The sequence below is a fragment of the Mycobacterium intracellulare ATCC 13950 genome, from assembly GCF_000277125.1.
GTDB lineage: Bacteria > Actinomycetota > Actinomycetes > Mycobacteriales > Mycobacteriaceae > Mycobacterium > Mycobacterium intracellulare.
This window is the reverse complement of record NC_016946.1, coordinates 4680242-4737330: the sequence shown is the minus strand read 5'-3', so window position 1 is coordinate 4737330 and position 57089 is coordinate 4680242. Positions and strand designations below refer to the sequence as shown.

The following is a 57089-nucleotide window of genomic DNA, read 5'->3' as shown; positions in this document are numbered from 1 at the left end:
GACCGAAGACGCCCTGCGCCAAGGCACCGAGACCATCCTGGTCCGCGAGATCGTCAGGGTTTATCCCGAGCCCGAGAACCACGAAGCCTCCGGCAAGGAGCTGGCGCGCTGGCAGTCGGCGCGGGCGCTCGGCGAGTTGGTCGGGGTGCCGCGCGGACGGATCGGCATCGGCCTCAAGCTCACCAACGGCCGCACCGCCCAGGCGTGGGCGCGCCGTCATCGCCAGCTGCGGGCGGCCCTGACCCCGCTGGTCCAAGAGCGGGTGGAGCCCACCGGGACCGACGTCATCGACGGCGATCCGGACGACCCCACCGGCGATCAGGCCGGGCCCGCGCAATGATCGCCAGCTACCGGGCGCTGGTCGAGCTCGCCGTGGCGGTTGCCGCCCTGGCGGGCTCGGGATATAGCTGGACGCGCTCGCATCACACGGTGGCCGTCGCGCCCATCGCGGAGGGTCAGCCCTTCACGACGTCGGTGGTCTATGACCCGCAGCTGTTGCTTCTGACACTCGTGCTGTTGACGAGCGCCGGCGTGCTGGTGGTCGTCGGCGCGGCCAGGCTGCGGCGTGCCCGCTCCGGCGCTACGACGTCTTCCTGACCAGCGGCAACGCCATCGTGCGGCGGACCCTGAGGGCGTCGGCCCGGTCGCGCAGTGCCTCCTGAACCGAGCGCATCAGCGGGAAATTGGTGTCATGACCGGTGTCCTCGAGCACCGCGATGACCGCCGAGCTGGCCACCAGCGTCCAATCCACACCGGCGGCCCGACAATCGGCATCGAACGCATACAAGAGCGAAATACCGGCCTCAGCAAATTGACTGACATCGGCGACATCGAGCACCACAGGGTTTTCCCCGAGCGTGAAACGCCGAATGTGGCGACTGACGCGGTCGACATTGGCGTCGTCGATTTCGCCGCGGATATGCACCACTGTCGCCAAGTGGCGGTAGTGCGCCCGCACCTGAGCGCCATCGCACTCAAAGACGCAGTTGTCGTGGCGACTCCCGGTGCCTGCGATCGTCATGAGGACCCCTCACTCTCCGTGTCGCTCGCGCGTGGCCTTGGGGCGCGCCTCCCCGCTCACCAAAGCTGCCTTAAACGCTAGGCCGCAAGCCTAAGGACACCGGTAGCCGCGCCTAACGCTTTGCTAAGAAGCAAAATGCGATTTCGCGACGAGCAAACCTCCGTAATCGGCGTCGCGCATTCCGGGCGGCCCTGAAGGCCATGTGCCACACCACAACCGTCCCCGCATGTCGGCGATTGCGCTGCTAGGCTGCCATGGCTGCCGGTTGCTAGTCGGGGGGCTTGCGAAATGGCGAGATCGCCCGCTCAGCCGATAGCAGGAGAACGGAACGGCAGGATCCAGACGGGAAGAGCAGCGTGCGGGGCGGAGAGATCCGGGGCGAAATCAAGGCCCTGACGGGACTCCGTATCGTCGCCGCGCTCTGGGTGGTGCTGTTTCACTTCCGGCCGATGCTCGGGGATGCGTCGCCCGATTTCCGCGACGCGCTGGCCCCCGTCCTCAACTGTGGCGCCCAGGGCGTCGACCTCTTCTTCATCCTCAGCGGCTTCGTGCTGACGTACAACTACCTCGACCGGATGGGCCGGTCCTGGTCGACCCGCGCCACCCTGCACTTCCTGTGGCTGCGGCTGGCCCGGGTATGGCCGGTGTACCTGGTGACATTGCACCTCGCCGCCCTGTGGGTGATCTTCACCCTGCACGTGGGCCACGTGCCGTCGCCGGACGCCGCCTCACTCACCGCGGTCAGCTACGTGCGGCAGATCCTGTTGGTGCAGTTGTGGTTTGTGCCGTTCTTCGACGACTCGAGCTGGGACGGGCCGGCCTGGTCGATCAGCGCCGAATGGCTGGCGTACGTGCTTTTCGCCCTACTGGTGTTGGTGTTGTTGCGGATGAAGCAGGCGACGCGGGCGCGCAGCCTCATGGTGCTGGCGTTCGCGGCGTCGTTGCCGCCGGTGGTGATGCTGCTGGCCAGCGGCCACTTCTACACGCCGTGGAGCTGGCTGCCGCGGATCGTCACACAGTTCACCGCCGGGGCGCTGGCCTGTGCCGCCGTGCGCAGACTGCGGCTGACCGACCGCGGCCGCCGCGTCGCGGGGTACATCTCGCTGCTTCTGTTGGCCGCGATGGTGGGCGTCCTGTATTGGTTTGGCGCACACCCGATATCCGGGGTGGTGGAAAACGACAGCGGCGGCGTCGTCGACGTGTTGTTCGTTCCGCTGGTGATCTCGCTGGCCGTCGGCCTGGGGAGCCTGCCCAGGATGTTGTCGACGCGGGTGATGGTGTACGGCGGTCAGATCTCGTTCTGCCTGTACATGGTTCACGAGCTGGTGCACACGTCCTGGGGTTGGGCCGTGGAACAATTCGAGCTCGCAACGCAGGACAATCCGTGGAAATGGAACGTCATCGGCCTGCTCGCGATTGCCGTGGTCCTTTCGATCGCGTTGTATCACGCCGTCGAAGAGCCCGCCCGCCGCTGGATGCGCAAGATGGTCGACGTCCGGGCCGTGAACGCGAGGAGTGATCCCGGCGAGTCCACGAACGGCAAGCCGCATCCGATCGACCGTCCGCTGGAAGCGATTTCGGTCCGCGCGGTGTGATGGCTGCTTTTGCGCCCGGCCGCGAGTCACGGGCAATATTCGATGAGAACACGGCGGCACCCGACCATGCCGTTGACAGTGGAGGTATGAGTGAGTCGTCTGGCCACCTTTCTCATTGGGTTGAGTTTTCTGGGGGGCGTGGGCATCGCATACCCACCGCAGGTGCGCACTTACGCGACGTTGACGCTGGACTTCCGGCTCAATCACCTGGCGGTCATCGGGGATTCGTACACCACCGGTACCGATGAGGGCGGCCTCGGCGCGCGGTCATGGCCGTCGCGCGCGTGGCAGGCGCTCGGTGCGCGGGGCTCGCGGGTTTCGGCCGATGTGGCGGCCGAGGGCCGCGCCGGTTACGCCGCGCCCGGTGACCACGGCAGCACCTTCGAGGACCTGACCGCCAGGGCCGTCCACCCCGATGACGCGCTGGTGGTGTTCTTCGGCTCCCGCAACGACCAGGGTATCGATCCCCTGCTGTTGACCGAAAAGACCCACGCTGCTTTGGATCTGGCGCGCCGGTTTGCGCCGGCCGCGCGCTTGCTGGTGATCGGCCCGCCGTGGCCGACCGCCGATGTTCCGCCATCGATGTTCCTGATTCGCGACGTCCTGGGCGGCGCGGCGGGGGCCGCCGGGGCGACGTTCATCGACCCGATCGCCGAACACTGGTTCGTCGGCAGGCCCGACCTGATCGGCCCCGACGGCGTGCACCCGAACGACGCGGGGCACCAGTACATGGCCGACAAGATCGCGCCGCTGATCCGTACTCAGCTCTCGACGTGACGGGCCGCCTAGTCCTCCGCGTGGCGCTCGTAGTCCCACCGCTCCAGGCGATCTTGCAGATGTAGCAGGCCGACTCCGGCGAAGGGTGCGGCGACCGCGATGCAGACCAGCAGCAGTGGAGACATGAGCTAAACCCTCCAAAAACCCTTCACTGATCTGACGTTCGTCCGCCGCGAGAAGTTCATCGCCGTTCACCCGTCCGCCACGGCGCGGTCCACCAGCACACCCATCACCGGCGCCAGCAGCCGCGCGTACTGCGTCGTCACATGGTTGTCGTCGCGGAACACCAGGGTGTTGCCGACGATCAGCGGGCAGCGGTCGGGGGCGCAGAACAGGTCGGTCAGCTCCGCGTAATGCCCGCCGTTGCCGACGGTCGCGGCGCGCTCGGCGGCGATCCCATCGTCGTTGACGGCCGCGGATCGCGTTGGCGCACAAGCGGTTGCGTCCTCAAGGTGGGCGGACAGGCAGGTCGGCGCGGACGAATGCGGGTCGGCGGCGGGTCCCAGCACCAGGACGGTGGCGCCGGTGGCGCGCAATTGCGCCACGGTGCGTCCCAGGGTGTCGATCCACGCCGGATCGTAGGAGGTGAAGCCGAAGTCCCCGCCGTAACGCCGGCTCATGTCCAGCACGACCAGGCGCGGGTGTTCGGCGTTCATCCGGCCCATGATGTCGGCGCGCCACTGCTCGCATTCGGTGTACTCGCGGCCCAGATACGGGCTCACGATGTGCAGGTCCTGCAGTGGGCAGGTCACCTTGGCCAGGGTCTCCAGCCGCCAGTGCCGCTGCTCGGCGAGCTGCTCGAACGCCGGGTTCCACATGGCGGCATGCGAGTCGCCGATCAGGGCCACGGTCGTCGGCGAGGCGGTATCGCCCGTCGCGCATTCGCTTTGGCCGACGTCGCGCCAGGACCGCACGCAGCCGTTGACGAACACGGCGGCCTTGTCGGCCGGCGCCTTGTCCAGCGGGGGGTCGAGGTTCGACGGGACGGTGCGCAGACCGGCCGCGCTTGCGAGCACGACGCGCGCCTGGTCGAAGGCCTGACGGACCGCCGATTCCTGCGGGCTGACGGCGGCGACGCCGGCCGGGGGCGCCGCGACGATGTTGGCCCGGGGCGCCGCGACGCCGTGGCCCACCGGCGCGGGGATCACGTTCAGCAGCAGCATGCATGCACACGCCGTGGCGGCGCTGGCCCCGCCCGCCACGGCCAGGCTGACCTTCGCCGAGCGGCGCAGGGCCGCGGCGAAGCGGCCCGGGTTTTCCACCAGATGCAGGGTGATGACGGCCAGCCCGGCGGACACGGCCGTCGCGCTCAGGCGGGCCGGCAGCCCGGCGGGCTCGCCGAGCAGCGCCGGCATCAACAGCAGCACCGGCCAGTGCCACAGGTACCAGGAGTAGGAGATGCGGCCGATGGCGCGCATCGCCGGGCGGCACAGCAGCCGGCCGGGCCCGAGCCCGCCGGTGACGGCTCCGCCGCCGACGATCAGCGCGGTGCCCAGCACGGGCAGCAGCGCCTCGACGCCGGGGTAGGGGGTGTGGGCGCCCAGCTGGGTGCAGGTCAGCAGGATCAACACCAGGCCGCCCCACCCGGCGATCGACGCGGTCAGCAGCGACAGGCGCCGCCACTGCTGGAGCGACAGGGCCACCAGGCCGCCGGCCGCCAGTTCCCAGGCCCGGGTCGGCAGCGAGAAGAACGCCCACGACGGCGACGTCCGGGTCCACAGCGCGCCGGCCGTCAACGACGCGACGGCGACCACCGCGAGGACCGCCGCGTACGGCGCCGCCCGCTTTGCGGCGCCGCGCAGGAGCGGGACGCGCTGGACCAACCACGCGGTGGCGATGATCAGCACCGGCCACACGAGGTAGAACTGCTCCTCGACGCCCAGCGACCAGTAGTGCTGGAACGGCGACGGCGCGTCGGTGGTCAGGTAGTCGGTGCCGCGCAGGGCGAACCGATAGTTACCGACGTACAGGGCGCTGGCGATGCCGTCGAGGAACACGCTGCGGGCCTGTAGCGGCGGCAGCACCGCGGCGGCGGCGATGGCCGTGACGGTGCCGACGATGGCCGCGGCCGGCAGCAGCCGCCGGGCTCGCGCGCCGTAAAAGCGGCCCAGCGCAACGGTATTCGTGGCGGCCGCCTCCCGGAAGAGCAGCCCGGTGATGAGGAAGCCGGAGATGACGAAGAAGACGTCCACCCCGATGTAGCCGCCGCTGACCCCGGGGATGCCGGCGTGGTAGAGCACGACGGCGATCACCGCGACGGCGCGCAGCCCCTCGATGTCGGGCCGGAATCCCCTTCGGGAAGTCCGCCGCTCCACGCGGTGTGGGCTGCCGGCGACTGATTCCTCCCGAAGTGTCATCGTTGGCTCAGGTCGCCATCCAGGCCAGTTCGCCGGGTAGTTGGCTGCGCCAGTAGGCGACGTCGTGACCGCCGAGCGAGAAGCTGCCCGCGGGCGGCGTCTTCAACTGGTAGACGAATTGCTTTGTGGCGAAATAGAAGCGGTCGAAGTTGCCGCAATCCACGCGCAGCGGAATGGAATTCAGCGCCGGCACACCCATCACGCTGTTCTGCACGAAGTCCTCGTTGCTGTCGAACGCGCCCGGGGCGCTCGTCGCGTACGACGTGTACAGGGCCGGGCTGATGGCGCAGATTCCGGCGGTCCGGGACGGGCCCAACTTGGCGCCCAAACGAAGCGCCCCGTATCCGCCCATCGACCACCCCATGAAGCCGACCCGGGACGTGTCGAAACCCATCGTGGACAGCATGGGCAGCAGCTCGTCGAGCACCATCGCGCCCGAGTCCTCGCCGGAAGTCCTTTTGTGCCAGTAGGTGTTGCCCCCGTCGACGCCGACGACCGCGAACGGCGGCTTGCCCTCCTTGGCCAGCCGGGCCAGCCCGTCGGGCACGCCCATGTCGATCATCTGGTTGGCGTCGCCGTCCACACCGTGCAGCGCGATCACCGGACGCAGCATCTTGCTCTGGCCGGGCGGCATGGCGATCACGTAGTTGGTCTTGATGCCCCCACGGGCCGCCGACACGAACGACCCGGTCAGCCTGTTCGGCAGGGCGCTGCCCGCCGTCGGCGGCTCGAACGGGGCGGGAGCTTGCGGCAGCGTCGCGGCCTGCGACGTCTCCGCGGCCAGCAGCGAGCTGAACGCGTACACGCCGGCGGCTCCGAGGCTGGCACCGGCGCCCATCCGGAGCACCGCCCGGCGTGTGAGGTCAGGCATGATCGCAATGATGCCGCCCGTAGCGGGGATTACCCGCCGAGCCACGCCGTATTGGAAGCATTGTGTGATCTGGCGTGACCTTTCGGTCACGATGCGGTGATCTTTACGGGCGACACGGACGGCCCGGCGGGAGGGGGCCTCCGCGACGGGTTGCGGCGTCGGCTCACATCGTAGCGGTGGCGACGAGGCTTGCCACCACCGGAAACATTGCGATCGTATTGCCTTCTGGCGCAGCGGCAGACCCCCGCGCCGGGAATGCAATCTCGAAGGTTTCAACCCTCGCCCGACGGCCGCGAATTGCGAAGGATGGAGCTTTCTGTGCACAGGGGCGAAAGAGGATTGTGACGTGAGTCTCGCGTTTCATTGGTTTCTGCCGACCTACGGCGATTCGCGGAATCTGGTCGCGGGCGGGCACGGCACGCCGATGTCCGGCGACCGGCCCGCCACGCTGCGGTATCTGCACCAGATCTGTACGGCCGCCGAAGACAACGGGTTCGAAGCGGTTCTCACCCCCACCGGATTGTGGTGTGAGGACGCGTGGTTGACGACGGCGATGCTGGTCGAATCGACCGCGACCCTGAAATTTCTGGTGGCGTTTCGGCCCGGGCTGCTCAGTCCCACCCTGGCGGCCCAGATGGCCGGGACCTTCCAGCGGCACTCGGCCGGACGCCTGCTGCTCAACGTCGTCACCGGTGGCGAACCGCACGAGCAGCGCGCCTACGGGGACTTCCTGGACAAGGAGGCGCGCTACGCCCGCACCGCTGAGTTCTTGCACGTGGTGCGGCAGCTGTGGACCTCGAGGGAGCCGGTGACCTTCTCCGGGGAGCACATCCGGGTCGAAGGCGCGCAACTGAACAACCCGCCCGATCCGATCCCGGCGGTGTTCTTCGGCGGGTCGTCGGCGGCCGCGGGGCCGGTGGCGGCCAAGCACTCCGACGTGTATCTCACCTGGGGCGAGCCGCTGACCGCGGTCGCCAAGACGTTGGACTGGGTCCGTGGGCTGGCCGTTGACGCCGGACGAATCCTGCGGTACGGCTTGCGGATTCACGTGATCAGCCGTGACACGTCCGCGCAGGCATGGGCGGAGGCGGACCGGTTGCTGGCCGCCATCGACCCCGCGGACATCGCACGGGTTCAGGACAGCCTGGCGCGCAGCGAATCCGAGGGCCAGCGCCGGATGCGGGAGCTGCACGGCGGCGACAGCAGCAAGTTGCTGATCGCGCCGAACCTGTGGGCCGGCGTGGGCCTGGTGCGTGGGGGAGCGGGCACCGCCCTGGTCGGGTCGCACGCCGAGGTCGCCGAACGGCTGGCCGAATACGCCAATTTGGGGATCACCCACTTCATCTTGTCGGGATATCCGCATCTGGAGGAGGCCTACTGGTTCGGCGAGGGCGTGCTGCCGATTCTGGAGCGGATGGGCCTGTGGCGTCACCCCAACCGCCAGTCGCATCCGGCCGGGGCGACGCCCTTCGCGGTCGCGTCGGCGCACTAAGGGCCATGGCCGCCACGTTGCCCGCATCGGCACCCGCCGCCGGGCTGGCCGACGCGTATCCGGTCGCCGAGCGATCCGACCAGCGGCGTCGGCGGTTGCGCATCGTCGTCGCGGCGAGCCTGTTGGGGACCACGGTCGAGTGGTACGACTTCTTCCTGTACGCCACCGCGGCCGGACTGGTGTTCAACAAGGTGTTCTTTCCGAATGAAAGTTCCTTGGTGGGAACACTATTGGCCTTCGCCACGTTCGCCGTCGGGTTCGTCATGCGGCCCATCGGGGGCGTGGTGTTCGGTCACATCGGTGACCGGATCGGTCGCAAGCGCAGCCTGGCCTTGACGATGCTCATCATGGGCGGCGCGACGGCGTTGATCGGGCTCTTGCCGACCGCTACGCAGATCGGGGCGTGGGCACCGGTACTGCTGCTGGTGTTGCGCGTGCTGCAGGGTTTCGCGCTCGGCGGCGAGTGGGGCGGCGCGGTGCTGTTGGCCGTCGAACACAGCCCCGACGACCGGCGCGGCCGCTATGGTGCCGTCCCACAAGTCGGGCTGGCGCTCGGACTGGCCATGGGTACGGGCATATTCGCGTTCTTGCAGATTGTGTTGGGGCCGAACCGATTCCTCGCGTACGGCTGGCGCATCGGGTTCCTGCTGAGCCTGCTGTTGGTGGTGATCGGCATCGTGGTGCGGTTGCGGGTCGACGAGACTCCCGCGTTCCGGAAGCTGCAAGACCTGCAGGCCGCGTCCACCGTGCCGCTGCGGGACATCGTTCGCGAGCCCCGCTCGCGGCGCAACACGCTGCTCGGGTTGCTGTCGCGCTGGGCGGAAGGCTCGGCCTTCAACACCTGGGGCGTGTTCGCGATCGGTTACGCGACGGGAGCGTTGGGGCTGAACCGGGTGTCGGTCCTGGTGGCCGTGACCATCGCCGCGTTGTTGATGGCTGTGCTGCTGCCGATTTCGGGACGATTGACCGAGCGCTTCGGTGCGCGACGGGTGTACCTGGTGGGCATCGCCTGCTACGGCCTGACGGCCTTCCCCGCCTTCGCCCTGTTCGGCACCAAGAAGCTGCTGTGGTTCGGCCTGGCGATGATCATCGTCTTCGGCGTCGTGCACGCGCTGTTCTACGGGGCACAGGGCACGCTGTACTCCGCGCTGTATCCCACGAGCGCCCGCTACACCGGGCTGTCGTTCGTTTACCAGGTGTCGGGGATCTACGCCTCCGGGGTCACCCCGATGATCCTGACCGCGCTGATCGCCGCCCTCGGCGGTGCGCCCTGGCTGGCCTGCGGGTATTTGGTTGCGACAGCGGTCATTAGCGTGGTCGCCACGGCGCTGATCCGCGAGCACGACTTGTATCTTTAGGGGCGCGGACCTGGTGTCGCGGCGCTTGATGTGCTGTGGTTGATGACCAACACCGGATGCGCGCAGGGGGTGGCTGGTCATGGCTGGCACTTCGCAACTGCGCCAAGGGCTGTCGCAGCGCCAACTCAGCATGATCGCCCTTGGCGGCGTGATCGGTGCCGGCCTGTTCGTCGGATCCGGCGTGGTGATCAAGGACACCGGGCCGGCCGCATTCCTCACCTACGCCCTGCGCGGCCTGCTCGTCGTCCTGGTCATGCGGATGCTGGGCGAGATGGCGGCCGCGAACCCGTCGACGGGTTCGTTCGCCGACTACGCGGCCCGCGCCCTGGGCCGCTGGGCGGGGTTTTCGGTCGCCTGGCTGTATTGGTACTTCTGGGTGATCGTGGTGGGCTTCGAGGCGGTCGCCGGCGGTAAAGTCCTCACCTACTGGTTGCACGCGCCCCTTTGGGCGCTGTCGCTGGGTTTGATGGTGTTGATGACCGCGACCAACCTCTTCTCCGTGACGTCGTTCGGGGAGTTCGAATTCTGGTTCGCCGGAATCAAAGTCGCGGCCATCGCGATCTTCCTCGCCGTCGGCGCGGTGTACGTCCTGGGCCTGGTGCCGGGGCATCCCGGGGGCCTGGCCAACCTGCACGCACACGGCGGGTTCTTTCCCCACGGTGTGGGCGGGGTGTTCGCCGCGATCGTGGTGGTGATCTTCTCGATGGTGGGCGCCGAGATCGTCACCGTCGCCGCGGCCGAAAGCCGCGACCCCGAGCTCGCGGTCCAAAGGGCGACCAGATCGGTCGTGGTGCGCATCGGCATCTTCTTCGTCGGTTCGGTCTTCCTGCTCGTCGCGATCCTGCCGTGGGACTCGGGACAACTCGGCGGCTCGCCGTACGTGGCCGCGCTCAAGCACATGGGGTTGCCCGGAGCGGATCAGGTGATGAACGCGGTCGTGCTCACCGCGGTGCTGTCGTGTTTGAACTCCGGGCTGTACACGGCGTCGCGCATGCTGTTCGTCCTCGCCGATCGGGGCGAGGCGCCGATGCGGTTGGTCCAGCTGAGCGGCCGCGGCGTCCCCTATCTCGCGATCCTGTGTTCGTCGGCCGTCGGATTCGGGTGCGTCATCATGGCGCGGGTCGCGCCCCACACGGTATTCCTGTTCCTGCTCAACTCATCTGGCGCGGTCATCCTGTTCGTCTACTGGCTGATCGCGCTGTCGCAGATCGTCCTGCGCCGCCGCACGCCCGCGGACAAGCTGACGGTGAAGATGTGGTTCTTCCCGGTGCTGTCCATCCTCACCCTGGCCGGGATCACCGCGGTGCTGGTGCAGATGGCGTTCGATCAGCGGGCGCGCAGTCAGCTGTGGCTCGGCCTGCTGTCCTGGGCGGTGGTGATCGGGCTCTACGTCGTTGCCCGGCGGCGCGGACGCGGCGGCGTGGCTTCCCGCGACTGAGCACACACCGGCGCGCGGTCCCTCATCCCGCGTGCGCTCCGGCACGGGTGCGCAACAATCCCAGCCGCTGCAGATCGGCGACGTATTTGTCGATCAACGCCTGCGTGACGTGCGGGACATCCCGGGTGGCGCCGATCCCCGCGGATTGCACTGCCGCGCGGAACTTTTCGGCGGGCATGCCGGTGCCGTGCGTCGGCTGGCCCGGCTTGGCGTAGGCGCTCATCAGCGGCAGCAGGGAACTCTTCCGTTGGTTGTCCGGCAGCGACTTCATCGCCGCGGTGAATCTGGCCAGCCACTCGTCGTAGTCGTCGACCCGTTCGATCTCGTGCCCGTCGGCGATGAGCCAGTCCACGAACGTGTCCAACGAAACCCCGTCGTCATGGGTGTTGAGCACGTTGTAGGTGTGGTAACCCTGCCGGGTGCGCGCGCCCAACGTGGTGATGGCCTCGGCGGTGAAATCGGCTGGTAGCCCGTCGTAATGGGCGCGCTGCCGGTTGCCGGACGCGTCGAGTTGATAGAAGGATCGCGGCGCGATCCCGGTCGCCACCAGGCTCAAGATCAGCCGAGTGAACATGTCCGGCACGTTGAGCTGACCGGCGAAATCGCTGTGCGCCAGGATCATGTCGGACCGGAAGACCGCGACCGGCACGCCGCACAGGTCGTGGGCCTCGCGCAGCAGCACCTCGCCGGCCCACTTGCTGGTCGCGTACCCGCTGGCATACGACTCGTCGAGGGAGCGCGAGGGGCTGGCCGAACGCACGTCGGCGTCCTCGCCGATGAAGCTGCCATACGGCAGCGTCGTCACGGCCACGGTGGAGATGTAGTTGATCGGCTTGAGGCGCTCACTGATCGCCAGCTTGACGATCTCGGCAGTGCCCACCACGTTAGGGCCGAACAGCTGGCTGTACGGCAGCACGTGGTTGACCAGGGCGGCCGAATGCACGACGAGGTCCACCGATCGCGCCAGGCGCTGGTAGGTGGGCGTGTCCAGCCCGAGGTTGGCGGCGCCCACGTCACCGACGAGCACCTGAAGATGTTTGTCGGCCAATTGGCGGAAACGCCGCGACAATTCGGCGTCGCCGCTGTCGATGGCCGCCTCGATGCGCTGACGCCCGGCGGTCGGGTCCGCCCCGCGGGCGAGGCAGATCACCGTGCCGCCCGTGGGGGCCAGGCGCTCCAGCCAATCCAGGCACAGAAAGCGCCCGAGGTAGCCGTTGGCCCCGGTCAGCAGCACGGTGTTGACGGCGCCGGTCGGCGCCGGCAGGTGGGGCGCGGCGGCCAACGTGTCGTCGTCGATGAACTTGGCCAGCGTCAGATCCGCGGCGCGGGCGACGGTGGCGCCCCGGCCGTGCACCGAGGCGAACGTCGGCCGCGTCGATTCCGAAGTCCGTTCGCCGTCAACGTAGTTCGCGATGGTGGCCAGCGTCGCGGTGGGGCTGACGATGGTCTGCACGGGCACGTCGATGTGGAAGATCTCCGACAGGAGCGTGGCGAAGGAGAACGCCGACAGCGAATCACCGCCCAGCTCAATGAACTTCGCGTCGCCGCGCAGCGCGGCGTCCGCCGGCAGGCCCAGGGTTGCCGCCGCCGCCCGCCGCACCGTGTCGATGGTGGGCAGCTCGCGGCTCGCGGAGCGCAGCTCGTCGAGCTGGTTGCCGTGGCTGGCCTCGATCTCGTCGTACATGGCGTCGAGGCGCTCGCCGTAGCGCGCCTTGAGGGCCGGACGCAGCAGCTTGCCCACCCCGGACAGCAGGCCGTTGTCCCGGGTGAAACGCTGCGGCTCCAGCAGGAAATCGCGCGGGACCTCGTACGGGTGCAGGTGGGAGTCGGCGGCGATCTGCTGCAGCGACTCCGCGATCAGGGCGCGCGCGTCGCCGCCGCCGACGGCGTCGACGTTCGGCACGATCACCGCGAGCAGGAACGGTTGCTCGCTGCTGCCGTACAGGAAGATCTGGCGAATGTAGGGGCTGGTGGAGAAGGTGGCCTCCAGCTGGGAGACGGCGACGAATTCACCCTGCGAGAGTTTGATGACGTTGTTGCTGCGGTCCAGATACATCAGGTGGTCGGGCCCCAGCTCGGCCATGATGTCGCCGGTCTTGTAGAACCCCTCGTCGTCGAAGATCTGCGCCGACAGCTCCGGGTGCTTGAAGTATCCGGGAATCACGTTGCTGGCCTTCAGGTGTAGCTCGCCGCGCGGGTAGGGCTTGTCGGTGGTGAGGTAGCCCAGCTCGGGGACGTCGACGAGTTTGTAGTCGGTGACGGGCGGGCGCCTGATCCGGCCGCTGCGTATGATGCCGCCGCCGGTCTCGGTCGCGCCGTAGCCGTCGGCCACGGTGACGTCGAGCAGCGACTCCATGAAGGCGTGCATCTGCTTGGACAGCGGCGCGCTGCCGCACATCGCCGAGACGACCCGCCCGCCGATGAAGTCTTGCCGCAGTTCGGCTTTCACCGCCTCGTCGCGCTGTTCGGCAGTGAGGCCGTCGCCGGCCCGTTGGTCGAGCTCCTTGCGGTAGCGGCGAAAGAACATGTCGCACACCCGGGGGACGAGGTTCAACGCGGTGGGCCGGACCAAGCCGATGTCGTCGAACAGGGTGGACATGTCGCTCTTGGCGGCGAAGTAGCCGATGCCGCCGGAGGACAGCGTGGCGATCAGCCATTCCAGCCCGTACACGTGCGACAGCGGCATGTACTGCAGGTGGATGGCCGGGACCACCCGGCCGATGTCCACCGAGGGGCTGTGCGGGCGCTGCCAGATCCGGGTCATCATGTCGGCGGTGTACATCGCGCCCTTGGGGGTGCCGGTGCTGCCGGAGGTGTAAATCAGTGTGGCCAGCGGGTTTTCGCTTCGGCCCGGAACGTAGGCCTCCGGCGCCGGGCACCCGCGACCGGTCGCGAGCTCGGCGGCGAGCGCCACCATCTCGGCGCCGTGCCCGGCGTCGCGCAGGCGCGCGCGGGCGTCGTCGTAGCGGCCGCGCTGTTCGTCGTCGTCGCTGGTGTAATCGAACACCACCAGGCGCTGGACCGACGGTGCCTCGAGGACTACATCGACCGCGGTGCCGAGGGACTCGACGCTCACGGCCAGGATGCGCGGCGACGTCTCGGCGACGATCGGGGCGAGTTGGGCCGCCGTCGAACTGGTCTGCAGCGGCACGAACACCGTGCCCAGCCGGATGCACGCCAGGTAGTGCACGACGTAGTCGATGCTGGTGAAGCCCAGGACGCCGACGAAGTCGCCGGGGCGCAACCCGCCGGGCAGGCCGGAGCGCCACGCGGCGGCCAGCGCCGCGACCCGGTCACCCAGCTCGCGGTAGGTGATGGTCTCGAAACCCGGCAGCAGGGACGTCGCCGCGCGCCCGGTCGCCGGATCGCGCGCCACCTCGCAGGCGCGCTGGCCGAGCGCGGGCCGATCGGCATAACCGCTCAGGTAGATGTCGACGACCTCGGCCAGCCGCAATCCCGCGCGGTGCGCGGCCTCGGTCACCTCCGGCGACGGCGCGGCGGCCCGAAACTGCGGGTCGTTGGCGTACAGCTGTTCGACGCGCTCGGTCAGGCGCTGCTCGCGGCCCGAGTCGGTGACGGTGTCGGTCATCGGCGGCTTCCTCTCATCGCGGCGCGTGCCGGTGCCGTATACCCGTCCTGGCCCGTTCTAGCAGAGCCCGGTCAGCCCCACTGCCGTTCGATCGCCTTGATCAAGGCGGTCAGCGTCGCGTTCACCGGCGCCGCGACGCCGACCCGTGCGCCCTGGCGCGGCACCGCGCCGTTGATGACCTCGATCTCGCTGACGCGGCGGGCCTCGTGGTCCAGCAGCGCCGACGGTTTGGCGTCGGGCATCTGCGCGCCGAAGGCGCGTACGTGGGCGACGGGGTCGGTGACGGCCACCGCGATGCCGGACGCGCGGGCGACGGTCCACGCCTCGGTGGCGGCGGCCCGGCTGACCGGAGCCATCTCCGGGTCGTCCATCACCTGGCCGACGGTCATGCCGGTCAGCGCGCACGGCGCGCTGTAGGCGGCGTTGCAGATGAGCTTCTCCCACTGCATGGCGGCGATGTCGGTGACCGCGGCGGCGTCGAATCCGGCGTCGGTCCAGGCCCGCGCGATCGTTTCGACCGTCGCGTGCGGCAGCGACGAGTGGGCGCCGAAGCGCATCGCCCGCATGGCGTTGTGATGCACATGGCCGGGGGCCACCCGCGACGCCCCGAACCCGCTGGCGATGCCGACGGCGACGCGCTCGGCGCCGACGATGCCGGCGACCGTCTCCGCCGATCCCAAACCGTTCTGGATGGTCAGCACCGGTGTGGCCGGCCCCAGCATCGGAAGGGCTTGGCGCGCACCGACTGTCACGTCGGCCGCCTTGACCGCCAGCACGATCAGATCCATCGGCTCGTCCGGCGCGGTGGTGCTGGCCCGCAGCGGCACCACCCGGTCGTAGCCCGGGCCGGTGACCCGCAGGCCGTCGCGGCTGATCCGTTCGATGCTGGGCTGGTGGCGGTCGATGGCCAGCACGTCGTTACCAGCGGTCGCCAGTCGGGCGGCGTAAATGGAACCCATTGCCCCGCAACCGATTACCGCGATCTTCATCCGCACCCTCCGGTCAGCTCCGCGATCAGTTCGGCCAGGCCGGCCTTCTCCTCGAGGCCGAACCCGGCTGCGTCCGTCGGCGCGATCCGGCCGCCCGAGACCACGCAGGCGTCGGAATAGCCGCCGAACGGCGCGAACACTCCCGGGTAAGCCTCACACCCGCCCAGGCCGAGCCCGGCGGCGACGTGCAGGTTGATCAGGTGCCCGCCGTGCGGAAACGCGAACCGGCGATCGAAACCATGAGCCTCCAGGACGTCGAGCATCCGCATGTACTCGCCCAGCCCGTAGCTCAGCCCCGGATCCATTTGGAAGACATCACGATTCGGCCGCATGCCCCCGTAGCGAACCAGGTTTGTGACGTCCGGCACCGAGAACAGATTTTCGCCGGTGGCCACCGCGCCGTCGTAGCGGTCCGTCACCGCGCGGTGCAGCGCGTAATCGAGGGGATCACCCGGCTCCTCGTACCAGCGCAGGCCGTAGGGGGCCAGCGCGTCCGCCCAGCGGGTGGCCTGTGCGCGGTCGAAGCGGCCGTTCGCGTCGACCGCGACCCGTCCCGCGTCGCCGACGGCGTCGACGACGGCCTCGATCCGCGTCAGGTCCTCGCCCAGCGCGGCGCCGCCGATCTTCATCTTGACCGCGTCATAGCCGAGGTCGAGGTACCCGCGCATTTCGCGGCGCAGCCTCTCGACGCCGCCCTCGGCGTAGTAGTAGCCGCCGGCGGCATACACCGGCACCGCCGGCGCGGGATCCCGCCCGGCGTGGCGGGCGATCGTCACGCACGCGGGCTCGTCGCGCAGCTTGGCGTTGAGGTCCCAGCACGCCAGTTCCAGCGCTCCCGCCGCGGCCGCCCGGTCCCCATGACCGCCGGGTTTCTCGTCGGCCAGCGCGCACGCCACGACCGCGGCCGGATCGAGGAACCCGGACGCATCCAGCAGCCCATCGGGGGAGGCGGCCAACACCCGCGGGATCATCCGGTCGCGCAGGATCCCGCTCTGCGCAAACCGCCCGATCGAGTTGAACGCCACACCCGCCACGGGCCGCCCGCCCCGGATCACGTCGGTGATCACCGCGACCAACGAGACGGTGTGACCGGAGAAGTTGACCACCGCGTTGGCGGGCCCGCCGCGTCGACCGCCCTCGAGGCCGACCGCCCGCTCGACGATCGCCGCGATCCGCATCACCCGCGCGTTCAGGACGTCAGGGTGAGCAATACCGCCTGCTCGAACGGCAGCCTGGCGAAAACCCGTCGCACGCCGCGGGACACGTGCGCCGCCGCCTCGGCCTTGGAGACCACGCGCGGATCGGCGACACCCACGGTTTTGCCCCGGGTGCGTAGGCGCCCGCCGCCCGCCGCGGTCAGGTTCTTCAGCCAATCCCGGTCGGGGCCATACGTCAGCAGGATCGCCACCCCGGGTTTGCCGTCGACCTCGGTGCGAAACACGTTCACTGGTGTGCGGTACGGCTTGCCCGAGCGCCGCCCCACGTGCTCCAGGATCCCGAAGGACGGGAGCCAACCGGCCCACATCCGCTGGATCGGGTTGGTGACGTGACGGTTGAACCGGGCAAGTCCTTGGGGGAGTTGCATCCTCCCATCCAACTCGCAGGTCCCCGGCCAGGACAACCCGATCTTTGTGGGGCCACGGGTCTAATGTCGTCTCATGGGGCAGGCGGCAGGTAACGAGGCCGCCCGGCGCGCGGAGGAGCTGGTGCGCCGGGGGGAGGAACTCGCCGCGGGCAAGGCCGTCACCGTGGACGACGCGCGCCGCGCCGCCGAGCGCGCCGAGGCGTCCCACGAGCGCGACGAGGAGGCTCACCGCCGCGGAGTGCAGCGCCACTACGACGCCGCCGTCGCGCACGAGCGGGCCGCCGAAGTCCATGAGCGCGCGGTCGCCCAGCGCCTCGGCGATGTCGCCGCGCACCAGCGCGCGGCGGAAAAGGAACGCGACGCCGCGCGCCACGACTATCAAAAGGCGCAGGAAGCCGAACGGCAAGGGGCCTGACCGGCCGACCGGCCTGCCCTGCTACACCCTGTAGTTGGACGGGCCGCGAAGGCTGGGACACTAGTCGTCATGGGAAGCAGTGATCGGGCGACCGCGCACGCCACCGGAGCCCCTCGGGCCACGGCGGCCTCGGCGCGGCTGTTCGAGGACGCCTGCGCCGTCATTCCGGGCGGCGTGAACTCTCCCGTTCGAGCATTCACCGCGGTCGGCGGGACGCCGCCGTTCATCACGCAGGCGCGCGGCTGCTGGCTGACCGACGCCGACGGCAACCGCTACGTGGACCTGGTCTGCTCGTGGGGCCCGATGATCCTGGGCCACGCCCACCCCGCCGTGGTCGACGCCGTCGCGAAGGCCGCCGCCTCGGGCCTGTCGTTCGGGGCGCCCACGCCTGCGGAGAGCGAGCTGGCCGCCGAGATGATCGGGCGGGTGGCACCGGTCGACCGGGTCCGCCTGGTCAACTCCGGCACCGAGGCCACCATGAGCGCGGTGCGGCTGGCCCGCGGCTTCACCGGCCGGGCCAAGGTCATCAAGTTCTCCGGCTGCTACCACGGCCATGTCGACGCGCTGCTCGCCGACGCGGGCTCCGGGGTGGCGACGCTGGGTCTGCCGTCCTCACCGGGCGTCACCGGGGCGACGGCGGCCGACACCATCGTGTTGCCCTACAACGACATCGAGGCCGTGCGCGAGACCTTCGCCCGGTTCGGCGACCAGATCGCCGCGGTGATCACCGAAGCCAGTCCCGGCAACATGGGGGTGGTTCCCCCCGCGCCCGGCTACAACGCGGCACTGCGGACCATCACCGCCGAACACGGCGCGCTGCTGATCATCGACGAGGTGATGACGGGCTTCCGTGTCAGCCGAAGCGGTTGGTACGGAATCGATCCCGTCGACGCCGACCTGTTCACCTTCGGCAAGGTGATGAGCGGCGGGTTGCCGGCCGCCGCCTTCGGGGGGCGGGCCGAGGTGATGGAGCGGCTGGCGCCGCTGGGCCCGGTGTATCAGGCCGGCACGCTGTCGGGAAACCCGGTCGCGATGGCCGCCGGGCTGGCGACACTGCGCAACGCCGATGCCGCCGCCTACACGACCCTGGACGCCAACGCCGACCGCCTGGCCGGGCTCTTTTCCGACGCGTTGACGAATGCCGGTGTGGCGCACCAGATTCCGCGGGCCGGCAACATGCTCAGCGTGTTCTTCTCCGACACTCCGATCACGGACTTCGGCTCCGCGCGCGCCAGCCAGACCTGGCGTTATCCACCGTTCTTTCACGCGCTGCTGGACGCGGGCATCTACCCGCCCTGTAGCGCCTTCGAGGCGTGGTTCGTCTCGACCGCGCTCGACGACGACGCCTTCGACCGCATCGCCGAGGCGCTGCCGGGCGCCGCGCGGGCCGCCGCCGAAGCCGAGGAGGGGAAGTCCTGATGGCCGAGCAGACCCGGGTGCACGTCGTGCGGCACGGCGAGGTGTACAACCCGAGCGGCGTCCTCTACGGGCGGCTGCCCGGGTTTCACCTGTCCGAGGCGGGCCGGGCGCAGGCGGCCGCGGTGGCCGACGCCCTCGATCACCGCGACATCGTCGCGGTGATCGCCTCGCCCCTGCAACGCGCCCAGGAAACCGCCGCGCCCATCGCCGCCAAGCACGGCCTCCCCATCGACACCGACCCGGACCTCATCGAATCCGCCAACTTCTTCCAGGGCCGGCGCGTCAGCCCCGGCGACGGCGCCTGGCGCGACCCCCGGGTGTGGTGGCAGCTGCGCAACCCGTTCCGGCCGTCGTGGGGGGAGCCCTACACCGAGATCGCGGCCCGGATGGAGACGGCGGTGGACAAGGCCCGCGCCCGCGGCGCCGGCCACGAGGTGGTGTGCGTCAGCCACCAACTGCCGGTGTGGACGCTGCGCCTGCACCTGACCGGTCAGCGGCTGTGGCACGACCCGCGGCGGCGGCAATGCGGCCTCGCGTCGGTGACCACCCTGGTCTACGACGGCGACCGACTGGCCGGCGTCGAGTACTCCGAGCCGGCGGCCCCTTGAACATACGAGGGCTGGCGATGACCGGGGCCGCGCTGGCGACCCTGGTTTCCGGCTTGCTCGCCGGCTGTTCCTCGGGCCACGACGCGGTCGCCCAGGGCGGCACCTTCGAGTTCGTCTCGCCCGGCGGCAAGACCGACATCTCCTACGACCCGCCGTCCAGCCGTGGCCGCCCCGGCCCCCTGGCGGGCCCCGACCTGGCCGACCCCGCGCACACGCTGTCGCTGGACGATCCGATCTTCGCCGGCCGGGTGGTGGTCATCAACATCTGGGGGCAGTGGTGCGGGCCGTGCCGCGCCGAGGTCACCCAGCTGCAGCAGGTGTATGACGCCACCCGCGGCGCCGGGGTGTCGTTTCTCGGCATCGACGTCCGCGACAACAACCGGCAGGCGGCACTGGACTTCGTCAACGACCGCCACGTCACGTTCCCGTCGATCTACGACCCGGCCATGCGCACGCTGATCGCGTTCGGCGGCAAGTACCCCACCACCGTGATCCCCTCCACGCTGGTCCTGGACCGTCAGCACCGCGTCGCGGCGGTCTTCCTGCGCGAGATGCTGGCGGGCGACCTGCAGCCGGTGGTGCAACGATTGGCCCACGAGTGACCGGTTTCACCCAGATCGCCGCCGCCGGACCGCTTTTGGTGGCGCTCGGCGCGTGCCTGTTGGCCGGGCTGGTGTCGTTCGCCTCGCCCTGCGTGGTGCCACTGGTGCCCGGCTACCTGTCGTACCTGGCCGCCGTCGTCGGCGTGGACGAACAACCGCCCCCCGGCGCCGTGAAAGCCCCGCCGGGCGCGCGCTGGCGGGTCGCGGGATCGGCGGCGCTGTTCGTCGCCGGATTCACCGCGGTGTTCATCCTGGGCACCGTCGCCGTCCTGGGCATGACGACCACGCTGATCACCAACCAGCTGTTGCTGCAGCGGGCCGGCGGCGTGCTGACCATCGTGATGGGCCTGGTGTTCGTCGGGCTCATCCCGGCCCTGCAGCGCCAGGCGCGGTTCAGCCCGCGGCAACTGACGACGGTCGCCGGGGCGCCGGTGCTGGGCGCGGTGTTCGCGCTGGGCTGGACGCCGTGCCTGGGGCCGACGCTGGCCGGCGTGATCACCGTCGCCTCGGCCACCGACGGCGCCAGCGTGGCGCGCGGCATCGTGCTGGTGATCGCGTACTGCCTGGGGCTGGGGATCCCGTTCGTGCTGTTGGCATTCGGCTCGGCGGGCGCGGTGGCGGGCCTGGGCTGGCTGCGCCGGCACACCCGGGCCATCCAGGTGTTCGGCGGCGTGCTGCTCATCACCGTCGGCGCCCTGCTGGTCACCGGGGTGTGGAACGACTTCGTCTCCTGGCTGCGCGACGCGTTCGTGTCCGACGTGAGGCTCCCGATTTGAGGCAACTCCTCGCGTGGGGGCGCAACACGTGGCGCGCGCTGACCTCGATGGGCACCGCGCTGGTGCTGCTGTTCCTGCTCGCGCTCGGCGCCATCCCCGGCGCCCTGCTGCCGCAGCGCAACCTCAACGCCGGCAAGGTCGACGACTACCTCAAGGCCCACCCGGTGATCGGGCCCTGGCTGGACCGGCTGCAGGCGTTCAACGTGTTCTCCAGCTTCTGGTTCACCGCCATCTACGTGCTGCTGTTCGTGTCCCTGGTCGGCTGCCTCACCCCACGGATGATCGAGCACGTCCGCAGCCTGCGGTCCACCCCGGTCGCCGCCCCGCGCAACCTGGCCCGGCTGCCCAAGCACGCCAGCCACCAGATCCGGGCCGGCGCCGAGGAGCTCAACACCCTGGCCAACGCGATCACCGACCGGCTGCGCGGCTGGCGCACCGCCATCCGCCACGAAGACGGCGCGGCTTCCGACGTCGTGGAGGTATCCGCCGAAAAGGGCTACCTCCGCGAATTCGGCAACATCGTCTTCCACTTCTCGCTGCTGGGCCTGCTGGTCGCGGTGGCCGTCGGCAAGCTGTTCGGCTACGAGGGCAACGTGATCGTCATCGCCGACGGCGGCCCCGGCTTCTGTTCCGCGTCGCCGGCCGCGTTCGACTCGTTCCGGGCCGGCAACACCGTCGACGGCACCTCGTTGCACCCGCTGTGCATCCGGGTCGACGACTTCGCGGCGCACTACCTGCCGTCCGGGCAGGCCACCTCGTTCGCGGCGAACATCGCCTACCAGTCCGGCGAGGACCTGACCGCCAACACCTGGCGCCATTACCGGCTCGAGGTCAACCACCCGCTGCGGCTCGGCGGTGACCGGGTGTACCTGCAGGGGCACGGCTACGCGCCCACCTTCAGCGTCACGTTCCCGGACGGGCAGGTCCGCACGTCGACGGTGCAGTGGCGACCCGACAATCCGCAGACCCTGCTCTCCTCGGGCGTGGCCCGCATCGACCCGCCAGCCGGCACCTATCCCACCCCGGCGGAGCGCCGCGCGCACCAGATCGCGATCCAGGGCCTGCTCGCGCCGACCGAGCAGCTGGACGGCACGCTGCTGTCGTCGCGGTTCCCGGCCCTGAACGCCCCCGCGGTGGCCGTCGACATCTACCGCGGCGACACCGGCCTGGACACCGGGCGGCCCCAGTCGCTGTTCACCCTCGATCCCCGGCTGATCGAGCAGGGCCGGCTGACCAAGGAGAAGCGGGTCAACCTGCGCGCGGGCCAGGCGGTCCGGATCGACCAGGGGCCGGCGGCCGGCACCGTGATCCGCTTCGTCGGCGCCGTGCCGTTCGTCAACCTCCAGGTCTCCCACGACCCCGGCCAGACCTGGGTGCTCGTCTTCGCGATCACGATGATGGGTGGTCTGGTGGTGTCGCTGCTGGTGCGCCGCCGCCGCGTGTGGGTCCGTCTGACGCCCGACGCCGGCGGGGCACCCGGTACGGTGAACGTCGAGCTGGGCGGGCTGGCGCGCACCGACAACTCCGGGTGGGGCGACGAGTTCGAGCGATTGACCGAGCGGTTGCTGGACGGATTGGGCGGGGCCGGCCGCGCCGAGACGCCCCCCGCGTCCCAAAGGAGTTCTCAGGTGGACGTCACATGAACACGCTGCACGTCAACGTCGAGCTGGCGCGCTACTCCGACTGGGCGTTCACGTCGGCCGTCGTCGCGCTGGTCATCGCGCTGCTGCTGCTGGCCTTCCAGCTGGCGTACGCCGGCGGGCGCCGCGCGGACCAGCGCGCCCGGGTGCTGGCCGGCGCGGTGAGCGCCGACTCCGCCACCCCCGGCGTGGTCGAACAGCCGGCCCAGCGCCCGCTCGACGAGCGCGTCGGGCGGGCCGGGTTGTCCGTGGTGTACCTGGGCATCGGCCTGCTGTTCGCCTGCCTGGTGCTGCGCGGCCTGGCCACGGTGCGGGTGCCGTGGGGCAACATGTACGAATTCATCAACCTGACCTGCCTGTGCGGGTTGATCGCCGGGGCCGTCGTGCTGCGCCGCCCCCAATACCGTCCCCTGTGGGTCTTTCTGCTGCTGCCGGTGCTGATCCTGCTCACGGTGTCGGGACGCTGGCTCTACACCAACGCCGCGCCCGTGATGCCCGCGTTGCAGTCCTACTGGCTGCCCATCCACGTGTCCGTCGTCAGCCTGGGATCCGGGGTGTTCCTGGTCGCCGGGATCGCCAGCATCCTGTTCCTGCTGCGCACCTCGCGGCTGGGGGACCCCGATACCGACAGCGCCGCGGCCCGGCTGGTGCGGCGCTTCCCGGACGCGGAAACCCTGGACCGCATCGCCTACCGCACGACGATCTTCGCGTTTCCGGTCTTCGGGTTCGGGGTCATCTTCGGGGCCATCTGGGCCGAAGAGGCCTGGGGCAGGTATTGGGGCTGGGACCCCAAAGAGACCGTGTCCTTCGTCGCGTGGGTGATATACGCCGCCTACCTGCACGCCAGGTCGACCGCCGGATGGCGGGACCGCAAAGCCGCGTGGATCAACGTCGCGGGCTTTGTGGCGATGGTCTTCAATTTGTTCTTCGTTAATCTGGTGACTGTCGGCCTGCATTCGTATGCGGGCGTCGGGTGAGAGCGAACAACCGCCCCGAATAACGCACACAACGGAATAGCGCACGACAAGCGCACAACAAGGGGGAATGCAGTGTCCGAGCATCCAACGGCGGGCGTGGGGGCGCCCGAACAACCGACCACGCAAATTCCCCCACAGACGTCATCGGCGCCCGCCCAGCAGGACGCGGGCGAACCGCAACCGGAGTCGGGCGGGGACGCCCCGACTCGCGCCTTCGCCGGATTCCGCACCGAGCGCCGCGTCCCCACCCCCGAACACCAGCAGGCGGCCCCGCCCACCGCGCCGCGGCCCGGCGCCATGCCGCCGTGGGACTCCACCCCGGTCACCGGCATCCCGCGCGTCGACCCGACCGCCTACGGCGCCTATTACGCCGGGCCGGACGCCCCGCCCACCCAGATGCAGGGGGCGCCGCAGCGCCCCGAGCACCTCCCGCACACGCCGTATCCGGAGCTGTCCACCGGCATGTTGCTGCGGCCGGTCCAGCCGCCGCCGTCCGACGGGTGGCGGCTGCTGCTGTACAAGATGTCCGGCGGGCTGATCAACCTGGGCGAAAGTCCCCGCGCCAGCCGCTACAACAACCTGGTCGCCCAGGTGAACCGGCCGTTGCGCGGCTCGTACCGGGTGGCGTTCCTGTCGCTGAAGGGTGGTGTCGGCAAGACGACGATCGCGGCGACGCTGGGCGCCACCTTCGCATCCATTCGGGGCGACCGCGTGGTGGCCGTGGACGCCAACCCCGACCGCGGCACGCTGAGCCAGAAGATCCCGCTGGAGACCGCCGCGACCGTGCGTCAGCTGCTGCACGACGCCGGAACCATCGAGCGCTACAGCGACGTGCGCCGCTACACCTCGAAGGGTCCCAGCGGCCTGGAGGTGCTCGCCTCGGAGACCGACCCCGCGATCTCGGAGGCCTTCAGCGCCGAGGACTACGGGCGGATCCTGGACATCCTGGAGCGGTTCTACGGCCTGGTGCTCACCGACTGCGGACCCGGCCTGCTGCACTCGGTGATGAAGTCGGTGCTCGACAGGGCCGACGCCCTGGTCGTGGTCAGTTCGGCCTCCATCGACGGCGCGCGCAGCGCGTCGGCCACGCTGGACTGGTTGGACGCCCACGGCCACGAAGACCTGGTCCGCAATTCGATCGCGGTCATCAACGGGGTGCGCCCGCGCCCCGGCAAGGTCGACATGAACAAGGTGATCGAGCACTTCTCCCGGCGCTGCCGCGCGGTCCAGCTGGTGCCGTTCGACCCGCACCTGGAAGAGGGCGCCGAGATCGACCTGGAGCGGCTGCGGCGGCCCACCCGCGAAGCGCTCACCGAGCTGGCCGCCATCGTCGCCGACGGATTCCCCGGCGACCAGCGCAACCCGGGAGTCCTGGGCTAGCGGCGGTCGCTATCCAGCTAGCTAGCGCGGGTTGTTATCGCCGTGGCCCAGCCGCCGCAGGAAATCCGGATCGTCGTCGGGTCCGATGACGCGCGTCTTCGGTCGGTGGACCTGGGATCGCGCGGCACGCCAGCCGACGTAGATCAGCGTTCCCAAAATCACGACGAGCAGCAGGTAGACCACACAACACCTCCTTCGGGCGAATATACCCGCGCCGTAGGCTTTGGCTGTGTCACACGAAGGTAGCGACAACACCATCGGGGGCCCGGGAAACGGCGCGGGCGGCGAGAGCGCCGAAAACCACGTCGTCGTCCCCGTTTTGGCATACATGGCGGCGCGGTTGCTGCTGGCGGTCGTGCTCACCGCCGTGATCTACGGCGTCGCGCGGTTGGCGGGCATCACGCAGTTCCCCCTCGTGGTGGCCGCGCTGTTCGCGCTGATCATCGCGATGCCGCTGGGCATCTGGGTGTTCGGGCCGCTGCGCCGGCGCGCCACCGCGGCGCTGGCGATCGCCGGCGAACGGCGCCGACGGGAGCGCGAGCTGCTGCAGGCCCGGCTGCACGGGGACGCCCCGCCCGACGAGGCGCGCGAGGACGGGTGAGGGCTCAGCCGTTGGGCAGCCGGACGACCTGGGCGGCATAGCTCAGGCCGGCGCCGTAACCGATCAGCAGGGCCAGGTCGCCGGCCTTGGCCGCCCCGGTCGCCAGCACCTCGGCCATGGCCAACGGGATGGACGCCGCCGAGGTGTTGCCGGTGTGCTCGATGTCGTTGGCGATCACCGCGTCCGGCCGCAACTCGAGGCTCTTGGCCAGAATCTCGTTGATTCGGCTGTTGGCCTGGTGCGGCACGAAGACGTCGATCTCGTCGGGCCGGATCCCCGCCGCGTCCATGGCCTGCTGGCCGACCTTGCCCATCTCGAAAGCCGCCCAGCGGAAGACCGCGCTGCCCTCGAGCCGCAGGAAGGGGCGCGGGCCGGTGGGATTCTCCAGGTAGTCGAGCCAGTCGATGTCCTGGCGGATGGCGCTGGCCTGGTTGCCGTCACTACCCCAGACGGTCGGCCCGATGCCCTGCGTGGGCGTCTCGCCCACCACCACGCCGGCCGCGCCGTCGGCGAAGATGAAGCAGTTGCTGCGGTCTTGCATGTCGATCGTGGGGGACAGCTTCTCCGAGCCCAGGACCAGCACCCTGGCGGCGGTCCCGCCGCGGATCATGTCGGCCGCGACGCCCAGCGCGTACCCGAAACCGGCGCAGCCCGCCGAGATGTCGAAGGCGGGCACGCCGGTGGCGCCCAGCGCCGCCGCGACCGCGGGCGCGCACGCGGGGGTCTGCAGGAGGTGGGTGCTGGTGGCCACGATGACGCAGTCGATGTCGGAGGCCTCGAGGGAGGCCTTGGCGATCGCCTCGCGCCCGGCCTCGGTCGCCATCGAGGCGGCGGATTCGTCGCGTGCGGCGAACCGGCGCGTCTTGATCCCGGTGCGCGAATAGATCCACTCGTCGGAGGAGTCGATGTTTTCGCAGAGCTCGTCGTTGGTCACCACGCGTGCGGGGCGGTATGACCCGACGCTGAGCAAGCCGATGTTGGTGGGCCCGCTGGTCGCGGAAATCTGCTTCATTGCGGTCCTTCGCTATCCCCGGGGCAGACGCAAAAGTACCCCACCAGCGCCGTTTTCGGGGGCCTTTGCCTCTGCTCGCACTCTAGGTACCTATCGCCAGCGCCGCCGCCACCGCGATCGCCCACACCACCATCGCCAGCCCGGTGTCGCGCAGCACCGGGATCAGCTCCGGGCCGCCGCGTCCCGATCGCACCGGGGCTATGGCGCGCAGGGCCAGCGGCGTGGCCACCAGTCCGGCGGCACACCACGGGGTGGCCACCATCAGGGCCAGGGTCAGCACACCGGCGGTGCCCAGCAGCGCCTGATACAGGACGCGGGTGCGGGCGTCGCCCAACCGCACCGCGAGGGTGATCTTCCCCGACCGCGCGTCGGTGGGGATGTCGCGCAGGTTGTTGGCCACCAGCACCGACGACGACAGCGCCCCGACCGACACCGCCAGCAGCAGCCCCACCCAGTCCACCCGCAACGCCTGCGTGTACTGGGTGCCGAGCACGGCGACCAGCCCGAAGAACAGGAACACCGCGACCTCGCCAAAACCGGCGTAGCCGTAGGGTTTCGAGCCGCCGGTGTACAGCCACGCCCCGGCGATGCAGGCCGCGCCCACCGCGATCAGCCACGGCGCGCTGAACAGCGCCAGCACCACCCCGGCGAGCGCCCCGATCGTCAGGCTCGCGAGCGCGGCGCCCAGCACCGCCCGCGGGGCCGCCAGCCGCGAGCCGACCAGGCGCACCGGGCCGGCCCGGTCGTCGTCGGTGCCGCGGATGCCGTCGGAGTAGTCGTTGGCGTAGTTGACGCCCACGGTCAGCGCGAGCGCGACGGCCAGCGCCAGCAGCGCCTTCCACCACACCGCGGATCCCAGCCAGGCCGCGGCGCCGGTGCCGGCGACGACCGGCGCCACCGCGTTGGGCAACGTCCGCGGCCGCGCACCCGAAACCCACTGCCCGAGATTGGCCACAACGCCATCCTGCCAGGATGCGGGCCGCCGCTCCCCAGGCCCCGCGATCACCGCGTGGTCATGCACCACAATGGTCGGATGCTCGGAGTCATCGGCGGCAGCGGCTTCTACACCTTCTTCGGATCCGACGCCGACGACGTCACGGTCGACACCCCCTACGGAGCGCCCAGTGCCCCGGTCACCGTGGGCGCCATCGAGGGACACGACGTCGCCTTCCTGCCCCGCCACGGCGCCAAGCACGAATTCTCCGCGCACACCGTGCCGTATCGGGCCAACATGTGGGCCCTGCGCAAACTCGGCGTGCGGCGGGTGCTCGCGCCGTGCGCGGTCGGCAGCCTCAAACCCGAACTCGGCCCGGGCTCCATCGTGGTGCCCGATCAACTGGTCGACCGCACCCGGGGCCGCGCCGACACCTATTTCGACTCCGGCGGGATCCACGTCGACTTCGCCGATCCGTACTGCCCGACGCTGCGCGCGGCGGTCAGCGACCTCCCCGAAGTGGTCGACGGCGGCACCATGGTGGTGATCCAGGGGCCGCGATTTTCCACCCGCGCCGAAAGCCGGTGGTTCGCCTCCGCCGGGTTCTCGCTGGTGAACATGACCGGATACCCGGAGGCCGTGCTCGCCCGCGAGCTCGAAATCTGTTACGCGGCAATCGCTTTGGTGACCGACCTGGACGCCGGCGTGAGCGCCGGGGAGGGCGTGCGGACCGTCGACGTGTTCGCCGAATTCGAACGCAACATCGGGCCGTTCAAGGCGCTGGTGCGCGCGGCCATCGGCCGGGTCGCCGCCGACCGCACCTGCACCCACTGCCTGCCGCACACCGGGGTGGCGCTGCCCATCGAGCTGCCATGAGGGTGTTGTTGACCGGCGCGGCCGGGTTCATCGGCTCGCGGGTGGGCGCCGCGCTGCGCGCCGCCGGCCACGACGTCGTCGCCGTCGATGTCCTGCTGCCCGCCGCGCACGGCCCGAACCCGGTGTTGCCGAAGGGATGTCACCGCGTCGACGTGCGCGACGCCGACGCGCTGGCCCCGCTCCTGGACGGCGTGGACGCGGTGTGTCATCAGGCGGCGATGGTGGGCGCCGGCGTGGACGCCGCCGACGCGCCCGCCTACGGCGGCCACAACGACCTGGCCACCACGGTGCTGCTGGCGCAGATGTTCGCCGCCGGGGTGCGGCGCCTGGTGCTGGCGTCCTCGATGGTCGTCTACGGGCAGGGGAACTATCACTGCCGACGGCACGGGCGCGTGGACCCGCTGCCGCGCCGGCGCGCGGACCTCGACGCCGGGGCCTTCGAGCACCGGTGCCCGGTCGGCGGGGAGGAGTTGGCGTGGCGCCTCGTCGACGAGGACGCCTGCCTGCGCCCCCGCAGCCTGTACGCGGCCGGCAAGACCGCGCAGGAGCATTACGCGCTGGCCTGGTCGGAGGCCACCGGCGGCTCGGTGGTGGCGCTGCGCTACCACAACGTCTACGGCCCCGGCATGCCGCGCGACACCCCGTATTCGGGCGTGGCGGCGATCTTCCGGTCTTCGCTGGAAAAGGGCGAGCCGCCAAGGGTTTTCGAGGACGGCGGCCAGATGCGCGACTTTGTGCACGTCGATGACGTGGCCGCCGCCAACGTCGCGGCGCTAGCGCACGACGACGGTTTCCTCGCGGCCAATGTCTGCTCGGGGCAGCCGATTTCGATCTTCGAGGTGGCCGCGGCGCTGTGCGACGCGCGGGGCGGTTCGCTGTCGCCGGTGGTCACCGGCCAGTATCGCAGCGGCGACGTGCGCCACATCGTCGCCGACCCGGCCCGGGCGGCCGAGGTGCTGGGGTTTCGCGCGGCGGTATTACCGGGTGACGGGTTGCGCGAGTTCGCGTTCGCGCCCCTTCGGTGAACCCCTACGTTTGCGGCGGGCGGAAGATCTGGGGCCCCCGCACCGGTATCTGCCGCGTGCCGGAGTCGTCGCCGCGAAAGATGCGAGGCGAGCCGGCCAGCGGCGGGATCTCGGCGGTGGGTGGGTCGCTCTCCGCGCCGGGCCCCCCGGTGGGCATGCGGGTGGTGGCCGCGGCCGACGGCCCGGGGGCCTGGCCCACGCGGACCCGGGTGGTCGGCGCCGCCGCATTCGCGTCGGCCGCGCGCTTGCGGGCGGCGCGGCGAGCCAGGCGCCGCCCGTGCAGTTGCCCGGCCACGACGGCGGCCGCCAGGATGCCCAGCGCCAGTCCGCACAGCGTCACGTCGAAGGTGCTGGTGATCTGCTGGGCGAGGTCGTTGCCGTAGACAGGTTGCCGCGCGGGCGAATTGGGCGAGTCGGCGAACCGCGGCGCCAGCGCGACGCCGACGATCACGCGGGCGACGCTGAGGGCGGCGACGAGCCCGCACAGCGACGTGACCAGTCGCGCCGAGATTCCGGCCAGGCGGCGGCGCAGCCAGATCGCCAGGGCCGCGGTCACCAGGTCGAACGCGGCCAGCACCACGCTGTCGTATCGGGAGAACGGATAGTTCAAGGCGATGCCGACGACAAGGTCGGTGAGCCGCATCGCGATCGACCCCACGGCCCAGACGGCGATGAGCAGCAAGCCATTTCGGGTCGCGGACCGCCACGCGGATTCCTCCGCCGGCGACGGGTTGCGGTGACCGAACAGGGCCCGCGGCGCGAAGATGGCCGCTCCTGCCGCCCAGGCGAGGTAACCCTCGAAGCCGACCCCGGCGGTCGAGGTGTTCTGGGCGATGCCGTGGAACGCATCGAGGTCGCGGCCGACGGGCAGGATCCACACCAGGATCCCCGCGGCCAACGCCGACGCACCCAGTGCGACGGTGGTCAGCCGGCTCGCCCGGGTGCGCTGCAGCAGCCACCTGGACGCGACCAGGACCGCGACCAGCGCCACCACCCCGTACACCACCGCCGTGGCGATCACCGCGATGTTCTGCTTGCCGAATTCCGCCGCGCCGTTGGTGCTTTGCAGCGCGTAGCGCACCCGCCAGTACAGGTTGAAGCCGAAGCTGAGCACCGCCGCGAGCATCGACAGCGCCCCGATCATCCGGGCGGAGCGATGCCAGCCCGTGTACTCGTCGTCGGCCGGGATCGGCCCGGCCGGCGCCGCCTGGGCGCTGAGCAGCGAGCCGGCGACGCCGACCCACGCCCCGGGCCCCACCCCGCCGGGCACGGTGACCGTGCCCCCGAACCGGACGGTCTCGTACGCGTCGAACGCGACGACGGCGAGCACCAGCAGCAGATAGGGGGCGTTGAGCGCCAACCGAAGCCGCGCCGCGGACGCCGGGTTGAACCGCTCGCCGCCCGACCGCCAGGAACCGGCCACCGCGACGGCGGCGACGGCCAGCACCGTCACGGCGAGCAGCACCGCGAACAGGGCCGGACTGCTGTCGGGAATCCCGACACCGAAGTACAGATTCCACGGCAAGAACACGGCGAGCACCAACAGCACCACCGCGGTCGCGTCGCTGACGATGGCCCGGCGCCGTCCCGTGCCCCCGGCAACGGGTGTCGTGCCGCCGGTGGCGTGGGGGCGGATGATGCGGGGCGCGGGCGCCTGCTGGGCCCGGGCCCCGATGGGGCCGGTTGGCGTGTCGTCGCTGCTCTGGCTCACCATGCCCCCCGGGATTCAAGGACGACTACTTTCGGCGCAGCTGCCGGTGTCCGGCGGGGGAATGCCCTGCCGAGCCACACGCACTGCTCGCTTGCGAACATATTCTCCGTTCGGCTGCCGTGGCAGTGGCTGGGACGGGCCGCTGGGCGGAGGCGATTCCGCGGCGACCGTCCTGTCCTTCGAAAAGCTGGTTACGCTGCGCTAGTGGCGAACCTTGTCGCCGAATGACTGATACTGCCGACGGTATCGCAAGTGTAATGATGCCGGGACATTGCTGGTGCGGGGTGGCCAGGGTGAAGGAGAAGCGGGATGGACGTCGTTTTGGGGGTCGCGGTCACCGGTCCCGTCGCCCGCCTGGCGCTCCTGGGGTCGGGCGCCCAGGGCACCGACGTGATCGACCAATCCGTCATCGATCTCGCCGACAACCCGCTCGGCACGCTCACCGAGACCGTGGTCGGAACCAATCGCTTGTTGGCCGACGAGAACCACCGGTTGGTCGGCACGCGCCTGTGCTGGTCCGACGAGCCACGGGCTGACGAGCTGCGGCGGGCGCTGGAGGACTCCGGCGTTCACAACGTGGCGGTGCTCTCGGAGTCGCAGGCCGTTGCCGCCCTCATGCGGGCGGCCGGGCGGCCCGGCGCCGCGCTCGTGATGGACGACGCGACGGCCACCCTGTCGGTGGTGGGCCCGGACGCCGGGGACCCCGACGCGCCGCCGACCGTGTTGGCCAGCCAGCCGCTGACCGGCGCCACGGGCCCGGACGCTACCGCCGCGTTCCAGACGATGATGGCGAACCTCGGCACGCATCCCGACGCGCCGGGGGAGGTGTATCTGCTCGGCGCCTCGCCCGACCTCAACCGGGTCGCCGACGAATTGCGCGACGCGTCCACCATGCGGGTGCAGGTCGCCGAGGACCCCACGTTTGCGCTCGCGCGCGGCGCCGCGATCGCCGCGGCGGCGGCGTCCGCGCCGGACGCGACGGCCATGGCGCCGGCCGTCGGCCTGACCGGTGACGCGACCGCGATGGCCCCCGCCGCCGGGGACGCGACCGCGATGGCCCCCGCCGCCGGCCTCACCGGGGACGAGACGACGGTCGTGCCCGCGCCGGACGCCGAGGAGCCGCAGCTGGCGTACTCGATGGCCGATGAGGGCGGGGTCTATCCGGGCGAGATGGACGAGTACGACCCCGAATTCGACGACTACGACTACGGCCCGGAGTTCGGCGACGACGCCGAGGCCGGCGAGGACGCGCCGACGAAGCTGTCGCGGCGATCGCTGGTGATCGGCAACGCCGTCATCGCCTTCGCGGTCATCGGATTGGCGTCGCTGGCCACCGCGATCGCGGTTGCCGTTCGCCCGACCGCCGCCCAGCAGCCGGTGGTGGGCGTGCAGAACGGCACCCCGGGCAAGTTCATGCCGATCTTGCCGAGCCAGCAGCAGGCGCCGCTGCCCCCACCGCCGCCCGAGGCGCCCAACGCCGGGTTCCAGGGCGGCACCGTCCCGGCTCCCGAACACGTTGCGCCCCCGTCCGGAGGGGGTCCGCAGGTCGCTCCCGTTCCCGAGGCGCCGAGCAACCCCGGTGTCGTGCCCAACCCCGATCCGGGTTGGGCGCCGCGGCCGAATCCTATTGTGCCGGTTCCTATTCCGATTCCCATTCCGATCCCGGGGTGGCAACCGCCCTACAACCCGCCGTACAACCCGACGACGCCCTACACGCCGCCGACCATCACGACGTCCCAGCCGCCGACGACGACGTATTCGCCCCCGACGACGACGTATTCGCCGCCGACGACGACGTACTCGCCGCCGACGACGACGTATTCGCCCCCGACGACCACGTATTCGCCCCCGACGACGACGTATTCACCCCCGACGACCACGCACGCACCCCCGACGACGACGTATGCGCCGCCGAGCACCAAGGCGACCACCCAACCGCCGGTGCAGACGCACACCCAGCAGACCGCGCCGCCGACGCACTCGCAGCAGCCGCTGTTCCCGCAGGAGCCCCGCACGCACCGCGGGTTCTGACGCGTGCCCGGCGCCGACGGCCTGGTCACGGTGGTCCTGCCGTGCCTCAACGAGGAGGAGTCGCTGCCGGCCGTGCTGGCCGCCATTCCGGCCGGCTACCGGGCGCTGGTGGTCGACAACAACAGCACCGACGACACCGCCGGCGTCGGGGCGCGCCACGGCGCCCGGGTCGTCGCCGAACCGCGGGCCGGGTACGGCGCCGCCGTGCACGCGGGCGTGATGGCCGCGACGACCCCGATCGTGGCGGTCATCGACGCCGACGGCTCGATGGACGGCGCGGACCTGCCGCGGCTGGTCGCCGCGCTCGAGCAGGGCGCCGACCTGGTGACCGGCCGGCGCCGTCCGGTGCCCGGCCTGCACTGGCCGTGGGTGGCCCGCATCGGGACCGTCGTCATGAGCTGGCGGCTGCGCACCCGCCACGGCCTGCCGGTGCACGACATCGCGCCCATGCGAGTGGCCCGGCGCGAGGCGCTGTTGGCGCTGGGCGTCGCCGACCGCCGATCCGGTTATCCGCTCGAGCTTTTGGTGCGCGCGGCGGCCGCCGGCTGGCGCGTCGTCGAACTCGACGTCAGCTACGGCCCGCGCACGGGCGGCAAGTCGAAGGTCAGCGGATCGCTGCGCGGCAGCATCACCGCGATCCTCGACTTCTGGAAGGTGATCTCGTGACCACCCTGCCGGTGACGCTGCTGGTGGTCGCCAAAGCGCCCGAGCCGGGCCGGGCCAAGACGCGGCTCGCGGCGAGCGTCGGCGACCGCGTCGCCGCCGAGATCGCCGCCGCCGCACTGCTCGACACGCTGGACGCCGTGGCCGACGCGCCGGTGGCGGCGCGGGTCGTCGCCCTCACCGGGGACCTCGGCCGCGCCGCGAGCGCCGCCGATATCCGGCGGCGACTGGCGTCCTTCACCGTGATCGCCCAGCGCGGCGACGATTTCGCCGCACGCCTCGCCAACGCGCACGCCGACGCCTCGTCGGACGGGCTGCCGGTGCTGCAGATCGGGATGGACACCCCCCAGGTCACCGCCGAGTTGTTGACCGGCTGCGCGCGCCGGCTGCTCGAGGCGCCGGCCGTGCTCGGGCCGGCCCGCGACGGCGGCTGGTGGGTGCTGGGCGTGGGCGCACCGGCGATGGCCCAGTGCCTGCGCACCGTACCGATGTCGGCGCCCGACACCGGGGAACTGACGTTGAAGGCGTTGCGCGACACGGGCATCGACGTCGCGACGGTGCAGACGCTGGCCGACGTCGACGTCGTCGACGACGTCGCCGCGGTGCGCGAGGCCTGCGGGCCCGACAGCCGCTTCGCGCGGATCACCCGCGCGGCCGGGCTGTGAGCGCGCAAGCGGCGGTGCGTCTGGCGCTTTGAGTGTGAATCGTTGGATTTGGGAGTGCAGCCAGGGCGGAGAAATCGCCTTGGGCTCAAGGGGTGATTGCAACACTTCGTAGTTAGGGGTGTTGATGACGGGTGAGCCTCAGCTGTTGGCGGTGCAGCGTCGGTATTGGGAATTGATCGCGGCGGGGTTGTCGTCGGAGGATGCCGGGGGTGCGGTCGGCGTGTCGGCGACGTGCGGGAGCAAGTGGTTTCGCAGATTTGGTGGCGTGAATCCACGATGGGTTGTCCCTGAGGGGCAGAAACGGCCGCGGCTGTCTGCGGATGAGCGCGAACAGATCATGATCGGCGCGGCTCAAGGCGAGTCGATCCGCTCGATGGCACGTCGGTTGGGCCGGGCCCCTTCGACGATCATGCGCGAGATCGCCCACAACGGCGTGATGCGAGGGTATGTGGGCCGGTATCGCGCCCGGTATCGCTTCGGAGCCCGCCGGGCCGGCTGGGACGCGAAATCAGGCTATTCGGCGCGGATTGCTCAGCTGCGCAGTGAGCAGCGAGCGCGCCGGCCTAAGACCGGCAAGCTGGGTCGCTGCCCGGTCTTGCGCACCGAGGTGCAAGCGTGGTTAGCCAAGAAGTACAGCCCCGAGCAGATCGCTTCGGTGTTGGCCAAGACTTATCCCGATCGCCCGGAGATGCAGGTGTCCCACGAAACCATCTACAAGGCGCTCTACGTGCAAGGACGCGGGGAACTGCGCCGCGAGTTGACCAAGTGTTTGCGGACCGGGCGGGCCTTACGCAAGCCACGTGCCAGGGTCGGCGCCCGCACTGGCTGTGGCCGCATCCCGGGCATGGTCAACATCAGCGAGCGGCCCGCCGAGGCTGCTGACCGCGCGGTGCCCGGGCACTGGGAGGGCGATCTGATCCTGGGCAAAAACCAGCATTCCCAGATCGGCACCCTGGTGGAACGCTCCACCGGATTCGTGCAACTGCTGCACCTGCCCGCCCGGCGCGATCCCGACACGGTGGCTGAGGCGATGATCACCACCATCAAAACCCTGCCTGAAGCGCTGCGCCGCTCGCTGACCTGGGATCAAGGCCACGAGATGCTGCGCCATGCCCGCATCAGTATCGACGCCGGCATCGACATCTACTTCTGCGATCCGCACTCACCCTGGCAGCGTGGCAGCAACGAGAACACCAATGGCCTTCTGCGCCAATACTTCCCGAAAGGCACCGACTTATCCGTGCACTCGGTGGACTACCTCGCCGAGGTTGCCGCCGAACTCAACGAACGCCCACGTAAACGCTTCGGTTGGGACAGCCCCGCCCAGGTCCTCAACCGGCTACTGTCAACTCCGACAGGAACCACTGTTGCAACCAAACCTTGAAACCGCCGCTGAATCCCGCCGCTCGTTCACACTCAAAGCCCAGGATTCACACTCGTTGCCCTCAGCTCACACTCGTACCGGACCTACCAGTTCGTCAGGATGATCGTGTTGAGCGCAATCGCGCCGGCGGCGTTGAGCGCCAACCAGATCCGGTGCGAGCGCACCGGCAGCAGCGCGGTCGCCGCGGTGAGCCAGATGGTGAACGGCAACCAGATGCGTTCCACCTCGGCCTTGCTGAGCATGCTCAGGTCCGCGCACACGACGGCGGCCAGCACGCCCAACAACAGCAGGTGAAAACCGGAGCGGCGACGGACGGCGGCCCCGTCGAACACCCGCCCGAGCCCGGCGACGCCGCCCAGCCCGATCGCGCACACCACGCACGCCAGGTTGGCCCAGCTCCAGTACTGAAACGGCCGGTCCTTGGCGATGCCCTGCCAATAGCGTTGCTGCACAAGGTGATAGCCGTCGAACCAATAGAACCCGGCGACGGCGAAGGCCACCGCCACCCCGATCGCGGCCAGCGCCGCCGGACCGAGCGCCCGCAGGATCGCCCTCCAGTCCGCCGCGGACGCCAGCACCGCCGCCGCCGGCAGCCCCATCAGCATCAGGCCGTAGTTGCAGAACACTCCCCAGCCCAGCAGCAGCCCGGCCGCGGCGGCGGTCAGGGCGGGGAACCGGACCGGGCGGTGCACCGCCACGGCCAGCAGCGCGATGCCCCACGCGGCCACGCCGGCGAAGTATCCGTCGGCGGAGACGGCCACCCAGATCGCCGTCGGCGCCAGCGCCACGAACGGGGCTACCCGCCGCGCGGTGGACTCGTCGGCCAGCGCGCGCACGCCGACCACCACCGCGGCGGCGGCGCTCGAGCCGGCCAGCAGGCACAGCAGCCCGGCCCAGGCGCCGCCGTGCAGACCGATCCGGTCCAGCCAGACGAACGTCAGCAGCGCCCCGGGCGGATGCCCCGACACGTGGGTGGTCCACGAATGCGGTTGGTAGTCCACGATCCGGCCGGCGAACGTGCGCAGCGTGGCTGGAATGTCGGTGACGCCCGGCACCTGCGACAGGTATTCGTCCCGGGTGGTCAGCCGGCCGGCGAAGCCGCGCTGCCAGCCGTCGATCATCGCCAGCGCGAACGCCCACCCGCCGGCGACGGCCCAGCTGCCCAGCGTCAGCGCCCGCCACGAAAGTCGTTGCGCCAGAGTCGGTCCCCACGCGACGACGACGACGGCGAGGGCAATGGCCGGGCCGGTGCCCCAGCCGGCGTGGATCAGCCACTCGCCGAAGATCGGCGCCGAGCCGGCGTGGGTGGCGAACTTTTCCGCCCCGACATCCAGGCGCGGCCGGACCCCCAGGTTCATCCGCGGCAGCACGAACGCCGCCGCCACCAGCGCCGCGCCGATCGACACCGCGACGGCGTCGCGCACCGCCTGCCGTCGACCCCGCCTCACGGACGCACAGCCTATTGATCGCTCGCGCCGGCGAAGCGGCGCACCAGCGCCGCGCGGTCGACCTTGCCGATGCCGCGGCGCGGCAGCGCGTCGACGACGTGCACCTCGCGCGGCGCGGCGGTGGCGTCCAGGGCGCGCGTCACGTGCGCGCGCAGCGCCTCCACGGTCGGCGCCGCGCGGCCGTCGTGCACCACGATCGCGGCGACCACCCGCTGCCCGAGGCGTTCGTCTGCCACCCCGAACACCGCGCAATCGCGGACGGCCGGGTGGCTGCACAGCGCCGCCTCGACCGGCTGCGGCAACACCGTCAGCCCGCCGGTGCTGATCGCGTCGTCGGCGCGGCCCAGGACCGTCAGCACGCCCGCGCCGTCGATGGCGCCGAGGTCGTCGGTCACGAACCAGCCGGGCTCGGCGAACGGGTCGGGGTCGATGGGGTCGCGGTAGCCCTTGGCCACCGTCGCGCCCCCGATGACGATGCGCCCGTCGGCCACCCTCAGCCGCACCCCGGCCAGCGGGACGCCGTCGTAGACGCACCCGCCGGCGGTCTCACTCATGCCGTAGGTGCGCACGACGGTGATTCCGGCCGTGGCCGCGGCGTCCAGGACCGGACGCGGCGCGGGCCCGCCGCCGAGCAGCACGGCGTCGAGTTCGGCGAGGGCGGCCGCGGCCGCCGGGTCGGTGAGCGCCTTGGCCAACTGCGCGGCGACCAGCGAGGTGTACCGCCTGCCGGGGCCCAAAGCGCCGATGGCCCTGGGCAATTCGGTTTCATCGAAGCCGCCGGTGACATCCATCTCGACCGGCGACGTGCCGGCGAGCAGGCTGCGGACCAGCACCTGCACCCCGGCGATGTGGTGTGGCGGCAGGGCGAGCAGCCAGCTGCCCGGGCCGCCCAGGCGGTCATGGGTGGCCGCGGCGCTGGCCCGCAGGGCGGCCGCGGTCAGCAGGGCGCCCTTCGGGGTGCCGGTGGTGCCCGACGTCGCCGCCACCAGGGCCACGTCGTCGTCGATGGTCTCCCCGACCCGCAGCCCCGCCCGCAGCGCCGCCGACTCGCGATCGTCGCCGACGGCCACCAGCGCCGGGTCGCGTCCCTCCAGCACGCCCGCCAGGGCGGGCAGCAGCGTCTCGGCCGCCGCGCCCGGCGGGACGTGCAGCGCGCGCAGTACGGCTATGCCGGGTCCCCGGCCTGGTCGGCGTCGTCGAAGGGCCAGCCCTGGGCCGCCAGCCGCACCCGTACCCGCTCGACGTCCTGCGGCGACGGCAGCTCGTCGGTGATCTGGGTGATCAGCACGCCGATGTCGACGTCGTCGAACTCGCCGCGCCGAACCAGCTCGCACGCCACGGCCTTGGCTTCGTCGTTGGACAGCCGGCGGGCCAGCAGCGCGAGCACCGGGAACGTGTCGGTGGGTGGCACGCCCTCGGGGTAGCCCGCGCGGAGCCACGAGACGATGGAATTGAGAAATCCGTTCACGCGGATACAGCTCTCCCCGGCGTCCGGTTCGCCGACTCGATGGGCATCAAACGATGCTACTTGGGTTTCGCTCCAAGCAGCGGATAGCCGGTGTGATGGGCGATGAAATCGCGGGCAATGTAGAGCAACGCCAGCGCGATCACCGCGATGACCAGCGCGTAGATGCTCCACGCCAACGCGGTCAGCACCGGGTTGCGCCGCGGGGCGGAGCCGTTGCTGGCGCCGTCCAGACTGATGTCGCCCGCCCCCGCGGACTGCAGCCGGATCCCGAGGGCGAACAGCCCCGGCAGGGCGGCGCCGGCCAGCATGGCGAAGACCAGAATCTTCAGGCTCGCCTGGTAGTTGAACCAGTCGCCGATGTGGCTCATGAGGCGTTGGCTTTCAGCGACGGGTCGTCGGAGTCGTACCGGGCGGACACGCCGCCGAGCGTGGGTCCGTCATCGCCGGGCGGCGGCTGGTCGGCGGCCTGCAGCCCGCTGGTCAGATCGCCCTTCCATTCGGCGTTGACGTTGTGGTGGTCGACCTTGACCCTGCGCGACCGGAGGTAGATGGTGGCCGAGACCGCGACCAGCAGCGCGAAACCGACGATCGCGCCCGGGTAGCCGCCGATCAGGTGCACGATCTCGTAGGTGAAGGCGCCGACCAGCCCGGCCAGCGGGAGGGTGACCAGCCAGGCGACCCCCATGCGGCCGGCGACGCCCCAGCGGACCTCGCCGCCGGGCTTGCCCAGCCCGCTGCCCAGCACCGAACCCGTGCACACCTGGGTGGTCGACAGCGCGTAGCCGAAGTGGGCCGACAGCAGGATCACCGCGGCCGAGGAGGATTCGGCGGCCATGCCCTGCGGCGACTGGATCTCGACCAGGCCCTTGCCCAGCGTGCGGATGATGCGCCACCCGCCGAGGTAGGTGCCGGTCGCCATGGCCAGCGCGCAGCTCACGATGACCCACAGCGGCGGCATGCTGGCGGTCTTGCTGACCGAGCCGTAGGAGATGAGCGCCAGGAAGATGATGCCCATCGTCTTCTGTGCGTCGTTGGTGCCGTGGGCGAGCGAGACCAGCGACGCCGAACCGATCTGGCCGCGCCGGAAACCGGCCTCCGTGCGGGCCTTCGGCACGCCGCGGGTGATCCGGTAGACCAGCCAGGTGGCGACCGCGCCGATCGCGATGGCCAGGATCGCCGACACGACGGCCGGGATGATGGCCTTGGAGATCACGCCCTTCCAGATCACGCCGTGCGCGCCGACGGCGGCGATCGTGGCGCCGACGATGCCGCCGATCAGGGCGTGCGACGAACTCGAGGGGATGCCGAGCAGCCAGGTCAGCAGGTTCCAGACGACGCCGCCGACCAGGCCGGCGAACACCAGTTCCAGCGTCACGATGTTGGAGTCGATGAGGCCTTTGGCGATCGTGGCGGCGACGGCGGTGGACATGAACGCGCCCACCAGATTCAGTACCGCCGAGAGCAGAACCGCCGTTTTGGGCTTGAGCGCGCCACTGGCGATCGAGGTCGCCATCGCGTTGCCCGTGTCATGAAAGCCGTTGGTGAAATCGAAAGCCAGTGCCGTGATTACGACAATGATCAAGAGGAACAATTGGATGTTCACAGGGCCTGATTCTGGTGGTAGGGGCAATCCATTGTCGAATGCGGCATGACATGAAACGCGGGTGTACCTTGAGTCGTCGCCAGATGTTACCTCTCAGTTAACCGGAATTTCCCTGCCGTTCACCTCGGGTGTCGCGGCGCAACGGGTGGTCTGGGGGGATCTGGATGAAAATGAGCGTGATGCCGTCGGGGTCGAGCACGTGCATCTCGTGCAGGCCCCAGGGTTCCTGACGCGCCTCGCGGGCGATCGACACGCCGCGGCCGCGTAGCTCGGCCTGGGTCGCCTCGAGGTCGCGGACCTGCAGCCACAGCGCGCCCGGGAACGGGCCGCGGGAATGGTCCGGGGAGCCGTACCCGGCCAGCTCCAGCAGCGACTGCCCGGCGAAAAACACTGTGCCGCCGCCGTATTCACGCGCTATCGCCAGGCCGATCTCGTCGCGGTAGAAGGCCAGGGACCGCTGGTAGTCCGCGGGCCGGAGCAGCATCCGGCTGGCCAGGATCTCCATAACTCGTGTCTATCACACGGGCCCGATCGCGCCGGTCCGGTCAGCGGTCGCTCTTGCGGTTGGGCTGGATGCTCTGGCGCTGCATGACGGCGTTGACCCAGCGGGGGCCGAAGGTGTCCAGCGCCTTGGCCGCGATCGCCATGCGCGGCGCGATGCGCACCGGGCGGGTGCGGGCGGCGGTGATCATCCACTCGCCGGCCTCTTCCGGCGTCAGCGCCGGCACGCCCTCGTAGGCCTTCGTGGGCGCGATCATCGGGGTGGCCACCAGGGGGTAGTACAGCGCCGTGGAGTGCACACCCCGCTCGCCCCACTCCGTTTCGATGACCCGGCTCACGGTCGACAGCGCGGCCTTCGACGCGTTGTACACCGAGAACAGCGGCGACGCCTCCGAGAGCACCCCCCACGTCGAGACGTTGATGATGTGGCCGTCGCCGCGTTCGATCATTCCCGGCGCCAGGCCGCGGATCAGCCGCAACGGCGCGTAGTAGTTGAGCACCATGGTCCGTTCGACGTCGTGCCAGCGCTCCAGCGACTCGGCCAGCGGCCGGCGGATGGACCGGCCGGCGTTGTTGATCAGGATGTCGACGCCGCCGAGCCGCTTCTCGACGTCGGCGACCAGCGCGTCGACGGCGTCCATGTCCGAGACGTCGCAGGCGATCGCCGTGGCGTCACCGCCCGCCGTGGTGATCCGCTCGGCCAGTGCGTCCAGCAGCTCCTGGCGACGGGCCACGACGACCACCGTGGCCCCCTCGCGGGCGAACTGCTCGGCGGCGGCCTCGCCGATGCCCGACGACGCCCCGGTGAGCAGGATGCGCTTGCCCGCCAGCTCGATCGGCTTGATCAGCGGCCGGTTGACCAGCACCTGCGGGGCCATCGGCGGTCGCATGGTGGCCAGCACCAGCTGGTCGGTGAACCGGCGAAGCGGACTCTTGCTCACGGGACGCGAGTCTAGGCGGGCGGGCGGGCTCAGAAGTACCGGGGAAACCGGCTCCAGTCGGGGTCGCGCTTTTCCAGGAAGGCGTCGCGGCCCTCGACGGCCTCGTCGGTCATGTAGGCCAGCCGGGTGGCCTCGCCCGCGAACAGCTGCTGGCCCACCAGGCCGTCGTCGAGCAGGTTGAACGCGAACTTCAGCATGCGTTGCGCCTGAGGGGATTTGGCGTTGATCTCGCGCGCCCATGCGATGGCTTCGGATTCCAGCTCGGCATGGTCGACGACGGCGTTGACCGCGCCCATGTGGTGCATCTGCTCGGCGGTGTAGGCCCGGCCCAGAAAGAAGATCTCGCGGGCGAACTTCTGGCCCACCTGGCGGGCCAGGTAGGCGCTGCCGTAGCCGCCGTCGAAGCTGCCGACGTCGGCGTCGGTCTGCTTGAAGCGGGCGTGCTCGCGGCTGGCCAGGGTGAGGTCGCAGACCACGTGCAGGCTGTGGCCGCCGCCGGCCGCCCACCCGTTGACCAGGCAGATGACCACCTTGGGCATGAACCGGATCAGCCGCTGCACCTCGAGGATGTGCAGCCGTCCGGCGCGGGCGGGGTCGACGGTGTCGGCGGTCTCGCCGCTGGCGTACTGGTAGCCGCTGCGCCCGCGGATGCGTTGATCGCCGCCGGAGCAGAACGCCCAGCCGCCGTCCTTGGGGGAGGGGCCGTTGCCGGTCAGCAATACCACGCCGACTCCCGCGGACATCCGGGCGTGGTCGAGCACCCGGTAGAGCTCGTCGACGGTGTGCGGCCGGAACGCGTTGCGCACCTCGGGCCGGTCGAACGCCACCCGCACCGTGGCGTCGTCGACGTGCCGGTGATAGGTGATGTCGGTCAGGTCGCCGAAGCCCTCGACGGGACGCCACTGGTCGGCGTCAAACGGGTTGTGACTCAACGTCTGTGAACTCCTATGCCGGGTCCAGCCGGAATACCGGACACACGCCGGCCAGCGCCTCGAACTCTTCGGGGCGGCCGTCGGTGACCAACCCCGAGCGCTTCATGAAGCCGACCCCGGTGGGCACCTCGGTGGGAAACGCCCGCAGGAACGGGCGCGCCTCGTCGGCCGCGAGCTCCACCATCCGCACCCGCTCGCGATGCCGGCCGCGGGCCAGCGTCGCGTGCTCGGCGGCGCGGACGTTGCGGATCCAATCCGCGCCCGGAAACCCGCCCACCACATAGCGTTTGCCGTCCACCGTCATCGGTGTCACCGGCGTCGACCGTGGCGTGCCGGACTTGCGGCCCGGCACGGTCAACACCACCGGGCTTTCACCGCCGAAGCTGAGGCCCAGCCGGGAGAGCTGAATGAACACCTTGTTCGCCGGTTTCAGCCACCAGGGCGGCTTGAGCCCGTCAGCGCGTGCCATGCCTGACACACTAGTCAGCTCCGGGACGCCTCCCGGAAGGGCTCGGCGCCCTGCGCCCAGGGGTCGACGCCGGGCGTGGCGACCGCGTCGAGACGGGCGATCGCCTCGGCGCTCAGCGTGACGTCGGCCGCGGCCATGTTCTCCTCGAGGTGGGCGATCGACCGGGTGCCCGGAATCAGCAACGTGTTCGGCGCATGCGCCAGGATCCAGGCCAACCCGACCCGGGCGCCGGAGACGCCCAGCTCGCCGGCGATGCCGGCCACCACCGGATCGTCGGCGACCTTCGGGAATCCGGGCAAGGCGGAGCCGAGCGGGAAGTACGGCACCCACGCGATGCCCTCGTCGACGCACAGCTCGAGCGCGGCTTCCTGGGAGCGGTCCAGCAGGCTGTAGGCGTTCTGCACACAGGCGATGCCGGCGGGCAGCGCCCGCCGCAGCACGTCGAGCGACACGCTGCTGAGCCCGATCGCGCCGATCTTGCCCTCGTCGCGCAGGGCGATCATCTCGGCCAGCTGGTCGTCGAGCTCGACGATCTGGTCGCCCTCGGCGGCCATGCCGATGCCCGAGTCGAGCCGCCGCAGGTTCACCACCGGGACGCGGTCGAGGCCGAGCTGGCGCAGGTCGTCCTCGACGGCGGCGCGCAGCTCGGAGGGCCGTTGCGCTGGAGCCAGCGGGATGGGTTGCTCGCCGGTGTAGCGGGCGCCGACCTTGCTGACGATGACGAGGTCGTCCGGGTAGGGGGCCAGCGCCGCGCGGATCCGGCGGTTGACCTCGCCGGGGCCGTAGAACGACGCGGTGTCGATGTGGTTGACGCCGAGGTCGATCGCGCGCCGCAGCACCGCGGCCGCGTCCTGCGGGGAGGTCTCGAACAGTTGCATGGCGCCGTAGCCCATGCGGGCGACGGGATGCGATCCGATGGTGCCGATGCCGCCGGGGTTGAGATCGGTCATGGTGCTCCCTTGATCGTGAGACACTGGAAAAATGCGGAGGGTCCTCCGCTTTCGTCAGCGTAGCAGAAACGGAGGTGCCTCCGCTTTGGTGGGAAGGTCGGATGCGCGCCGCAATCGCGAGCGGCTGCTGGAGGCGGCCACCGCGGCGTTCACCGAGCACGGCGCGGCGGCCTCGCTCGAGTCGATCGCCCGCGACGCGGGCGTCGGGATCGGCACGCTGTACCGCCATTTCCCCAACAGGGAGGCCCTCGTCGAGGCCATCTACCGCGCCGAGCTCGCCGAGGTGGCCGCGGCCGCCGAGCAGCTGCTCGGGCGGCATCCGCCCACGACGGCGCTGCGACGCTGGATGGACCGCTACGCGGGCTTCGTGGCCGCCAAGCGCGGCATGGCCGAGTCCCTGCAGGCGATCTTCGATTCTGGCGCAATGGAACCCAGCCAGACCCGCGACAGCATCGTCGGCGCCGTCGAGCTGCTGTTGCGGGCGGGCGCCGACGACGGCAGCCTGCGCGCCGACGTGCGCGCCGACGACGTGGTGTCCAGCCTCATCGGCATCTTTTTGGTCAGCGGTTCATCGGAGCAGACCGGCCGCATGCTCGACCTGCTCGTCGCGGGGGTCTCGGCGACCTGACCGAGCGCCCGGCCAGCCGGGCGCCGCGCCGCCAGCGCCCGGCGGGCCGGGCGCTCGGCGCAACCCGCGCAATGTTCAACCCACCGAGCGCTCGGCGCCCTCCCAGAACTGCGCGCGCACGGCCTTCTTGTCCGGCTTGCCCAGCCCGGTCAACGGCAGCGATTCGGCGATCACCACCCGCTTGGGTGACTGCACCGAGCCCTTGCGGTCCTTGACCGCGGCCTGGATCTCGGCGGTCATCTTCTCGATCGCGGCGTCGTCGCGGGGCGCGTCGGAGCGCAGCACCACCACCGCGGTGACGGCCTCGCCCCACTTCTCGTCCGGCGCGCCGACCACGCATACCTGGGCGATCGCCGGGTGCTCGGCGACGACGTCCTCGACCTCGCGGGGGAAGACGTTGAAGCCACCGGTGACGATCATGTCCTTGACCCGGTCGACGATGAAGTAGAAGCCGTCCTCGTCCTCGCGGGCCATGTCGCCGGTGTGCAACCAGCCGTCTTTGAAAGTCTTCGCCGTCTCGTCGGGCAGGTTCCAGTACCCGCCGGCCAAAAGCGGTCCGCTGACACAGATTTCGCCGGGCTCGCCCTGGGGGACCGGCTTGCCGTCCTCGCCCAGCAGCGCCACCCGCGCGAACAGGGTCGGGCGCCCGCACGAGGTGAGCCGCTTCTCGTCGTGCTCGTTCTTGGCCAGGTAGGTGATGGCCATCGGCGCCTCGGACTGCCCGTAGTTCTGCGCGAAGATCTTGCCGAACCGGCGGATCGCCTCGGCCAGCCGAACCGGGTTGATCGCCGACGCGCCGTAATAGACGGTCTGCAGCGACGACAGGTCGCGGGTGTGCGAATCCGGGTGGTCCATCAGCGCGTACAGCATCGACGGCACCAGGAAGGTGGCCGTGATGCGTTTCTCCTCAATGGTTTTCAGCACATCTGCCGGGTCGAACTTGGGCAGCACGTGCATCTCGCCGCCCTTGATCAGGGTGGGCAGGAAATACGCCGCCCCCGCGTGCGAGAGCGGGGTGATCATCAAGAACCGCGGATCCTCCGGCCACTCCCACTCCGAGAGCTGGATCTGGGTCATCGACGAGATCGACTGCGCGGTGCCCATCACGCCCTTGGGCTTGCCGGTGGTGCCGCCGGTGTAGGTCAGGCCGATGACCTGATCCGGCGGCAGGTCCGCGGCGACCAGCGGCTGCGGATCGTACTTGGCCGCCTCGGCCGCCAGGTCGACCGCGACACCGTTCAACGCCTCGGGCACCGGCCCGATGGTCAGGATCTGCTTGAGCCCCGGCACCTTCTCCAGCAGGGCCAGCGCGCGCTCGACGAACATCGGGTTGGGGTCGATGATCAGCGAGCTGATGCCGGCGTCGTTGAGCACGTACGCGTGGTCGTCCAGCGAGCCCAGCGGGTGCAGGGCGGTGCGCCGGTAGCCGCGGGTCTGGCCGGCGCCGATGATCAGCAGCACCTCGGGGCGGTTGAGCGACAGCAGGCCGACCGCCACACCGGTGCCCGCGCCGAGCGCCTCGAACGCCTGGATGTACTGACTGATCCGCTCGGCCATCTGACCGCCGGTCAGCGTGGTGTCGCCGAGGAACAGCACCGGCTTGTTCTTGTGGCGCTTGAGGGCGCCCACGAGCAGGTGGCCGTTGTGGGTCGGGTTGCGCAGCAGCTCGTCACTCATGTGGCAAGACTAGAACGTGTTGCAATTTGGGTCAGCCGCACCCTCGAAGACCCCGGGACGCGATGACGGGAGTCGAACCGGCCGCGGCTCAGTCCAAGTTCATGTTCTCGTACCTATCAACGACTTCCCCAAGGGACTTGCTTGGATCGGCGCCCCGCTCCAGAGCGTTTTTTGCTGCCTCGAGATCTTCATCTTCCATTGCTAACCACAGGTCAATGTCTGCGTCCTCTACACCGGAAGCCTTGAGTTGACGCAGTCGTTTCCCCGCGGCACCTAGACCTGCTATAGCTTTTTGATCTGAGATAACGCTTTCCAGCGCTACTAGAAGAACGTCGTCCTGCCGTGAATTCGTTAGGGATGACAAGACATTCGGCATATTTTTGATCTCGCGCCGGATCTGTTTGATCGCCTTCTTGTCGAGAGCGCTTAAGGTGCGCTCAAGCTCGAGTGCCAGCATGCCGGCGGTTTGATTGTCTGATGGCTTCGTGACGGTCGTCGTTGCTAGGTTTGTAAGCTGCATGCGCAATACGCGCCATGAGGCTGCCACAGGATCATCCGGTGCACCGGCCGCTCCGACTCTTCCGGCGTAGAGAGAAAGTGCGAGACCACTCGTATTAGTCATAAACGCGCGCACGGTAGCCAGCTCCACGTCGATGGGGATCGGCGTCTTACGCTGCTCGCCCATCGCCATTGCACCTTTGACAGCTATCGACCGTAGAGCCGCGAGCAAGGTGGCGAGGTCCGTCAGCAGGGCTTGGGAAGCTTTGAAGCCGCTCCCGTTAACCTGGTAGCTAGTTCGGGCTGAGCTAACTGCCGACGCAATTGCGATCACGGCAGATGCAATGGAAATAGCTGTGGCGAGCATCATCCCGGCCCCTTCGTAGGCTGAGCTGAATCCAACCACGATATTTCACCCAACAACGACCATTTGTCTCCGGTTTCTAGTCGGCCGACCCAAAAGTAAGGGGATGAGGATTGCCAGTTCCTGTCTCGCATCAGCACAAGAACGGATCCATCGCAATAACGAGGTCCCGGAGCTATGCCGGTGATTGCCAGGGGTAGACCACATCGACATATTCGTCCCGAGACACGACGAGGGTTTTGGTGGGCGTGGACATGTCGACGTAGAAGTGGCCACTGGTTGGACGACCTACGGTGCCCTCGTCGCTGAGAACAGCGAGGTCTGCAATGATCTCGGCCGCCTTTGCTTCGTCAAGCCGCCACACAACGTGGATAGGGCCGAGTTCGATATCGGCAGCGTCGGACTCAATATGGAACTCATGCGTAACTCCGTCATGCTCGAGTCGCGATGCCCCGTGCTGCTTGGCGTCACTGAGTGCGGCTTTGAGTTTGTCGACTCCGCCGCCGTCCAACGTCAATAAAACAGCGTCGTCGCCAAAATAAAATTCGGGAAGAAAGTTGACGCGAATGATGCTCATGGGTCTCCACTTACGGTCGGTATCCGCTGGTTCTGTTGCGATTGGGGTCGTTGACGACGAGCTAGGGGCTGGGCGCCGGCCAGTGGCGTATTTGCCTGTGTTTCGTGGGCTCGGCGCCGGGGCGCGGTCGATGCTGGCTAGCAGAGCGCGGTACAGATCGTCGGTGAGCTTCGCCGCCTCGCCACTTAGCGTGGGTTGCGCGTCGCTGCCGACCATCACCGCCTGCTCGATGAGCGCGCCGCCAGCAGCGGTATTGATCGCGTAGTACGTGTATTGGCTGTGCACCGTGCGCGCGCCGATATGTAGCAGGCCTGATGAACGCATAGCGATCACGCCATACCGCGGCGGCGTATCGATGTGGTGTGTGTGGATGGAATCGGCGCCGCTGTCGCGCAACGTGCGGTCGGCGTTGTCGAATACCAGTTTTTCGGGCACTGTGCCTGACACACGATAGAGATTTAGGACCTCGCAGCCATCCCAGTTGTCGCCACTACCGAGTCGCCTCAGGAGCATCCTCGTCACAGTGGGACCCTCGACCGCCCCAAGGTCCCATCCCTGTGGCACGGTGAGGTCGGGTAGCCACAGCGGCAGGTGTGCTGGGGGAACGAATGTCAGCCCGCCAGTGTGCTCGGCGAGCACTTCCGCAAGTGACGACACCCCGGCGGGGTCGAAGGGCCGGCGCGTCGTATCAGTTCGGTTCTCAGGCAAGAGCCAGCGCCCCCAATATCAGCAGCAGCAGACCCCCGCCGGCGACCACTGCGGTCTCGCCGCCCGCCGTTTGCAGGTCACCCGGGCCCGGTGCGGGCAGGTCAATGTGCGGCATCAAGCCCGGGCCTGGGGGCGGGGAAGGTGCGGGTGGGGGAGTGGGCATGGTCGCACCAGGGAACGGCGCCAGTAGTGGGTTCTGTGGCGGTCCGGGCACCCCCGCCGCCGCAGGGTTTTGAAGCCATGGCGGCAGCCCAGAGATGATCGGCGGAGCGCCACCGATGCGAGGGGGAAGACCATTGATCGGAATATTGTCCCAAGGAGAATTTGGGTTCGAATGGGGGTTGTAGTCCCAGTGCGGATTGTGCCATTTGTCGCCCGGGAAGTAGCGCCATTCTCCACCGTGCTCATCCCACAGACTTTGGCCGCCGACACTTCGTTCGCTGGGGCGGCTGGCCGGCCCTGGCGTCAGGGGACCATCGACCGGTGGATGAACGCCCTCGGGCGGTAACCCTCGGGCGGGAGGACCAGGCGGGGGCGGATCCGATTGGCCGTTGCCACCATCTCGTTTCCACGTGTGGTCGACAGCCTGGATATGGCCGTTGGGTGCCGGTCGAGAGGCGACAGGGGCGGTGCTTTGTGGGAAGGTATCGCGTATTCCGGCTATGGCGGCAGTGATTTTTCCGGCGACTTGTTGATCCAGGCTTACCAGTTGTGCGGCGCGCAGACGAATGTCGCTGGCGAAGGCTTGGGCTGCCGCTTGCCGCGCAGCCCTTTGGGCGACTGATCCGCCGGTCATGCAGTCGGTGACCGAAAGATCTTCGCGGACTCCGAATCCGGCTGTGCGAGCATCCTCGACGGCGTAGTGCACTCGGGAGCGGGCCGCATACAGATCCGATGCTCCATCGCGCGCGACGCGCGCGGCCGCCTGAAGCTGGTCGACTGATGCGTTGGTAGTTCGCAGGTCCGCATGCGTCGCGGAGCGCAGCTTCTCGGCGGCTTCACCGTGCCAATCCACTGCGAGCGCATCTCGCCAGATCTGGTGTGCCACACCATAGCTACGCTCGCCTACGTCCTCCCAGTGAGCGGCCGCATCGGTGAGATGCTCAGTGGGCCAAGCCAACAGCGTCGACAGGCCGGGCACCCCCGCGACCGCTGCCATCGCTACACGCTGGTAACCGGGTGAGCCACCGCTGCGAGTTTGGCGGCCGAATCAGCTTCTGCGGTGAGGTAAGAGGTGTTGCCTTGGGCGACGCCGGTCACGTGTGCGCCCATTTGCGTGGCAAGCCCCGCGGTGAACGCGGTGACATCAATGTGGGCGGCGTTGACTGCGGCCGCGCTGGCCTGACACGGCAACCCCCGCGCCGCGGGAGCTACCGTCGCGTTTAGTCCTTCCACTGAAGAACCCCAGCGGGAGGCCATCGCCTGCAAACCCGCGGTATCAACACGCAACGTCTGCTGCACAGACGAGAGTGTAGGCACGTGCGTCACGCGTCTGCCAGTCACTGCGGCCCGCCCCAGCAACTCGCCTTTCGATAGGGACCCAGAATAGAGATCGGCACACCCTCTATTGGTCAAAGTATTCGCGCATCCTCCGAACTCGGCCGTGAATGTCACAGCCACCGACCAATGCTGTCCATTTTGCGACAACGATTTGGCATCAGCAGGAACAACTCCGTTGCTTACTGCCGCCGGAGAACTCGTGCATAAAATGTCGCCCGGTCACTAGGATCCCTATCCATGGGGCAGGCAGATCTCGTCGTGACCGGAACCATCCTGACCGTCGACGAGGCCCGGCCCACCGCCGAGGCGCTCGCCGTGGCCGACGGCCGGATCGTCGCCGTCGGGACTCGTGCCGAGGTCGCCGACGCCATCGGCCCGGACACCCAGACCGTCGACGTGGGTGACGGCTGCGTCATGCCGGGATTCGTTGAGGCCCATGGCCATCCGCTGATGGAGGCCGTCGCCCTGTCCGACCGCTTCGTCGACATCCGCCCGGTCACCATGCGCAGCGCCGACGACGTCGTCGCCGCGGTGCGTTCCGAGGTCGCGCGGCGCGGATCCGACGGCGCCTACCTCAACGGCTGGGATCCGCTGCTGCAGAACGGACTTCCGGAGCCGACGCTGAACTGGCTCGACGGCATCGCGCCCGACACCCCGCTGGTGATCATGCACAATTCCGGGCACAAGGCGTACTTCAACTCGCGCGCCGCCCAGCTGCACGGCCTGAACCGCGACACCCCCGACCCCAAGGGCGCCAAGTACGGCCGCGATGCCGACGGCGAACTCGACGGCACCGCCGAGGAGACCGGCGCGGTGTTCCCGCTGCTGGGCGGGGTCATCGACTTCGCCGACTACCCGCGGATGCTGCTCGCCGAATGCGCCCGGCTCAACCGCGCCGGGCTGACCACCTGCTCGGAGATGGCCTTCGACCCCGGCTTTCGGCCGCTGGTGGAAGGGCTGCGCTCCCAGCTGACGGTCCGGCTGCGGACCTACGAGATCTCCAACCCGCAGATGTCCACCGACGCCACACCCGGGCAGGGCGACGACATCCTGCGCCAGGTCGGCATCAAGATCTGGGTCGACGGCTCGCCCTGGATCGGCAACATCGACCTCTCGTTCCCGTACCTGGACACCGAGGCCACCCGCATCATCGGCGTCGCGCCCGGGTCCTGCGGCTGCGCCAACTACACGAAAGAGCAGCTGCACGAGATCGTCGGCGCCTACTTCCCGCTCGGTTGGCCGATGGCCTGCCACGTGCAGGGCGACGCCGGCGTCGACACCATCCTCGACGTCTACGAAGAGGTCCTCAGGCGCCACCCGCGCGACGACCACCGGCTGCGGCTCGAACACGTCGGCGCCATCCGGCCCGAGCAGCTGCGTCGCGCCCACGACCTCGGCGTCACCTGCAGCATCTTCGTCGACCAGATCCACTACTGGGGCGACGTCATCGTCGACGGGCTGTTCGGCGAGGAGCGCGGAACCCGTTGGATGCCAGCGGGATCCGCGGTGGCCACCGGGATGCGGATCTCGCTGCACAACGATCCGCCGGTCACGCCCGAGGAGCCGCTGCGCAACATCAGCGTGGCGGTGACCCGCACGGCGCCCAGCGGCCGGGTGCTCGGACCCGAGGAGCGGCTGACGGTCGAGCAGGCGATCCGCGCCCAGACCATCGACGCCGCCTGGCAGCTGTTCTCCGACGACGTGATCGGCTCGCTGGAGGTCGGCAAGTACGCCGATCTCGTGGTGCTCTCGGCAGACCCGCGCACCGTGTCCCCCGAGCGGATCGCCGACCTCGACGTGCGGGCGACCTATCTGGCGGGCCGCCAGGTCTACAGCGCGTGACGCCGCCCCTCGAGGACCTGCTGGACCGCCTGCACGTGGTGGCGCTGCCCATGCGGGTGCGGTTCCGCGGCATCACCACCCGCGAGGTCGCGCTGATCGAGGGCCCGGCAGGCTGGGGGGAGTTCGGGGCTTTCGTCGAATACCAGCCGCCCGAGGCCGCGCACTGGCTGGCCTGCGGCATCGAGGCCGCCTACCGGCAGCCGCCGCCGGTCCGCCGGGACCGCATCCCGATCAACGCCACGGTGCCGGCCGTGCCCGCCGCCCAGGTGGGCGAGGTCCTGGCCCGCTTTCCCGGCGCGGGGACGGCCAAGGTGAAGGTCGCCGAGCCCGGCCAGACGCTGGCCGACGACGTCGCCCGGGTCAATGCGGTGCGCGACCTGGTGCCGACCGTGCGGGTGGACGCCAACGGCGGCTGGAGCATCGAGCAGGCGGTCGAGGCGGCCGCGGCGTTGAGGGCCGACGGCCCGCTGGAGTACCTCGAACAACCCTGCGCGACGGTCGGCGAACTCGCCGAGCTGCGGCGCCGCGTCGACGTGCCGATCGCCGCCGACGAAAGCATCCGCAAGGCCGAGGACCCGCTGGCCGTGGTCCGCGCCGGGGCGGCCGACGTCGCGGTGCTCAAAGTCGCCCCGCTGGGCGGTATTTCGGCCATGCTCGCCATCGCCGACCAGATCGACATCCCCGTCGTGGTCTCCAGCGCGCTGGACTCGGCGGTCGGGATCGGCACCGGGCTGACCGCGGCGGCGGCCCTGCCGTGGCTTCGGCACGCCTGCGGGCTGGGCACCGGCGGGCTGTTCGTGGACGACGTGGCCGAGACCGCCCCACCCGTCGACGGGCACCTGGCCGTGGGGCCGGTGACGCCGGATCCGGCGCGGCTGGCCGCGCTGGCGGCACCACCCGAGCGTCGGCAGTGGTGGATCGACCGGGTCAAGGCGTGCCATCGGTTGCTTGTACCGTCGTCCGGGTGATCAACCTGGCTTACGACGACCGCGGCTCCGGTGAGCCCGTGGTCTTTATCGCCGGCCACGGCGGCGCCGGACGGACCTGGCACCCCTATCAAGTCCCCGCGTTCCTGGCGGCCGGATACCGCGTCATCACCTTCGACAATCGCGGGATCGGCGCCACGGAGAACGCCGACGGCTTCTCGACGCAAACGATGGTCGCCGACACCGTGGCGCTGATCGAGGGGCTGAACGCCGCCCCCGCCCGCATCGTCGGAATGTCGATGGGCGCCTTCATCACCCAGGAACTCATGCTCGCCCGGCCGGATCTGGTCAGCGCGGCGGTCCTGATGGGCACCCGCGGCCGCATGGACCGTGCGCGGCAGTTCTTTCGCGACGCCGAGGCCGAGCTGGCCGACGCCGGCGTCACGCTGCCGGCCGCCTACGAGGCGAAAATCCGCCTGCTGGAAAACTTTTCCCGCAAGACGCTCAACGACGACACCGCGGTCGCCGACTGGATCGCGATGTTTTCCACCTGGCCGGTCAAGCCCACCCCGGGCATGCGCGCCCAACTGGACGTCGCGCCCTACACCAGCCGGTTGTCGGCGTACCGCAGCATCGCGACGCCGGTGCTGGTGATCGGCTTCTCCGACGACGTCCTGACGCCGCCGTATCTGGGCCGGGAGGTCGCCGATGCGCTGCCCAACGGCCGCTACATGCAGATCCCCGACACCGGGCACCTCGGGTTCTTCGAGCGGCCCGACGCCGTCAACGCCGCCATGCTCAAGTTCTTCGCCGAGCCGCGATAGGCGCCCGGCCGAGCCGACGTAGGCGCTCTCGCTGAGCCGAGGTAGGCGCCCTCGCCGAGCCGAGGTAGGCGCCGAGCGTCGACTTGTGGGGCGAAATCGCGGCGATTTGCCCCAACAACTCCACGCTCGACGTGTGCTAAGCGGGCTGTGACACCCTGTAGGAGTGAACCCCTCGACGACCCAGGCTCGCGTGGTCGTTGACGAGCTGATTCGCGGCGGCGTCCGCGACGTGGTGTTGTGCCCGGGTTCGCGGAACGCGCCGCTCGCCTTCGCGCTGCAGGACGCCGACCGGTCGGGCCGGATCCGGCTGCACGTCCGCATCGACGAACGCACCGCCGGCTACCTGGCCATCGGCCTGGCGATCGCAGCCGGCGCGCCGGTGTGCGTCGCCATGACGTCCGGCACGGCCGTGGCCAACCTGGGCCCGGCCGTGGTGGAGGCCAACTACGCGCGGGTGCCGCTGATCGTGCTGTCGGCCAACCGGCCCTACGAGCTCCTGGGCACCGGGGCCAACCAGACCATGGAGCAGCTGGGCTACTTCGGCACCCAGGTTCGGGCCACCATCAGCCTGGGCCTCGCCGAGGACGCCCCCGAGCGGCTGGACGCGCACAACGCCACCTGGCGCTCGGCCACCTGCCGGGTGCTGGCGGCCGCCACCGGATCGCGCACCGCCAACGCGGGACCCGTCCAGTTCGACATCCCGCTGCGCGAACCGCTGGTGCCGGATCCCGAACCCCGCGGCGCGGTGCTCCCGCCGGGCCGCCCGGGCAGCCGGCCGTGGACCTACACCCCGCCGGTCACCTTCGACCAGCCGCTGGAGATCGACCTGACGCCCGACACGGTCGTCATCGCCGGCCACGGCGCCGGCACCCATCCCGCCCTCGCCCAGCTGCCCACCGTGGCCGAACCGACCGCGCCCGCCCCCGAAAACCCGCTGCACCCCCTGGCGCTGCCGTTGCTGCGGCCCAAGCAGGTGATCATGCTCGGCCGCCCGACCCTGCACCGCCCGGTGTCGGCGCTGCTGGCCGACCCCAAGGTGCCGGTGTTCGCGCTGACCACCGGCCCCCGCTGGCCCGACGTCTCGGGAAACTCGCAGGCCACCGGCACGCGGGCGGTCACCACCGGGGCGCCGAACCCGGCGTGGCTGCACCGGTGCGCCGAGACGAACCGGCACGCGAACGACGCGGTGCGGGGCCAGCTCGCGGCGCACCCGCTGACCACCGGTTTGCACGTCGCGGCGGCGGTGGCCGACGCGTTGCGGCCCGGCGACCAGCTGGTGCTCGGGGCGTCCAACCCGGTCCGCGACGCGGCGCTGGTCGGCCTGGACACCCACGGCATCCGGGTGCGCTCCAACCGCGGGGTCGCCGGGATCGACGGCACCGTGTCCACCGCGATCGGGGCGGCACTCGCCCACGAACGCGTGGGCGACCCGGACAACCCGGCGCGGACCGTCGCGCTGATCGGCGATCTGACCTTCGTGCACGACAGCTCCGGGCTGCTGATCGGCCCCACCGAACCCACCCCGCGCCGCTTGACCATCGTGGTCTCCAACGACAACGGCGGCGGCATCTTCGAACTGCTCGAGCAGGGCGACCCCCGGTTCTCCGACGTGTCGTCGCGGATCTTCGGAACCCCGCACGACGTCGACGTGGGGGCGCTGTGCCGCGCGTATCACGTGGAGAGCCGCCAGATCGAGGTCGACGAATTGCACGCCGCCCTCGACGATCCCGGCCCCGGGATGCGGGTGCTGGAAGTCAAGGCGGACCGCTCCTCGTTGCGGCAGCTGCACGCCGCCATCAAGGCGGCGCTGTGAGGCGCGCATAGATGGCGAGATCCCCAAAGGTTCTGCTGCACTTACTGATTCACGGACGCAGCGACGAACCTCCGAAAACGCCTGCCAGGATCGCGTTGCGATGGGCCCGGATCGCGGTGCTGATCGTCGCCGGCCTGGTCACGCTGCAGTCGGTGCTGCTGGTGGCCGGCGCGTGGCGCAACGACCTTGCGATCACCCACAACATGGGCGTCGCGCAGGCGGAGGTGCTCAGCGCCGGGCCGCGCCGCTCCACCATCGAATTCGTCACGCCCGAGCGGGTCACCTACCGCCCCGAACTCGGGGTGCTCTACCCGTCCCACCTGGCCACCGGGATGCGAATCTACGTCGAGTACAACAAGAACGATCCGAACCTGGTCCGCGTGCAGCACCGCAACGCGGGGCTGGCGATCATCCCGGCGGGGTCCATCGCGGTGGTGGCCTGGCTCGGGGCGGCGGCGCTGCTGGTGGCGCTGGCGCTGCTGGACAAGTGGCTGGACCGCCGCGCCGAAACCGCCGAACCTGCAAATTTCGCGTGACGGACGCCCGGAGGCAACCTTGTCGACAGGCGGCGCTGAGACGGTGATGGGGTGCGCGTTGCGATCGTCGCGGAATCTTTCCTGCCGGAAGTCAACGGTGTCAGCAACTCGGTGATCCGGGTGCTCGAGCACCTGCGCCGCACCGGCCACGAGGCCCTCGTCATCGCCCCCGACACGCCACCCGGTGAACCGCCGGCGGAGCGCATTCACGACGGCATCCGCGTGCACCGGGTGCCCGCACGGATGTTCCCGAAGGTGACCACGCTGCCGCTCGGCGTGCCGACGCCCCGGCTGGTGAGCGTCCTGCGCGGATTCGACCCGCACGTCGTGCATCTGGCGTCGCCGGCGCTGCTGGGGTATGGCGGGGTGCGCGCGGCGCGGTGGCTGGGGGTGCCGACGGTCGCGGTGTATCAGACCGACGTCCCGGGTTTCGCGGCCAGCTACGGCATCCCGATGACGGCACGGGCCGCGTGGGCCTGGTTCCGGCACCTGCACGGCCTCGCCGACCGCACGCTGGCGCCGTCCACGGTGACGATGGAAGCGCTTGTCGCCCACCGTTTTCCACGGGTGCACCGGTGGGCGCGCGGCGTCGACGTGCTGCGGTTCGCGCCGTCGGCGCGCGACGAGGGGCTGCGGCGGCGGTGGTCACCGCACGGCAAGCCCATCGTCGGGTTCGTGGGCCGGCTCGCGCCGGAGAAACACGTCGAGCGGCTCGCCGGGCTGGCCGCCGGCGGTGCGGTGCAGCTCGTCATCGTGGGTGACGGCGTCGACCGCGACAAACTGCAATCGGCGATGCCGACAGCGGTTTTCACGGGTGCGCTCTACGGCGACGAGCTCGCCGCGGCGTACGCCAGCATGGACGTGTTCGTGCACCCCGGTGAGCACGAGACGTTTTGTCAGGTCGTGCAGGAAGCGCTGGCGTCGGGGTTGCCGGTCATCGCCCCCGACGCCGGCGGCCCACGCGACCTCGTCACCCCGTGGCGTACCGGTCTGCTGTTGGGAGTCAACGAGTTCGAGGCCCGGCTGCCCGAGGCCGTCGCGCACCTGCTCGCCGAACGGGCGCGCTACGCGCCGGCCGCGCGGCGCAGCGTCG

At 70.1% G+C, this 57089-nt stretch carries 55 protein-coding genes (2 of these 55 running past the window's edge); 29 read left to right on the top strand and 26 right to left on the bottom strand.

Annotated features, from left to right (window positions below):
* Positions 1-340: the 3' portion of a DUF3093 family protein gene (locus OCU_RS46870; protein ID WP_014381216.1), read on the top strand. Its footprint begins 191 nt before the window's first position; the window shows 340 of its 531 coding nt (coding positions 192-531); its start codon lies off the left edge, out of view; it ends in the stop codon at positions 338-340.
* The gene (locus tag OCU_RS46865; RefSeq protein WP_008261140.1) at positions 337-597 is read left to right on the top strand and encodes a hypothetical protein; all 261 of its coding nucleotides are present in this window, start codon (positions 337-339) and stop codon (positions 595-597) included. Before OCU_RS46870 ends, OCU_RS46865 begins: the two co-directional genes overlap by 4 nt.
* Here OCU_RS46865 and OCU_RS46860 read toward each other — a convergent pair.
* A complete protein-coding gene (locus OCU_RS46860) occupies positions 581-1021 on the bottom strand; it encodes an STAS domain-containing protein (protein ID WP_041787110.1) in 441 nt (146 codons plus the stop codon). The two genes, OCU_RS46865 and OCU_RS46860, sit on opposite strands and share 17 nt — an antisense overlap.
* Positions 1022-1377: 356 nt before the next feature.
* On the opposite strand from OCU_RS46860, the gene OCU_RS46855 reads away from it, so the two are divergent.
* On the top strand, positions 1378-2616 hold the full coding sequence (locus OCU_RS46855; protein WP_014381214.1) for an acyltransferase family protein: 1239 nt from the start codon (positions 1378-1380) through the stop codon (positions 2614-2616).
* Between the two features lie 90 nt (positions 2617-2706).
* Positions 2707-3393, top strand: coding sequence for an Rv0518 family GDSL lipase (locus OCU_RS46850; RefSeq protein WP_026071180.1), 687 nt, complete (start codon positions 2707-2709; stop codon positions 3391-3393).
* A 191-nt stretch (positions 3394-3584) separates the two neighbouring features.
* Here the strand turns inward: OCU_RS46850 and OCU_RS46845 are convergent, their stop codons facing one another.
* A complete protein-coding gene (locus tag OCU_RS46845; protein ID WP_014381213.1) occupies positions 3585-5708 on the bottom strand; it encodes an acyltransferase family protein in 2124 nt (707 codons plus the stop codon).
* A gap of 49 nt (positions 5709-5757) precedes the next feature.
* On the bottom strand, positions 5758-6621 hold the full coding sequence (locus OCU_RS46840; protein ID WP_179300164.1) for an alpha/beta hydrolase: 864 nt from the start codon (positions 6619-6621) through the stop codon (positions 5758-5760).
* 346 nt (positions 6622-6967) lie between these two features.
* Here OCU_RS46840 and OCU_RS46835 point away from each other — a divergent pair, with 346 nt between their 5' ends.
* The 3 genes from OCU_RS46835 to OCU_RS46825 all read left to right on the top strand — a co-directional run bounded on the left by OCU_RS46835 (position 6968) and on the right by OCU_RS46825 (position 10909).
* A complete protein-coding gene (locus tag OCU_RS46835) occupies positions 6968-8113 on the top strand; it encodes an LLM class flavin-dependent oxidoreductase (RefSeq protein ID WP_014381210.1) in 1146 nt (381 codons plus the stop codon).
* Between the two features lie 5 nt (positions 8114-8118).
* Positions 8119-9471, top strand: a complete 1353-nt coding sequence (locus tag OCU_RS46830; RefSeq protein WP_014381209.1) for an MFS transporter — start codon at positions 8119-8121, stop codon at positions 9469-9471.
* A gap of 79 nt (positions 9472-9550) precedes the next feature.
* Positions 9551-10909, top strand: coding sequence for an amino acid permease (locus OCU_RS46825; protein ID WP_014381208.1), 1359 nt, complete (start codon positions 9551-9553; stop codon positions 10907-10909).
* Between the two features lie 22 nt (positions 10910-10931).
* On the opposite strand, the gene car is transcribed toward OCU_RS46825, so the two are convergent.
* The 4 genes from car to OCU_RS46805 all read right to left on the bottom strand — a co-directional run bounded on the left by car (position 10932) and on the right by OCU_RS46805 (position 17072).
* A complete protein-coding gene (car, locus tag OCU_RS46820; RefSeq protein ID WP_014381207.1) occupies positions 10932-14498 on the bottom strand; it encodes a carboxylic acid reductase in 3567 nt (1188 codons plus the stop codon).
* A 71-nt stretch (positions 14499-14569) separates the two neighbouring features.
* On the bottom strand, positions 14570-15487 hold the full coding sequence (locus OCU_RS46815) for a ketopantoate reductase family protein (RefSeq protein ID WP_014381206.1): 918 nt from the start codon (positions 15485-15487) through the stop codon (positions 14570-14572).
* On the bottom strand, positions 15484-16665 hold the full coding sequence (locus OCU_RS46810; RefSeq protein ID WP_036389729.1) for an enolase C-terminal domain-like protein: 1182 nt from the start codon (positions 16663-16665) through the stop codon (positions 15484-15486). The genes OCU_RS46815 and OCU_RS46810 overlap by 4 nt, the downstream gene beginning before the upstream one ends.
* Before the next feature lie 11 nt (positions 16666-16676).
* Entirely contained in the window at positions 16677-17072 is a 396-nt protein-coding gene (locus OCU_RS46805) for a nitroreductase family deazaflavin-dependent oxidoreductase (RefSeq protein ID WP_008261103.1), read from the bottom strand.
* A 73-nt stretch (positions 17073-17145) separates the two neighbouring features.
* On the opposite strand from OCU_RS46805, the gene OCU_RS46800 reads away from it, so the two are divergent.
* The 8 genes from OCU_RS46800 (at position 17146) to OCU_RS46765 (ending at position 24889) form a co-directional block, all read left to right on the top strand.
* The gene (locus tag OCU_RS46800) at positions 17146-17487 is read left to right on the top strand and encodes a hypothetical protein (protein WP_008261101.1); all 342 of its coding nucleotides are present in this window, start codon (positions 17146-17148) and stop codon (positions 17485-17487) included.
* Between the two features lie 69 nt (positions 17488-17556).
* Entirely contained in the window at positions 17557-18906 is a 1350-nt protein-coding gene (hemL, locus tag OCU_RS46795; RefSeq protein WP_009952540.1) for a glutamate-1-semialdehyde 2,1-aminomutase, read from the top strand.
* Complete coding sequence (locus OCU_RS46790; protein WP_009952541.1) at positions 18906-19514, top strand: histidine phosphatase family protein; 609 nt, start codon at positions 18906-18908, stop codon at positions 19512-19514. The genes hemL and OCU_RS46790 overlap by 1 nt, the downstream gene beginning before the upstream one ends.
* A gap of 17 nt (positions 19515-19531) precedes the next feature.
* Complete coding sequence (locus OCU_RS46785) at positions 19532-20116, top strand: TlpA disulfide reductase family protein (protein WP_009952542.1); 585 nt, start codon at positions 19532-19534, stop codon at positions 20114-20116.
* Positions 20113-20892, top strand: coding sequence for a cytochrome c biogenesis CcdA family protein (locus OCU_RS46780; protein WP_008261093.1), 780 nt, complete (start codon positions 20113-20115; stop codon positions 20890-20892). The genes OCU_RS46785 and OCU_RS46780 overlap by 4 nt, the downstream gene beginning before the upstream one ends.
* A 47-nt stretch (positions 20893-20939) precedes the next feature.
* Positions 20940-22535, top strand: coding sequence for a cytochrome c biogenesis protein ResB (gene resB / locus OCU_RS46775; RefSeq protein ID WP_008261091.1), 1596 nt, complete (start codon positions 20940-20942; stop codon positions 22533-22535).
* The gene (gene ccsB / locus OCU_RS46770) at positions 22532-23509 is read left to right on the top strand and encodes a c-type cytochrome biogenesis protein CcsB (protein ID WP_014381204.1); all 978 of its coding nucleotides are present in this window, start codon (positions 22532-22534) and stop codon (positions 23507-23509) included. Before resB ends, ccsB begins: the two co-directional genes overlap by 4 nt.
* Before the next feature lie 72 nt (positions 23510-23581).
* Entirely contained in the window at positions 23582-24889 is a 1308-nt protein-coding gene (locus tag OCU_RS46765; protein ID WP_008261087.1) for a MinD/ParA family ATP-binding protein, read from the top strand.
* Between the two features lie 21 nt (positions 24890-24910).
* On the opposite strand, the gene OCU_RS50915 is transcribed toward OCU_RS46765, so the two are convergent.
* Positions 24911-25072, bottom strand: coding sequence for a hypothetical protein (locus tag OCU_RS50915; RefSeq protein ID WP_008261085.1), 162 nt, complete (start codon positions 25070-25072; stop codon positions 24911-24913).
* 46 nt (positions 25073-25118) lie between these two features.
* On the opposite strand from OCU_RS50915, the gene OCU_RS46760 reads away from it, so the two are divergent.
* Positions 25119-25490 carry a DUF4229 domain-containing protein gene (locus OCU_RS46760; protein WP_009952547.1) on the top strand — a complete coding sequence of 124 codons (372 nt, stop codon included), beginning with the start codon at positions 25119-25121 and terminating at the stop codon, positions 25488-25490.
* 4 nt (positions 25491-25494) lie between these two features.
* Here OCU_RS46760 and OCU_RS46755 read toward each other — a convergent pair whose 3' ends face one another.
* Together OCU_RS46755 and OCU_RS46750 are read right to left on the bottom strand one after the other, a co-directional pair.
* The gene (locus OCU_RS46755) at positions 25495-26502 is read right to left on the bottom strand and encodes a beta-ketoacyl-ACP synthase III (protein ID WP_009952548.1); all 1008 of its coding nucleotides are present in this window, start codon (positions 26500-26502) and stop codon (positions 25495-25497) included.
* 82 nt (positions 26503-26584) lie between these two features.
* Entirely contained in the window at positions 26585-27457 is an 873-nt protein-coding gene (locus tag OCU_RS46750) for a 1,4-dihydroxy-2-naphthoate polyprenyltransferase (protein ID WP_009952549.1), read from the bottom strand.
* A 78-nt stretch (positions 27458-27535) separates the two neighbouring features.
* Between OCU_RS46750 and OCU_RS46745 the strand changes: the two genes are divergently transcribed.
* Both OCU_RS46745 and OCU_RS46740 read left to right on the top strand, forming a co-directional pair.
* Positions 27536-28312: an S-methyl-5'-thioadenosine phosphorylase gene (locus OCU_RS46745; RefSeq protein ID WP_230487585.1), complete on the top strand. Its 777-nt coding sequence runs from the start codon at positions 27536-27538 to the stop codon at positions 28310-28312.
* Entirely contained in the window at positions 28309-29337 is a 1029-nt protein-coding gene (locus OCU_RS46740; RefSeq protein WP_014381202.1) for an NAD-dependent epimerase/dehydratase family protein, read from the top strand. Before OCU_RS46745 ends, OCU_RS46740 begins: the two co-directional genes overlap by 4 nt.
* 4 nt (positions 29338-29341) lie before the next feature.
* Here the strand turns inward: OCU_RS46740 and OCU_RS46735 are convergent, their stop codons facing one another.
* A complete protein-coding gene (locus OCU_RS46735; protein ID WP_041787109.1) occupies positions 29342-31051 on the bottom strand; it encodes a DUF7937 domain-containing protein in 1710 nt (569 codons plus the stop codon).
* Between the two features lie 306 nt (positions 31052-31357).
* Between OCU_RS46735 and OCU_RS46730 the strand changes: the two genes are divergently transcribed.
* The 4 genes from OCU_RS46730 (at position 31358) to OCU_RS46715 (ending at position 35791) form a co-directional block, all read left to right on the top strand.
* Positions 31358-33079 (top strand): hypothetical protein, encoded by a 1722-nt coding sequence (locus OCU_RS46730; protein ID WP_008261073.1) that lies wholly within the window; start codon positions 31358-31360, stop codon positions 33077-33079.
* 3 nt (positions 33080-33082) lie between these two features.
* Positions 33083-33745, top strand: a complete 663-nt coding sequence (locus OCU_RS46725) for a glycosyltransferase family 2 protein (protein ID WP_014381199.1) — start codon at positions 33083-33085, stop codon at positions 33743-33745.
* Positions 33742-34407, top strand: a complete 666-nt coding sequence (locus tag OCU_RS46720) for a TIGR04282 family arsenosugar biosynthesis glycosyltransferase (RefSeq protein ID WP_014381198.1) — start codon at positions 33742-33744, stop codon at positions 34405-34407. Before OCU_RS46725 ends, OCU_RS46720 begins: the two co-directional genes overlap by 4 nt.
* Before the next feature lie 124 nt (positions 34408-34531).
* Entirely contained in the window at positions 34532-35791 is a 1260-nt protein-coding gene (locus tag OCU_RS46715; protein WP_168162058.1) for an IS30 family transposase, read from the top strand.
* A gap of 83 nt (positions 35792-35874) precedes the next feature.
* Here OCU_RS46715 and OCU_RS46710 read toward each other — a convergent pair whose 3' ends face one another.
* The 10 genes from OCU_RS46710 to OCU_RS46665 all read right to left on the bottom strand — a co-directional run bounded on the left by OCU_RS46710 (position 35875) and on the right by OCU_RS46665 (position 44103).
* Entirely contained in the window at positions 35875-37215 is a 1341-nt protein-coding gene (locus OCU_RS46710; protein WP_008261061.1) for a hypothetical protein, read from the bottom strand.
* A 35-nt stretch (positions 37216-37250) separates the two neighbouring features.
* The gene (menE, locus tag OCU_RS46705; RefSeq protein ID WP_014381197.1) at positions 37251-38336 is read right to left on the bottom strand and encodes an o-succinylbenzoate--CoA ligase; all 1086 of its coding nucleotides are present in this window, start codon (positions 38334-38336) and stop codon (positions 37251-37253) included.
* Between the two features lie 68 nt (positions 38337-38404).
* Positions 38405-38707, bottom strand: a complete 303-nt coding sequence (locus tag OCU_RS46700; RefSeq protein ID WP_008261050.1) for a DUF3349 domain-containing protein — start codon at positions 38705-38707, stop codon at positions 38405-38407.
* A gap of 56 nt (positions 38708-38763) precedes the next feature.
* A complete protein-coding gene (locus OCU_RS46695; protein ID WP_009956013.1) occupies positions 38764-39075 on the bottom strand; it encodes a hypothetical protein in 312 nt (103 codons plus the stop codon).
* Positions 39072-40310: an inorganic phosphate transporter gene (locus OCU_RS46690; protein ID WP_009956014.1), complete on the bottom strand. Its 1239-nt coding sequence runs from the start codon at positions 40308-40310 to the stop codon at positions 39072-39074. The genes OCU_RS46695 and OCU_RS46690 overlap by 4 nt, the downstream gene beginning before the upstream one ends.
* Positions 40311-40407: 97 nt before the next feature.
* The gene (locus OCU_RS46685; protein ID WP_008261047.1) at positions 40408-40815 is read right to left on the bottom strand and encodes a VOC family protein; all 408 of its coding nucleotides are present in this window, start codon (positions 40813-40815) and stop codon (positions 40408-40410) included.
* Between the two features lie 40 nt (positions 40816-40855).
* Entirely contained in the window at positions 40856-41752 is an 897-nt protein-coding gene (locus OCU_RS46680; RefSeq protein WP_009956015.1) for an SDR family oxidoreductase, read from the bottom strand.
* Between the two features lie 29 nt (positions 41753-41781).
* A complete protein-coding gene (locus OCU_RS46675) occupies positions 41782-42684 on the bottom strand; it encodes a 1,4-dihydroxy-2-naphthoyl-CoA synthase (RefSeq protein WP_014381196.1) in 903 nt (300 codons plus the stop codon).
* 13 nt (positions 42685-42697) lie between these two features.
* Positions 42698-43153, bottom strand: coding sequence for a nitroreductase family deazaflavin-dependent oxidoreductase (locus OCU_RS46670; protein WP_014381195.1), 456 nt, complete (start codon positions 43151-43153; stop codon positions 42698-42700).
* A 14-nt stretch (positions 43154-43167) separates the two neighbouring features.
* Complete coding sequence (locus tag OCU_RS46665) at positions 43168-44103, bottom strand: aldo/keto reductase (RefSeq protein WP_014381194.1); 936 nt, start codon at positions 44101-44103, stop codon at positions 43168-43170.
* An 85-nt stretch (positions 44104-44188) separates the two neighbouring features.
* Between OCU_RS46665 and OCU_RS46660 the strand changes: the two genes are divergently transcribed.
* Positions 44189-44731 carry a TetR/AcrR family transcriptional regulator gene (locus tag OCU_RS46660; protein WP_026071185.1) on the top strand — a complete coding sequence of 181 codons (543 nt, stop codon included), beginning with the start codon at positions 44189-44191 and terminating at the stop codon, positions 44729-44731.
* Between the two features lie 75 nt (positions 44732-44806).
* Here OCU_RS46660 and fadD8 read toward each other — a convergent pair whose 3' ends face one another.
* From fadD8 to OCU_RS51725, 5 genes are all read right to left on the bottom strand, one after another.
* Entirely contained in the window at positions 44807-46408 is a 1602-nt protein-coding gene (gene fadD8 / locus OCU_RS46655; protein ID WP_009951867.1) for a fatty-acid--CoA ligase FadD8, read from the bottom strand.
* An 88-nt stretch (positions 46409-46496) separates the two neighbouring features.
* Positions 46497-47276 (bottom strand): hypothetical protein, encoded by a 780-nt coding sequence (locus OCU_RS51730; protein WP_225331000.1) that lies wholly within the window; start codon positions 47274-47276, stop codon positions 46497-46499.
* A gap of 169 nt (positions 47277-47445) precedes the next feature.
* Positions 47446-48282, bottom strand: a complete 837-nt coding sequence (locus tag OCU_RS46645; RefSeq protein WP_014381191.1) for a hypothetical protein — start codon at positions 48280-48282, stop codon at positions 47446-47448.
* A 265-nt stretch (positions 48283-48547) separates the two neighbouring features.
* Positions 48548-49714, bottom strand: coding sequence for a hypothetical protein (locus tag OCU_RS50725; protein ID WP_014381190.1), 1167 nt, complete (start codon positions 49712-49714; stop codon positions 48548-48550).
* Positions 49715-49716: 2 nt separating this feature from the next.
* The gene (locus OCU_RS51725) at positions 49717-50016 is read right to left on the bottom strand and encodes a hypothetical protein (protein WP_225331002.1); all 300 of its coding nucleotides are present in this window, start codon (positions 50014-50016) and stop codon (positions 49717-49719) included.
* Between the two features lie 276 nt (positions 50017-50292).
* On the opposite strand from OCU_RS51725, the gene OCU_RS46635 reads away from it, so the two are divergent.
* The 6 genes from OCU_RS46635 to OCU_RS46610 all read left to right on the top strand — a co-directional run.
* Positions 50293-51897: an amidohydrolase gene (locus OCU_RS46635; RefSeq protein ID WP_014381188.1), complete on the top strand. Its 1605-nt coding sequence runs from the start codon at positions 50293-50295 to the stop codon at positions 51895-51897.
* Positions 51898-51947: 50 nt separating this feature from the next.
* Complete coding sequence (locus OCU_RS46630; protein ID WP_373368562.1) at positions 51948-52865, top strand: o-succinylbenzoate synthase; 918 nt, start codon at positions 51948-51950, stop codon at positions 52863-52865.
* Entirely contained in the window at positions 52862-53647 is a 786-nt protein-coding gene (locus OCU_RS46625; protein ID WP_009951861.1) for an alpha/beta fold hydrolase, read from the top strand. The genes OCU_RS46630 and OCU_RS46625 overlap by 4 nt, the downstream gene beginning before the upstream one ends.
* Before the next feature lie 163 nt (positions 53648-53810).
* Positions 53811-55460 carry a 2-succinyl-5-enolpyruvyl-6-hydroxy-3-cyclohexene-1-carboxylic-acid synthase gene (gene menD, locus OCU_RS46620; RefSeq protein WP_041787108.1) on the top strand — a complete coding sequence of 550 codons (1650 nt, stop codon included), beginning with the start codon at positions 53811-53813 and terminating at the stop codon, positions 55458-55460.
* Between the two features lie 11 nt (positions 55461-55471).
* Positions 55472-55996 (top strand): DUF3592 domain-containing protein, encoded by a 525-nt coding sequence (locus tag OCU_RS46615; RefSeq protein ID WP_036389758.1) that lies wholly within the window; start codon positions 55472-55474, stop codon positions 55994-55996.
* A gap of 51 nt (positions 55997-56047) precedes the next feature.
* Positions 56048-57089, top strand: partial view of a glycosyltransferase family 4 protein gene (locus OCU_RS46610; RefSeq protein WP_009951858.1) — the 5' portion only. 113 nt of this gene lie beyond the right edge of the window; 1042 of the gene's 1155 nt are visible here — the first part of the coding sequence; the start codon lies at positions 56048-56050; the stop codon falls past the right edge of the window.

What these genes read in the sequence shown, in the direction of transcription:
- OCU_RS46865 (WP_008261140.1), top strand. Translation starts at nt 337, where the DNA reads ATGATCGCCAGCTACCGGGCGCTGGTCGAGCTCGCCGTGGCGGTTGCC.
- OCU_RS46860 (WP_041787110.1), bottom strand. Translation starts at nt 1,021, where the DNA reads ATGACGATCGCAGGCACCGGGAGTCGCCACGACAACTGCGTCTTTGAG.
- OCU_RS46840 (WP_179300164.1), bottom strand. Translation starts at nt 6,621, where the DNA reads ATGCCTGACCTCACACGCCGGGCGGTGCTCCGGATGGGCGCCGGTGCC.
- OCU_RS46830 (WP_014381209.1), top strand. Translation starts at nt 8,119, where the DNA reads ATGGCCGCCACGTTGCCCGCATCGGCACCCGCCGCCGGGCTGGCCGAC.
- OCU_RS46825 (WP_014381208.1), top strand. Translation starts at nt 9,551, where the DNA reads ATGGCTGGCACTTCGCAACTGCGCCAAGGGCTGTCGCAGCGCCAACTC.
- car (WP_014381207.1), bottom strand. Translation starts at nt 14,498, where the DNA reads ATGACCGACACCGTCACCGACTCGGGCCGCGAGCAGCGCCTGACCGAG.
- OCU_RS46815 (WP_014381206.1), bottom strand. Translation starts at nt 15,487, where the DNA reads ATGAAGATCGCGGTAATCGGTTGCGGGGCAATGGGTTCCATTTACGCC.
- OCU_RS46810 (WP_036389729.1), bottom strand. Translation starts at nt 16,665, where the DNA reads ATGCGGATCGCGGCGATCGTCGAGCGGGCGGTCGGCCTCGAGGGCGGT.
- OCU_RS46805 (WP_008261103.1), bottom strand. Translation starts at nt 17,072, where the DNA reads ATGCAACTCCCCCAAGGACTTGCCCGGTTCAACCGTCACGTCACCAAC.
- OCU_RS46800 (WP_008261101.1), top strand. Translation starts at nt 17,146, where the DNA reads ATGGGGCAGGCGGCAGGTAACGAGGCCGCCCGGCGCGCGGAGGAGCTG.
- hemL (WP_009952540.1), top strand. Translation starts at nt 17,557, where the DNA reads ATGGGAAGCAGTGATCGGGCGACCGCGCACGCCACCGGAGCCCCTCGG.
- OCU_RS46790 (WP_009952541.1), top strand. Translation starts at nt 18,906, where the DNA reads ATGGCCGAGCAGACCCGGGTGCACGTCGTGCGGCACGGCGAGGTGTAC.
- OCU_RS46785 (WP_009952542.1), top strand. Translation starts at nt 19,532, where the DNA reads ATGACCGGGGCCGCGCTGGCGACCCTGGTTTCCGGCTTGCTCGCCGGC.
- resB (WP_008261091.1), top strand. Translation starts at nt 20,940, where the DNA reads ATGGGCACCGCGCTGGTGCTGCTGTTCCTGCTCGCGCTCGGCGCCATC.
- ccsB (WP_014381204.1), top strand. Translation starts at nt 22,532, where the DNA reads ATGAACACGCTGCACGTCAACGTCGAGCTGGCGCGCTACTCCGACTGG.
- OCU_RS46755 (WP_009952548.1), bottom strand. Translation starts at nt 26,502, where the DNA reads ATGAAGCAGATTTCCGCGACCAGCGGGCCCACCAACATCGGCTTGCTC.
- OCU_RS46745 (WP_230487585.1), top strand. Translation starts at nt 27,536, where the DNA reads ATGCTCGGAGTCATCGGCGGCAGCGGCTTCTACACCTTCTTCGGATCC.
- OCU_RS46740 (WP_014381202.1), top strand. Translation starts at nt 28,309, where the DNA reads ATGAGGGTGTTGTTGACCGGCGCGGCCGGGTTCATCGGCTCGCGGGTG.
- OCU_RS46735 (WP_041787109.1), bottom strand. Translation starts at nt 31,051, where the DNA reads ATGGTGAGCCAGAGCAGCGACGACACGCCAACCGGCCCCATCGGGGCC.
- OCU_RS46730 (WP_008261073.1), top strand. Translation starts at nt 31,358, where the DNA reads ATGGACGTCGTTTTGGGGGTCGCGGTCACCGGTCCCGTCGCCCGCCTG.
- OCU_RS46715 (WP_168162058.1), top strand. Translation starts at nt 34,532, where the DNA reads ATGACGGGTGAGCCTCAGCTGTTGGCGGTGCAGCGTCGGTATTGGGAA.
- OCU_RS46695 (WP_009956013.1), bottom strand. Translation starts at nt 39,075, where the DNA reads ATGAGCCACATCGGCGACTGGTTCAACTACCAGGCGAGCCTGAAGATT.
- OCU_RS46685 (WP_008261047.1), bottom strand. Translation starts at nt 40,815, where the DNA reads ATGGAGATCCTGGCCAGCCGGATGCTGCTCCGGCCCGCGGACTACCAG.
- OCU_RS46670 (WP_014381195.1), bottom strand. Translation starts at nt 43,153, where the DNA reads ATGGCACGCGCTGACGGGCTCAAGCCGCCCTGGTGGCTGAAACCGGCG.
- OCU_RS46665 (WP_014381194.1), bottom strand. Translation starts at nt 44,103, where the DNA reads ATGACCGATCTCAACCCCGGCGGCATCGGCACCATCGGATCGCATCCC.
- fadD8 (WP_009951867.1), bottom strand. Translation starts at nt 46,408, where the DNA reads ATGAGTGACGAGCTGCTGCGCAACCCGACCCACAACGGCCACCTGCTC.
- OCU_RS51730 (WP_225331000.1), bottom strand. Translation starts at nt 47,276, where the DNA reads ATGATGCTCGCCACAGCTATTTCCATTGCATCTGCCGTGATCGCAATT.
- OCU_RS50725 (WP_014381190.1), bottom strand. Translation starts at nt 49,714, where the DNA reads ATGGCAGCGGTCGCGGGGGTGCCCGGCCTGTCGACGCTGTTGGCTTGG.
- OCU_RS46635 (WP_014381188.1), top strand. Translation starts at nt 50,293, where the DNA reads ATGGGGCAGGCAGATCTCGTCGTGACCGGAACCATCCTGACCGTCGAC.
- OCU_RS46630 (WP_373368562.1), top strand. Translation starts at nt 51,948, where the DNA reads ATGCGGGTGCGGTTCCGCGGCATCACCACCCGCGAGGTCGCGCTGATC.
- OCU_RS46615 (WP_036389758.1), top strand. Translation starts at nt 55,472, where the DNA reads ATGGCGAGATCCCCAAAGGTTCTGCTGCACTTACTGATTCACGGACGC.